This window comes from Isoptericola sp. NPDC060185, assembly GCF_042728595.1.
In the GTDB taxonomy this organism is placed as follows: domain Bacteria; phylum Actinomycetota; class Actinomycetes; order Actinomycetales; family Cellulomonadaceae; genus Isoptericola.
Genome location: NZ_JBHWYY010000026.1, coordinates 1 through 55,392, shown reverse-complemented (window position 1 = coordinate 55,392; position 55,392 = coordinate 1). Strand labels below are relative to the sequence as shown.

Annotated in this window: 40 protein-coding genes and 2 riboswitches; of the genes, 21 read left to right on the top strand and 19 right to left on the bottom strand. The window is 72.6% G+C overall.

The features are described 5' to 3' along the window. Window positions 1-46: 46 nt before the first annotated feature. The 3 genes from ACFWDO_RS10980 to ACFWDO_RS10970 all read right to left on the bottom strand — a co-directional run bounded on the left by ACFWDO_RS10980 (window position 47) and on the right by ACFWDO_RS10970 (window position 3,616). Window positions 47-655 carry an NYN domain-containing protein gene (locus tag ACFWDO_RS10980; protein WP_380323970.1) on the bottom strand — a complete coding sequence of 203 codons (609 nt, stop codon included), beginning with the start codon at window positions 653-655 and terminating at the stop codon, window positions 47-49. Window positions 656-705: 50 nt separating this feature from the next. Beyond that, complete coding sequence (locus ACFWDO_RS10975) at window positions 706-1,458, bottom strand: PspA/IM30 family protein (RefSeq protein WP_380323967.1); 753 nt, start codon at window positions 1,456-1,458, stop codon at window positions 706-708. Between the two features lie 97 nt (window positions 1,459-1,555). Next, entirely contained in the window at window positions 1,556-3,616 is a 2,061-nt protein-coding gene (locus ACFWDO_RS10970; RefSeq protein WP_380323964.1) for a TPM domain-containing protein, read from the bottom strand. A 101-nt stretch (window positions 3,617-3,717) separates the two neighbouring features. Here ACFWDO_RS10970 and ACFWDO_RS10965 point away from each other — a divergent pair, with 101 nt between their 5' ends. Beyond that, window positions 3,718-8,385 (top strand): GH92 family glycosyl hydrolase, encoded by a 4,668-nt coding sequence (locus ACFWDO_RS10965; protein WP_380323961.1) that lies wholly within the window; start codon window positions 3,718-3,720, stop codon window positions 8,383-8,385. On the opposite strand, the gene ACFWDO_RS10960 is transcribed toward ACFWDO_RS10965, so the two are convergent. From ACFWDO_RS10960 to ACFWDO_RS10945, 4 genes are all read right to left on the bottom strand, one after another. Continuing rightward, window positions 8,382-9,380 (bottom strand): TIGR03557 family F420-dependent LLM class oxidoreductase, encoded by a 999-nt coding sequence (locus tag ACFWDO_RS10960; RefSeq protein WP_380323958.1) that lies wholly within the window; start codon window positions 9,378-9,380, stop codon window positions 8,382-8,384. The genes ACFWDO_RS10965 and ACFWDO_RS10960 overlap by 4 nt on opposite strands. A gap of 52 nt (window positions 9,381-9,432) precedes the next feature. Continuing rightward, window positions 9,433-11,121, bottom strand: coding sequence for a DNA repair helicase XPB (locus ACFWDO_RS10955; protein WP_380323955.1), 1,689 nt, complete (start codon window positions 11,119-11,121; stop codon window positions 9,433-9,435). 104 nt (window positions 11,122-11,225) lie between these two features. Then, window positions 11,226-13,688 carry a helicase-associated domain-containing protein gene (locus tag ACFWDO_RS10950; protein ID WP_380323952.1) on the bottom strand — a complete coding sequence of 821 codons (2,463 nt, stop codon included), beginning with the start codon at window positions 13,686-13,688 and terminating at the stop codon, window positions 11,226-11,228. Window positions 13,689-13,800: 112 nt separating this feature from the next. After that, on the bottom strand, window positions 13,801-14,724 hold the full coding sequence (locus ACFWDO_RS10945; protein ID WP_380321994.1) for an NAD-dependent epimerase/dehydratase family protein: 924 nt from the start codon (window positions 14,722-14,724) through the stop codon (window positions 13,801-13,803). 122 nt (window positions 14,725-14,846) lie between these two features. Between ACFWDO_RS10945 and ACFWDO_RS10940 the strand changes: the two genes are divergently transcribed. The 4 genes from ACFWDO_RS10940 (at window position 14,847) to ACFWDO_RS10925 (ending at window position 20,334) form a co-directional block, all read left to right on the top strand. Further along, on the top strand, window positions 14,847-15,560 hold the full coding sequence (locus ACFWDO_RS10940; protein WP_380321991.1) for a TetR/AcrR family transcriptional regulator: 714 nt from the start codon (window positions 14,847-14,849) through the stop codon (window positions 15,558-15,560). A gap of 172 nt (window positions 15,561-15,732) precedes the next feature. Beyond that, entirely contained in the window at window positions 15,733-16,116 is a 384-nt protein-coding gene (locus tag ACFWDO_RS10935; RefSeq protein WP_380321988.1) for a cold-shock protein, read from the top strand. 64 nt (window positions 16,117-16,180) lie between these two features. Next, window positions 16,181-17,098 (top strand): DUF3027 domain-containing protein, encoded by a 918-nt coding sequence (locus tag ACFWDO_RS10930; RefSeq protein ID WP_380321985.1) that lies wholly within the window; start codon window positions 16,181-16,183, stop codon window positions 17,096-17,098. Further along, complete coding sequence (locus ACFWDO_RS10925) at window positions 17,095-20,334, top strand: sacsin N-terminal ATP-binding-like domain-containing protein (protein ID WP_380321982.1); 3,240 nt, start codon at window positions 17,095-17,097, stop codon at window positions 20,332-20,334. The genes ACFWDO_RS10930 and ACFWDO_RS10925 overlap by 4 nt, the downstream gene beginning before the upstream one ends. 8 nt (window positions 20,335-20,342) lie before the next feature. Here ACFWDO_RS10925 and ACFWDO_RS10920 read toward each other — a convergent pair whose 3' ends face one another. After that, window positions 20,343-20,600, bottom strand: coding sequence for a DUF2530 domain-containing protein (locus ACFWDO_RS10920; RefSeq protein WP_380321979.1), 258 nt, complete (start codon window positions 20,598-20,600; stop codon window positions 20,343-20,345). Window positions 20,601-20,838: 238 nt separating this feature from the next. On the opposite strand from ACFWDO_RS10920, the gene ACFWDO_RS10915 reads away from it, so the two are divergent. From ACFWDO_RS10915 to ACFWDO_RS10880, 8 genes are all read left to right on the top strand, one after another. Next, window positions 20,839-22,347, top strand: a complete 1,509-nt coding sequence (locus ACFWDO_RS10915; RefSeq protein WP_380321976.1) for a sugar transferase — start codon at window positions 20,839-20,841, stop codon at window positions 22,345-22,347. Window positions 22,348-22,443: 96 nt separating this feature from the next. Continuing rightward, on the top strand, window positions 22,444-23,907 hold the full coding sequence (locus tag ACFWDO_RS10910; protein WP_380321973.1) for an NCS2 family permease: 1,464 nt from the start codon (window positions 22,444-22,446) through the stop codon (window positions 23,905-23,907). A 160-nt stretch (window positions 23,908-24,067) separates the two neighbouring features. Then, window positions 24,068-24,463, top strand: coding sequence for a glycerol-3-phosphate cytidylyltransferase (gene tagD, locus ACFWDO_RS10905; protein WP_380321970.1), 396 nt, complete (start codon window positions 24,068-24,070; stop codon window positions 24,461-24,463). Window positions 24,464-24,674: 211 nt separating this feature from the next. After that, window positions 24,675-26,543: a glycosyltransferase gene (locus ACFWDO_RS10900; protein ID WP_380321997.1), complete on the top strand. Its 1,869-nt coding sequence runs from the start codon at window positions 24,675-24,677 to the stop codon at window positions 26,541-26,543. 10 nt (window positions 26,544-26,553) lie between these two features. After that, a complete protein-coding gene (gene wecC, locus ACFWDO_RS10895) occupies window positions 26,554-27,813 on the top strand; it encodes a UDP-N-acetyl-D-mannosamine dehydrogenase (protein WP_380321966.1) in 1,260 nt (419 codons plus the stop codon). Next, window positions 27,813-30,173: a glycosyltransferase gene (locus ACFWDO_RS10890; RefSeq protein WP_380321963.1), complete on the top strand. Its 2,361-nt coding sequence runs from the start codon at window positions 27,813-27,815 to the stop codon at window positions 30,171-30,173. Before wecC ends, ACFWDO_RS10890 begins: the two co-directional genes overlap by 1 nt. Before the next feature lie 8 nt (window positions 30,174-30,181). After that, window positions 30,182-32,155: a glycosyltransferase gene (locus ACFWDO_RS10885; protein ID WP_380321960.1), complete on the top strand. Its 1,974-nt coding sequence runs from the start codon at window positions 30,182-30,184 to the stop codon at window positions 32,153-32,155. Further along, complete coding sequence (locus tag ACFWDO_RS10880; RefSeq protein ID WP_380346942.1) at window positions 32,152-32,877, top strand: DUF6270 domain-containing protein; 726 nt, start codon at window positions 32,152-32,154, stop codon at window positions 32,875-32,877. Before ACFWDO_RS10885 ends, ACFWDO_RS10880 begins: the two co-directional genes overlap by 4 nt. On the opposite strand, the gene ACFWDO_RS10875 is transcribed toward ACFWDO_RS10880, so the two are convergent. The 6 genes from ACFWDO_RS10875 to ACFWDO_RS10850 form a co-directional block, all read right to left on the bottom strand. Further along, a complete protein-coding gene (locus ACFWDO_RS10875) occupies window positions 32,878-34,002 on the bottom strand; it encodes a hypothetical protein (protein WP_380320854.1) in 1,125 nt (374 codons plus the stop codon). 119 nt (window positions 34,003-34,121) lie between these two features. Further along, window positions 34,122-35,447: a glycosyltransferase family 4 protein gene (locus ACFWDO_RS10870; protein WP_380320851.1), complete on the bottom strand. Its 1,326-nt coding sequence runs from the start codon at window positions 35,445-35,447 to the stop codon at window positions 34,122-34,124. A gap of 8 nt (window positions 35,448-35,455) precedes the next feature. After that, window positions 35,456-36,841 (bottom strand): DUF6270 domain-containing protein, encoded by a 1,386-nt coding sequence (locus ACFWDO_RS10865; protein ID WP_380320848.1) that lies wholly within the window; start codon window positions 36,839-36,841, stop codon window positions 35,456-35,458. Then, the gene (gene wecB / locus ACFWDO_RS10860) at window positions 36,838-37,983 is read right to left on the bottom strand and encodes a non-hydrolyzing UDP-N-acetylglucosamine 2-epimerase (RefSeq protein WP_380320857.1); all 1,146 of its coding nucleotides are present in this window, start codon (window positions 37,981-37,983) and stop codon (window positions 36,838-36,840) included. Before wecB ends, ACFWDO_RS10865 begins: the two co-directional genes overlap by 4 nt. A gap of 20 nt (window positions 37,984-38,003) precedes the next feature. Next, a complete protein-coding gene (locus tag ACFWDO_RS10855; protein WP_380320845.1) occupies window positions 38,004-38,957 on the bottom strand; it encodes an ABC transporter ATP-binding protein in 954 nt (317 codons plus the stop codon). Next, a complete protein-coding gene (locus ACFWDO_RS10850; protein ID WP_380320842.1) occupies window positions 38,944-39,870 on the bottom strand; it encodes an ABC transporter permease in 927 nt (308 codons plus the stop codon). Before ACFWDO_RS10850 ends, ACFWDO_RS10855 begins: the two co-directional genes overlap by 14 nt. Before the next feature lie 80 nt (window positions 39,871-39,950). Between ACFWDO_RS10850 and ACFWDO_RS10845 the strand changes: the two genes are divergently transcribed. Next, window positions 39,951-41,264 (top strand): UDP-glucose dehydrogenase family protein, encoded by a 1,314-nt coding sequence (locus ACFWDO_RS10845; protein ID WP_380320839.1) that lies wholly within the window; start codon window positions 39,951-39,953, stop codon window positions 41,262-41,264. 27 nt (window positions 41,265-41,291) lie between these two features. Here the strand turns inward: ACFWDO_RS10845 and ACFWDO_RS10840 are convergent, their stop codons facing one another. Both ACFWDO_RS10840 and ACFWDO_RS10835 read right to left on the bottom strand, forming a co-directional pair. Next, window positions 41,292-42,932, bottom strand: coding sequence for a glycosyltransferase family 4 protein (locus ACFWDO_RS10840; RefSeq protein WP_380320836.1), 1,641 nt, complete (start codon window positions 42,930-42,932; stop codon window positions 41,292-41,294). Further along, entirely contained in the window at window positions 42,929-44,233 is a 1,305-nt protein-coding gene (locus ACFWDO_RS10835; protein ID WP_380346940.1) for a glycosyltransferase family 4 protein, read from the bottom strand. The genes ACFWDO_RS10840 and ACFWDO_RS10835 overlap by 4 nt, the downstream gene beginning before the upstream one ends. Before the next feature lie 128 nt (window positions 44,234-44,361). Between ACFWDO_RS10835 and ACFWDO_RS10830 the strand changes: the two genes are divergently transcribed. Together ACFWDO_RS10830 and ACFWDO_RS10825 are read left to right on the top strand one after the other, a co-directional pair. After that, a complete protein-coding gene (locus tag ACFWDO_RS10830; protein WP_380320831.1) occupies window positions 44,362-45,441 on the top strand; it encodes an LCP family protein in 1,080 nt (359 codons plus the stop codon). Between the two features lie 14 nt (window positions 45,442-45,455). Beyond that, entirely contained in the window at window positions 45,456-46,937 is a 1,482-nt protein-coding gene (locus tag ACFWDO_RS10825; RefSeq protein ID WP_380320828.1) for a hypothetical protein, read from the top strand. Window positions 46,938-46,960: 23 nt separating this feature from the next. On the opposite strand, the gene ACFWDO_RS10820 is transcribed toward ACFWDO_RS10825, so the two are convergent. Continuing rightward, window positions 46,961-47,428, bottom strand: coding sequence for a hypothetical protein (locus ACFWDO_RS10820; RefSeq protein ID WP_380320825.1), 468 nt, complete (start codon window positions 47,426-47,428; stop codon window positions 46,961-46,963). Window positions 47,429-47,587: 159 nt separating this feature from the next. On the opposite strand from ACFWDO_RS10820, the gene ACFWDO_RS10815 reads away from it, so the two are divergent. Then, window positions 47,588-48,934 carry an MFS transporter gene (locus ACFWDO_RS10815; RefSeq protein WP_380320822.1) on the top strand — a complete coding sequence of 449 codons (1,347 nt, stop codon included), beginning with the start codon at window positions 47,588-47,590 and terminating at the stop codon, window positions 48,932-48,934. A gap of 31 nt (window positions 48,935-48,965) precedes the next feature. Here ACFWDO_RS10815 and ACFWDO_RS10810 read toward each other — a convergent pair whose 3' ends face one another. Further along, window positions 48,966-49,796 (bottom strand): MHYT domain-containing protein, encoded by an 831-nt coding sequence (locus tag ACFWDO_RS10810; RefSeq protein ID WP_380320819.1) that lies wholly within the window; start codon window positions 49,794-49,796, stop codon window positions 48,966-48,968. A 130-nt stretch (window positions 49,797-49,926) separates the two neighbouring features. Then, the gene (serC, locus tag ACFWDO_RS10805; protein WP_380320816.1) at window positions 49,927-51,102 is read right to left on the bottom strand and encodes a phosphoserine transaminase; all 1,176 of its coding nucleotides are present in this window, start codon (window positions 51,100-51,102) and stop codon (window positions 49,927-49,929) included. A gap of 144 nt (window positions 51,103-51,246) precedes the next feature. Here serC and ACFWDO_RS10800 point away from each other — a divergent pair, with 144 nt between their 5' ends. The 4 genes from ACFWDO_RS10800 to ACFWDO_RS10785 all read left to right on the top strand — a co-directional run bounded on the left by ACFWDO_RS10800 (window position 51,247) and on the right by ACFWDO_RS10785 (window position 55,347). After that, the gene (locus tag ACFWDO_RS10800) at window positions 51,247-51,966 is read left to right on the top strand and encodes a metal-dependent transcriptional regulator (protein WP_380320813.1); all 720 of its coding nucleotides are present in this window, start codon (window positions 51,247-51,249) and stop codon (window positions 51,964-51,966) included. Window positions 51,967-52,097: 131 nt separating this feature from the next. Beyond that, window positions 52,098-52,275: riboswitch (cyclic di-AMP (ydaO/yuaA leader) on the top strand. Window positions 52,276-52,278: 3 nt separating this feature from the next. After that, complete coding sequence (locus tag ACFWDO_RS10795; protein ID WP_380320811.1) at window positions 52,279-53,079, top strand: C40 family peptidase; 801 nt, start codon at window positions 52,279-52,281, stop codon at window positions 53,077-53,079. A 217-nt stretch (window positions 53,080-53,296) separates the two neighbouring features. Further along, window positions 53,297-53,460: riboswitch (cyclic di-AMP (ydaO/yuaA leader) on the top strand. Next, on the top strand, window positions 53,461-54,249 hold the full coding sequence (locus ACFWDO_RS10790) for a C40 family peptidase (protein ID WP_380320808.1): 789 nt from the start codon (window positions 53,461-53,463) through the stop codon (window positions 54,247-54,249). It begins immediately after the preceding riboswitch. Window positions 54,250-54,384: 135 nt separating this feature from the next. After that, window positions 54,385-55,347 (top strand): universal stress protein, encoded by a 963-nt coding sequence (locus ACFWDO_RS10785; RefSeq protein WP_380320805.1) that lies wholly within the window; start codon window positions 54,385-54,387, stop codon window positions 55,345-55,347. Window positions 55,348-55,392 lie beyond the last annotated feature (45 nt).

Here is a 55,392-nt window from a genome sequence, read left to right as displayed (position 1 = left end):
GCCCTGTTTCGGTGGCGAAACAGGGCCAAACGCCCGCTCACAGCGGTCAGATGTAGCGCAGCGGGTCGAACTCGTCGAGCGGGATGATCCGCACGCGCGGCAGCGAGGTGGTGAACGCGTCGGCGTCGCCCTCGAGGTCGAACATCTGCAGGCCGCGCTCGGTGAGCTGCGTGAATTGCCCGTTGACGAACTCGCGGAACGCCAGGAGGCCGACGCGGCGCTCGCCGCCGAGCAGCGCGTCGATCTGGGGCAGGAAGTCGCCGTCGTGGCTGGCGAGGAGGACGTCGCCGTCCCGGTCCGCCAGGGCCTCCAGGGTGCGCTGGATACCGACGTCGACGACCTTCTCCGTACCGGACGACGCCAGGGGGATCGGCTTGTAGCCCATCGCCAGGAGCGCCTGCACGAAGGCCATCGGCATCTGCCCGCTGCTCGCGTTGAGGAAGAACAGCGGGACGACGTCCTGCTCCCACAGCTTCTGCGCGAACGCGGAGATGCGGTCCCAGCGGGGCCGCTCCTCCGGGTTGGGGCGCCGACCCAGCACGTTCATGCCCAGGGTGGCGTCGATGTTCTCGCCGTCCACCAGGAGGTAGGTGCGGCGCCCGGCGGGCTCGACAGGAGCGGGCGCGGGGCCCGGGGCGGTGAAGGCGGGGGACATGCGGACCAGCGTATCCGCCCGCCCTCACCCGGGCGGTCAGGCGGGCTCCGTCAGGCGGGGTCGGCCGGGGAGATCTGCGGCGCCGCGGAGCCGCCGGCCTTGAGGGCGGCGAGCCGGGCCTCGAGCTCGATGTCCTGGCCGGAGGCCTCCAGCTCGGCGAACTGCGCGTCCAGGGACGACGCCGCGACCTCGGCCTGGCCCATCGCCATGGCCTCCTCGCGGCGCACGGTCTCCTCGTAGCGGGCCAGCTCGCTGGTCGGGTCGAGCACGTTGATCGAGCTGATCGCGCCCTGCACGGTCTGCTGCGCCTGCGCCGCCTTCTGGCGGGCCACGAGCTGGTCGCGCCTGGACTTCAGCTCGCCGAGCTTGTCCTTCATCGCCGCGAGGCCGGTCTTGAGCTTGTCGACGGTGACGCGCTGCTGCTCGATCATCGGCTGCGCGGTCCGGACGTCGGTCTCGGCGTCGAGCTGCTTGCGCAGCGCCACCTTGGCGAGGTTGTCGAACTTGTCCGCGTCGGCCGTGTTGCCGGCGGCGCGGTACTCGTCGGCCTTGCGCGACGCGGCCAGGGCCTTGGTGCCCCACTCGCTCGCCGCCTGGACGTCCTCGTTGTAGTCCTGCTCGGCGAGGCGCAGGTTGCCGATGGTCTGCGCGATCGCCTGCTCGGCCTCGGCGATGTTGTTCGTGTAGTCGCGCACCAGCTGGTCGAGCATCTTCTGCGGGTCCTCGGCCCGGTCCAGCAGCGCGTTGATGTTGGCCTTAGCGAGCTGGCTGATACGCCCGAGGATGCTCTGCTTCTGCGTCATGGTCGTGCTTCCTTCCGTCGCCCTGCTGCGGTGATGTTCGAGGTCGCTGCCTGCCAGAACGCCCGTCGCCCCGGCCGAGTTCCGTGTCGGTCCGTCGTCAGAAGCGGCCCCCGCGCGATCGTCCGCCGCGCCCGCCGGCCCCGCGACCGCTGCCGCCGCCGAACCCGCCGCCGCCGAAGCCCCCGCCGAACCCGCCGCCGTAGCCCCTGCGCCGACGGCCGCCGACGCCGCCTCCGATGCCGCCGCCGGAGCCGCGCAGCACCTGGTCGAGCAGGATGCCGCCGAGCACCATCCCGCCCACGTTCGAGCCGCCGGAGCGCCCGCCCTGGTTCATGTCCCAGGACCGCGTGTCCTGCTCGGCGAGCCGCGCCGCCTGGCCCGCGTACCGCTCGGCGAGCTGCGCGCGCTCGAGGGCGGCGGCCGGGTCCTGGGTCTGCAGGCCCTGCGCCTCGGCGACGAGGCGGGCCGCCTCCGCGAGGCGGGTGCGCGCCTCCGGCCCGACGGCGCCCCGGCGCGTGGCGACGTAGTCCTGGGTGGCGCGGACCTGCGAGTCGACGCGGCCCAGCGTGTCCCGCAGGAGGGCGCGGGCGCGCGCGTCCGACTCCGCCTTCTCCCGGGCGGGCGCCAGCGCGGCGTCCAGCGCCGCCTCGGCCGCGGTGAGGCGGTGCAGCGCGGACAGCGGGTCGCCGCCGGTGCGTGCGTCGCGCGCCTGCGCCATGGCCGCCTCGGCCTCCGTGAGCGCGGCGGCGACGGCGGCCCGGTCCGTCCCCTCGGGGGCCGTGCTGCCGGTGGGGACGAGGCGGGCCGCGTCGGCCACGTCCTGCCCGATCGAGGCGAGGCCCTTGTCGAGGTCGGCGCCCGCGGACGCGAGCCGCGCCCCCGCCGAGTCGACGGCGTCCAGCAGCGTGGCGGCCTGCCCGAGGGCGTTCTGCGCGGCACGCAGGTGCGCGACGGCCGCGGACCGGGTGCGGCCGGTGAGCGCGGCGCGCCCGGTGGTCACGGCCTCGCGGGCGTGCGCGACCAGCGCCGTCGCCTGCTCCGGGTTGCCGCTCACCGACGCGAGCGCCGTCGACGGGTAGGTGGCCGCGAGCCCGGCGAGGGTCTCTCGGGCCACGGCGACCCGGGCCTCGATCTCGCCGGCGCGCTGCTCGGTCTCGTCCAGGAGCTCGGGGGCGCGCTGCTGGAGCGCGCGCAGCTCGTCGAAGGCGTCGGTCTGCGCGTCGAGCGACGTGCCGGCCCGCTCGCACAGCCGTAGGACGCCGGCCAGCAGCTCGCGTCGCCGCGGCTCGTCCTCGGGCACGTCGTCGTCCAGCTCCTGGCGCAGGTGGAAGGCCTGCGCGACGTCGTCCTTGGCCGCTTCGAGCGCGGCCGCGAACTCCTTGGTGGCCTCGAGCCCGAACTCGGCCTGCGCGAACCCGAGCTCCTGCTCCGAGGTGCGCACGGCGTCGTCGATCCCGACGAGGGCGGTCCCGACCCGACGTTCCAGCTCCTCCGTGGGCAGCGCGGCGAGCGCGTCCGCCGGGGCGGCCGGTCCCGCCGGCGCCGCGGCTGTGCGACGGGAGCGGAACCAGAGCCAGCCGCCCACGACGACGATCACCAGGAGGCCGACGCCGAAGATCGCTCCCCAGGGCGCGCCCCCGCCGGTCGCCGTCGTGCCGCCCGTGCGCACGGTGTCCGCCGCGGCGATCGCGGCGCCGGCCCAGTCGCCGTCGCGCAGGTGGTCCTCGACCGTCTCCTCGACGGCGTCGAGCTGCGCGTCGGTGATGGCGGCGTTGTTGTCCACCGACAGCCCGTACGCGTCGTCCTCGGTCGCGACGGCGAGGAGCAGGTCGTTCGCGCCCAGCCCGCCGTTGTTCGCCGTGGCGTTCGCCCAGGTCGGGCCGTCGGCGCCGTCGAACGAGTCCACGTAGACCACGAACAGCTGGTACGGCGTCTCGTCCGCGAGGGCGTCGAGCGCGGTCTGCACCTGCGTCTCGTCGGCGGTGTCGAGCACCCCTGCCTGGTCGGTGATCTCGCTGGGGAGCTCGGTCAGCGGGGGGACGGCGGAGGCGGTGGCGGCGGGCAGGACGGTGGCGGCGGACGCCAGCGCCAGGGCCAGCACGCACGCGCCGACGGCCACGGCACCGCGGTGCCGGGCGGCAGGAGCAGGGGGATTCACGCCCCGATCGTGTCGCGCCGCCCCGGGCGACGCAATCGCGGTCCGGGCCGGGGTGCGACCGACCGTTGACCGCCCGGTCGTCGCTCCGTATCATCCGTCCCATGACAGCGCTGTCGAGCGGCCGCTCGGCCCCCACGCCCCGCCGCACCTCCCCGGCCCCACATCTCCGTCGGATCGCCGTCCCCACGGCTCTCGCCCTGCTGGCGTCGGCGGTCGTCGCGCCCCTCGCCGCGCCGGCGAGCGTCGCGCAGGAAGAAACGGGGACCGACTACACGCGGTTCGTCAACCCGTTCATCGGGACGCAGGGCGACCACGGTCAGGACGGCCCGGGTGCCATCGCCCCGTACGGCCTCGCCACCGTCACCCCGACGACGACGCCCGGCAACCACGTCGGCTACGAGTACACGGCGGACACGCTCCGGGGCTTCACGAACGTCGCGCTCGACGGCGTCGGCGGCGGGGGCGGCGCCGGCGACGTGCTGGTGGTGCCGACCTACCGGACCTACACCTCACGGCCCGCCACGAGCAGCTACGACAAGGCGATCCGCACGGCCGACGGCGCCAAGGACGAGTCCGCGACCGCGGGGTACTACCGCGTGGGGCTCGACGAGTCCGGAAAGGACATCGACGCGCAGGTGACCGCCGCGACGCGGACCGGCGTGCACGACTACGCCTTCGGCTCCGCAGGCCACGCGTCGCTCGTCGTCGACCTCCAGCACACCGGCAACGGGCGCCGGGCGACCGACCTGGAGGTCGGCACGAGCCCCGAGGGCAACACCACGCTCTCCGGCTCGTTCACCGGCTACTTCTACAACTCCGCGTACAAGCTCTACTACTACGCGGAGACGACCGTCCCGACGTCGTCGGTCCAGACCTGGGGGAGCGGCGGGCTGAGCGGCACGCGCACCTCGCAGGACGGCACCGACATCGGCGCGGTCCTGAACTTCGACGCGGCGGCGGGCGAGCACGTGGGCCTGCGGGTCACCCTTTCGCCCGTCAGCGCCAGGCAGGCGGAGCGCGACGCGGCCGTGGAGGTCGGTGGCAAGACGTTCGACCAGGTCCGCAGCGCGACCAAGGCCGAGTGGAACGACCGGCTGGGCAAGGTCGACGTCGACGCGAGCACCACGAACGACCCGACCGGCGACCTCGAGACCCAGCTCTACACGCACCTGTACCGCCTCGCCGACACCCCGATGAACGCCACGTCGACCGACGGGACGTACCGCGGCGCCGACGGTGTGATCTACCGCGCGGAGGGCTACACCCACTACGACTCCTGGTCGCTGTGGGACGACTTCCACAAGTACGCGGCGGTGGCGTCGGTGTACCCCGACGTCTACCGGGACGTCGTCCAGTCGCTCGTCGACCTGTACGCCGAGGTCGGGACCAGCGGCAAGAGCGTGGGCAGCCTGCTGCAGTCGGTGCCGACGGTCCGGTGGGAGCGTGCGCCGGTCGTCGTCGCCGACGCCATCTCCAAGGGCGCGCAGCTCCAGGGGCTCGCGCAGGCGTACCCCGCGCTCGTCGCCCAGGTCGGCGGCCCGGCCAGCCTGACCAACCTCGACTCGCGCGCGGGCGGCCTGCTCGGCTACTCCTACGACGCGTACGGCCTGTCCGTGATCGCCGACGCGATCGGCAGGACGTCCGACGCCGACCGTTACCGCACCGAGGCCGCGCGGTGGGCGAAGGCGTACGACGCCGACGCCCTGACCGACGACGCGCGCGCGAAGGCCGCGACCGGCGCCGCCGCCGGCGTGGACCAGGTCGGGCTGCTGATGCCGCGCTCGTCGAACAGCGACGCCGCGGGCTTCACCGCCACGGACCCCGAGAAGTGGCAGGCCGCGGGCCTCTACCAGGGCACGCTGTGGCAGTACGCCTGGTACGACGCGCAGGACCTCGGCGGCATGGTCGAGCTGATGGGCGGCAAGCAGCAGGCCGCGAAGGCCGTGAACTACTTCTTCGGCACGTACACCGACGACTGCTCCCGCAACCTGCACCTGTACGCCAACGAGATCTCGGTGCACGCGCCGTTCCTGTTCAACTACGTCGGCGACCCGGCGCAGACGCAGGACCTCACCTACCGCACGGTCACCGAGCCGGTGTGCACCCGCTACACGGCCGACGGCTCGTCGACCACGGCGTCGAAGAAGCGGGTCTACCAGAACACGCCCGACGGCATGCTGGAGACCATGGACAACGACGCCGGGACGATGTCCGGCTACTTCGTGTCCAGCGCGCTCGGCCTGTACCCGGTGATGGCGGGCGGCGACACGTTCCAGATCACGTCGCCGATCTTCGACCGGACGACGGTGCACTACCCGGGGGGCAAGGACCTCGTCATCGAGGCCCCTGGCGTCAGCACGGCGAACCACTACATCCAGGACGCGACGCTGAACGGGGTGCCGCTGCACCGCACGTGGCTCACCGCGGCGGAGATGAACGCGGGCGGCGTCCTGCACTTCACCATGGGCGCGACGCCCTCGTCGTGGGGCGCCGACGGCGTCGCCGAGGACTCCGTGGTCGACCACGTCCCCAGCTCCCTGTACCGTCCGGACGACGCCGTCTCGACGTCGTCGCGCGTGTTCGAGGAGTCGGACGCGAACGACGGCTCCGTCGACGGGGCGGTGTCCGTCCGGGTGAGCGGCACGACGCTCGCCGGCGCGGTCGGCGCCGACGTCACGGCGCAGGTCCGGGCTGCGGGGGTGCCGAAGGGGCTGCGGCTGCGCGCGACGAAGACCGGGGACGCCACGCTCGACCTCACCCTCGAGGGCCGGGCCGCGCGGCACCTCGTCGACGACTCGACCGACGACCTCGAGGTCACCCTCGCGGCCGACGCGTTCGCCGGCACCGCGCCGTCCGCGGCCGACCGGGAGCTCACGCTCCGGGTCCGCTTCGACGGGTACACGCTGACGCCGAGCACCACGACGCTCACCGCCGACGCGAAGGGCGCCGTCAAGAGCACGGTCGACCTGACGCTCGCAGGCGGTGCGACGTTCGCCGGCAAGAACCGCCCCGCGCTCCAGGGCGCCATCACGTTCCCCGGCCTCGACGACGGCGTGACCGCGCAGGTCGCGCGGACCGGCGACACGACGGCGGAGGTCACGTTCAAGGGCAGGTTGCGGAGCGCCACGAGCACGCACTTCACGGTGCGCCTGACCGACGACGCCCTCCGGGGGGCCACGGCCGCCCAGGTCACCGGCGCCGGCACGACGGCCCTCGACCCGTTCGCGATCTCGCCCGCGACGTCCACCCGCGCGGACCTGCGGGCTCTCGTCGACGACGCGCGCCTCGTGACCGCCGACCGCTACTCCGCGGCGTCGTTCGACGCCCTCGGTTCGGCCCTCACGGACGCGGAGTCGGTGCTGGGCGACGACGACGCGACGGAGTACGCGCTGGCCTCGGCGCTCGCCGTGCTCCGGGCCGCCGTGGACGGGCTCGAGATCGCCGGCGACGGCTACCGGGTGCTGCAGGCGGAGGACGACGACCAGTGGTCCGGCGGCACGCTGAAGACGGAGGGCGGCGGCAGCGGCACGGTCGTCGGCGGCATCGCGCCCGGCTCGTGGCTGGCGTTCCGGGGCCTCGACCTCTCCGGCGCCCCGCTCGACTCCGTGACGATCGACTACTCCCACAACCCGGGGACGGCGTCGGCCGGCTCCGCCGTGGAGCTGCGCACCGGCTCGCCGACGGGCCCGCTCGTCACGACGGTCGCGCTGCCCACGACGAACGGGTGGTCCAACTACACCGCGCTGACGCACACGTTCACGCAGGAGGAGGCCGCGCGGCTCGACGGCGCCGAGGACGTCTACTTCGTCTTCACCGGCGCGCTCGCCCCGGGCCAGAGCTGGGTCGCGAACGTCGACTGGTTCCAGTTCGCGGCGGAGGCCGACGCGGTCGCGACGTCGACCAAGGTCCAGTTCGAGTCGGTCCGCAGCGGCTACGGCTCGCTGGGGGCGGCGGACTCCGGGCTCGTGGCCGGCACCGACTTCGTGGGCGCCGACCTCAAGACGGAGGCCGGCTCGGTGGGCGGGCAGCTCGCCGGGACGAAGGACGGCGCGTGGGTCCGATACCCGGCCGTGGACCTCGGCACGCACCGCGCCGCCTCGGTCAGCATCCGCTACGACGCGCCGTCGACCAAGGTGTCCGGGGGCAGCCTCGACCTCTACGCGGACTCGATGTCCGGCGACCCGCTCGTCACAGTCCCGCTCGCACCCACGGGGTCGGGCTGGGGCACCTACGCGACGACGACCGTCCCGCTCCCCGAGGAGCTCACGGGCAGCCACGCCATCTATGTCGCCCTGCACAGCGCGCCCACCGCGAGCCAGCCCTACGTGGGCAACCTCGACTGGTTCGAGCTCGGGTACGCCGTCGACAAGACCGCCCTGCACGCGGCGGTCGCCCGGTACGGCGACCTCACCGCCGACGCCGACCTCTACCTCGCCGCCGACTGGGCCGTGTTCGCGCGGGCCCTCGCCGCGGCGAAGGCCGCCGACGCGGACGCCGACGCCACGGCCGGCGAGGTCGCGGAGGCCCTGCGCGTGCTCACCGCGTCGGGCGACCAGCTGCGGTGGAAGGTCGTCAAGCAGGTGGACGCGCTGCTGTCCCGGGCCGAGGCGGTCGACCCGGACGACGTGACGGCCGCGTCGTACGCCCGGCTGCAGCGCGCGGTCGCGGACGCCGAGGCGCTCGACCCGGCGACGAGCAGCCATGACGCCTGGGAGGCCGCGCTGTCCGGCCTGGAGCGGGCCTACGACGGGCTACGGGGCCGCCGCTAGTCCGAGGTGTCCGAGGGCGCCGCGGCGCGCAGTGCCTCGAGGAGCGGCCCGGCGGCCTCCTCGAGGAACTGCGCCTGGCGCTCGTCGCCGATCTGCACCAGGGCGAGGTCGGTGAAGCCCGCCTCCCAGTAGGCGGAGGCCGCCTCGACCACCGCGTCCAGGTCGGGCCCGCAGGGGATGGCCTCCGCCACGTCCTCCGGGCGGACGAAGGCCGTGGCCCGCTCGAACGCCTCGGTCGTGGGGAGGTTCGCGTTCACCGGCCAGCCGAGGCCGAACCAGCGGAACTGCTCGTGCGCGCGGGCGACGGCGGCGTCCTTGTCCGGGTCCCACGAGACCGGCATCTGGCCGATCTTCCGCGACGGGGGGAGCGCCCCGTCCGCGCGGACGGCGTCCCACCGCTCGACCAGGTCGGCCTTCGGCTCGGTCGCCACGAGGTGGTCTGCCAAGGGCGCGAGATGCTCGACGGACTGCGGGCCGGAGACCGCCACCCCGATCTCGACCGGCTCGTCGGGCAGGTCCCACAGCCGCGCCGAGTCGACCTGGAAGTGGTCGCCGCGGTAGCTGATCAGGTCGCCCGTGAACAGCGCGGAGACGATCTCGACCGCCTCCGCCAGGAGCTCGTGCCGCTCGTCCACCGCGGGCCATCCCGCCCCGACGACGTGCTCGTTGAGGTTCTCACCGGCGCCGAGCCCCAGGGTGAACCGGCCGTCCGAGAGCAGCCCCACGGTGGCGGCTTTCTGCGCCACCACGGCGGGGTGGTACCGCAGGGTCGGGCAGGTCACGTACGTCATCAGCCCGACGCGGTCGGTCGCGTGGGCCACCGCCCCGAGCACGCTCCACGCGTAGGGGGAGTGGCCCTGCGCGGGAAGCCACGGGAAGTAGTGGTCGCTCATGACCTCGAAGTCGAAGCCGGCCCGCTCGCCCCCCGTCGCGTACTCGACGAGGCTCTTCGGGCCGGCCTGCTCGGTCATCAAGGTGTAGCCGAAACGGGTCATGCGGCCACCGTGCGACGGCGGCCGCATGCCCGCACGCCGTCGACGGGCCGGACTACCTCGCGGCGTCGGGAGCCTCGAGGTCCTCCGCGTCGACGATGCGGTACGCGTACCCCTGCTCGGCGAGGAACCGCTGCCGGTGGGCGGCGAAGTCCTGGTCGACCGTGTCGCGGGCGACGACGGCGTAGAAGTGCGCCGTCCGGCCGTCGGCCTTGGGACGCATGACGCGCCCCAGCCGCTGCGCCTCCTCCTGGCGGGAGCCGAACGACCCGGACACCTGGATCGCGACGGACGCCTCCGGCAGGTCGATGGAGAAGTTCGCGACCTTGGAGACCACGAGCCGGCCGATCTCGCCGGAGCGGAACGCCTCGAACAGGCGCTGGCGCTCGCGGACCGTCGTCGCGCCCGTGATGAGCGGCGCGTCGAGGTGCGCGCTGAGCTCCTCCAGCTGGTCGAGGTACTGGCCGATGACGAGCACCTGGTCGTCCGGGTGCTGCGCCACGATCCGCTCCACCACGCGGTTCTTGCCGGGTGCGCACGCGGCGAGCCGGTACTTGTCCTCCGGCTCGGCCGTCGCGTACACCATCCGCTCGTGCTCGGGCAGGGTGAGCCGCACCTCGACGCAGTCGGCGGGGGCGATGTAGCCCTGCGCCTCGATGTCCTTCCACGGGGCGTCGTAGCGCTTGGGGCCGATGAGGCTGAACACCTCGTCCTCGCGGCCGTCCTCGCGCACCAGGGTGGCGGTGAGGCCGAGGCGACGGCGCGCCTGCAGGTCCGCCGTCATGCGGAAGATCGGCGCGGGCAGCAGGTGCACCTCGTCGTAGAGGATGAGGCCCCAGTCGCGGGCGTCGAGCAGCTCGAGGTGGCTGTACACGCCCTTCCGCTTGGTGGTGAGCACCTGGTAGGTGGCGATGGTGACGGGCTTGATCTCCTTGCGGGAGCCCGAGTACTCGCCGATCTCGTCCTCGGTGAGGGTGGTGCGGCGCACCAGCTCGTCGCGCCACTGGCGTGCGCTGACGGTGTTGGTCACGAGGATGAGCGTGGTGGTCCCGCTCTTCGCCATCGCGCCCGCGCCGACGATCGTCTTGCCGGCGCCGCAGGGCAGCACGACGACGCCCGAGCCGCCGTGCCAGAACCCGTCCACGGCCTGCGCCTGGTACGGGCGCATCTCCCACTCCTTGGGCTGCTCCGTGGGCGTGCGCGGGTGGGTGGGGGAGGCGAGGGCGATCTCGTGCTTCTCGCCGTCGACGTAGCCGGCGAGGTCCTCCGCGGGCCAGCCCAGCTTCACCAGGACCTGCTTGAGGTGGCCACGTTCGGACGGGTGCACGACGACGGTCTGGTCGTCGACGCGCTCGCCGACCAGGCCGGCGGTGCGCTTGGACTTCAGCACCTCGGCGAGCACGGCGCGGTCGCTGGCCTCCAGCACGAGGCCGTGCGTGGGGTGGGTCGCGAGCGTGAGGCGGCCGTAGCGGCCCATCGTCTCGGCGACGTCGATCAGCAGCGCGTGCGGCACCGGGTACCGCGAGTACTCGATGAGCGTGTTCACGACCTGCTCCGCGTCGTGCCCGGCGGCGCGCGCGTTCCACAGCCCCAGGCTCGTGAGGCGGTAGGTGTGCACGTGCTCCGGCGCACGCTCCAGCTCCGCGAACGGCGCGATGGCGCGGCGGGCGTCGTCGGCGCGGGGGTGGTCCACCTCCAGCAGGATGGACTTGTCGCTCTGCACGATCAGCGGGCCGTCTGGCATGCGGTTCCTTCCGGGTGGCGATCGGGTGGGTGGCGATCCAGGGTGTCAACGCCGCGGGCGGGCGCGGTTGTTCCGGCTCACGGTGCGGAGCGGTCCGGGGCTGGTCAGCCGTCCACCGGCTCGACGGCGGCGATGCGGTGCACGGCGACGGTGAGCTCCGCCTCGCGCGCCGGGTCCAGCGCGCGCAGCCGTCCGCCGTCGAGCCGCAGCGGCTTGAGCGCCCGCCGCTCGAGGCCGCCCGACGCGCCGACCATCTCGATCCACACGAGGTGGCCGTCGCGCAGCGCGTCGTGCAGGGTGGCGAGCGCGTCGCCGGGCTCGGTCGTGCGGGGCCGGCCGTTCGGGGCGCGCGGCGTCGCCGCCGGGGAGGACGTGACGGGCGGCGGCACGACCGGGTCCGCCCGGCGCCCGGCCAGGCGGTCGACGGCCGTCTCGTCGCCCGAGTCGGCGGCACGCAGGCGCGCGACCAGGCTCGCTCGGGCGTCGTCGGTCGTCGCCTCCGGCTCGGCGACCGGCCCGCGGCGCGCGTCCCGGGCGGCCCGGTCGAGGCGGGGCAGCCGGCGCAGGCGGGTGCTGAGCACGCGGCCGTCGGGCCCCTCGACCGCTGACAGCAGCCCGCGGGCGCGCAGCGCGTCGTGCAGCTCGACGGCGGGGACGGCGGCGGCGAGCACCGTGGGCGCCAGGCGCACCAGGCCGAGGTGGGCGAGCCGCGGGTCCGCCGCGAGCCCGGCGAGCACCGCGGGGTCCGCGGCGCGCACGTACGACCCGGCCGAGCCGACCCGCAGCGACTCGTGCCGGCGCGCCGTGTCGCGCACCAGGTACTCCAGCGGCTGCGGGACGGGCACCCGCGACCGCTCGGCGAGCGCGCCGAGCAGCTCGTCGGCCGTGGTGCCGTGGTCGAGGGCCCGCGTGACCGAGGAGGGCGAGAAGCGCACCGTGGTCGCCGCGCCCCGCGACTCCACGTCGGCCGACCGCCCCAGCAGCACGGCGAGCGCCTGCGACGGCCGCCCGGGCACGATGCCGGTGAGGTCGCCCTGCAGCAGCACCTCGTCCACCTCGGCGGGCAGGGCGTCGCGCATCGCCGCCACCAGGTCGGCGGGGGCGAGGTGCACCGGGGTCGGTCGTGCGTCGGACGGGCGGGCGGGGGAGGACAGGTGCGCCCGGAGTGCCGCGCCCGGCCCGGAGAGCGCGCCCGCGCCGGTCGCGCCGAGCAGCGTCGCCTCGGCGAGCAGCCCCGCCACGGCCTGCTCGGGCGGCACGGTGCGCGGGGCGTGCCAGCGCAGCACCGCCATCACGGCGTCCGGGCCCAGGGCCGTCCCGGGCTGCGCGGCGAGCACGTCGAGCACCTGCCGCCGCAGCCGCGGCACCCAGCCGCGGTGCAGGTCCGGGTGCAGCGGCGCCCGAAGGCTCCCCTTCTCGTCGCGCGAGCCGACCAGCCACGGTGTGCGGCGCGACGTCGCCCAGGCCGTCGCCAGGAGGGCCCACCGCTCGGCGTCGTCCATCCCCTCCCACGCGTCGGCGACGGTCGTCGGACGGTACGAGGGCGGGGCGTCGCCGTCGTCGGCCACGACCCCCGCGGCCGCGGCGAGCTCGACGACGAACGCCGCGGACGCCTCGTCGGTGCCGAGGGCCTGCGCGGTGCGGCGCAGGTCGCGCACGCCGAGGCCGCCGCTGCGCAGCACCGGGGGCGCCGTGTCGTCCCACGCGGCGACGAGGAGGTCCACGCGGCGCACCAGCTCGAGCGCGGCGTTCGCGGCCTCCGCGTCGGCGGCCTCCTGCGGCACGGCCGGGCCGTCGGGGCGCGGCGGCGCCAGCTCGGGGGAGCGGTGCGTGCGCCCGCCGCGCAGCGCCAGCCCGACGTCGCGCGGCAGCGTCACGTGCCGGGCGTCCGTGCGCAGCAGCAGGCGCGCGTCCACGAGCGCGTCGACCGCCGTCCGCGCCGTCGTGCCCGGCGCGGGGACGAGGCCGATCGGCGGGCCCCACGCGAGCGCGTCGAGCACCTCGCGGCCGCCGCGGGGCAGGTCGGGTAGGGCGCCGTCGTCCGGCGCCGGACGAGTCTCCGGGCGGACGGGGCCGAGGCCGGCGGGGTGCGGGCCGAGCACGTCGTCCAGCCCGGGCGCCGGGCGCAGGTCGGGATGGCCGGGCTCGCCCGCGTCCCACAGCAGCGCGGCGGTCAGCGCGTCGTCGAGCACGCGCTCGACGGCGGACCCCGCGTCCGCGCCGTCCGCCGTCGCGTCGCCGTCCGCACCGACCGCACGTCGCACGTCGCCGGGAGTCACCGCCCCGACGGGGGCGAGCGCGACGACGGCCTCGAGCGTCTGCAGCGTCCGCGCGTCGGCGTGGGCGAGCGCGCGCTCGAGGGCCGTGCGGCTCGACGCACGGGCGGCGAGGGAGCGCAGCGTGGACGGCGACGGCGTGGCCAGGTCCGGGCGGGCGCGCAGCAGCGCGAGGAGCTCGTCGTCGTCCCGCGCGCGGACCGCCTCGGCGAAGGTGCGGGGCGCGGCCGTGGCGCCGGCGCCGCCCGCGACGTCGGCCTCCGTCGTGCTCCCGGGCGACGTGGTGGCCATCTGATCGATGCTACGCGTCGCCCCCTCCTCGCCGAACAGGCAGTTGACACCGTGATGGGGCCGTGGGAGCGCCCATCACGGTGTCAACTGCCTGTTCGGCAGCAGGGCGGGGTCAGCCGCGGGCGGTGCGGCGGCAGACCTCCTCCCACGGGGTGGGCTCGAGGCCCCAGCGGGCGCGGGCGGCGGAGTCGTCGAGCTGGTACGGGCGCTCCCACTGGTAGATCAGCTCGCGGACCTCGCGCATGAAGGGGGAGACGGCCGCGACGGCGGCCAGGGCGGGGCCGCGCAGCGAGCGGACCCGCACCGGTGGGCGACCGGCGGCGGCGAGGACGTCGGCCAGGGCCTGCGCCTGCGTGCGCGGCGGGTTGCTCGGCACGTGCCAGGTGCGGCCGTGCGCGCCGGGGTCCTCGGCGGCGGCGACCAGGGTGCGTGCGACGTCGCCCACGTCGGTGAACGTGTGCGGCAGGTCGGTGCGGCCCATCATCGTGACGCGCCGCCCGCGCAGCGCCGCGGGCAGCACGCGCGAGACGTGCCCGTTGCCGCCCACCCCGGGGCCGACGTAGTCCGACGCGCGGACCTCGACGACGCCGCGCAGCCGGCCGCCCTCGAACGACCGTCGGGCGTCGGACCACAGCTGCGCGCGCAGCCTGCCCTTGTGGTCGGTGGCGGCGTCGGGGAGGTCCTCCGTCATCGGGCCGTCGACCGGGCCGTAGGGGTAGAGGTTGCCCGTGATCGCGTAGACCGCGCCGGACCGCTCGGCCGCGGCGAGGAACGAGGCGGCGAGCGGGGGCCAGGCGCGCTCCCACTGCGTGTAGTCGCCGGGGTTGGCGCAGTTGTAGAGGACGTCGGCGCCGTCGGCCGCGCGGGCCAGGGCGTCGGCGTCGGTCGCGTCGAGGGCGGCGTGCGCGACGCCGGCGATCCCGGTGTCGCGGCCGGTGCGGGTGACGACGGTGACGTCGGAGCCGCGCGCGGCGAGCAGCGCGGCGGCGTGCCGGCCGACGGGTCCGGCGCCGACGATCAGGTGACGGTCGGTCATGACGGGTGCTCCATTCCGAGAGCGGTGCTCTCTGTCGTGCCGATCGTGGCATGCGCGACGCCGGCTAGCAAGAGCACTGCTCTCGTTTGTGGGCGATGCTCTCGCATGCCAGGGTGGGCCGCATGGCCGACGCCCCCCGCACCGCCCGCGCCCTCGCCCGCGAGACCCTCACCCGCGAGATCCTCGACGCGGCCCGCGCACGCCTCGCGACCGACGGCCCGGCCGCCCTCTCCCTGCGCGCCGTCGCCCGCGACGTCGGGATGGTCTCCTCGGCGGTGTACCGGTACGTGCCGAGCCGCGACGCGCTGCTCACCGCCCTGATCGTGGAGTGCTACGACGAGCTCGGCGCCGCCGTCGAGGAGGCGGACGCCGCGGTCACCGACCAGGACGACGTCGCCGCCCGCTGGCTCGCCGCGTGCCACGCCCTGCGCGACTGGGCCGTGGAGCACCCCGCCGAGCTCGGGCTCCTCTACGGCACGCCCGTGCCCGGGTACGCGGCCCCGCGCGACACCGTCGACCCGGCGACGCGGGTGGTGCGCGTCCTCGTCACGGTCGTGGCGCGCGCCCACGACGCGGGAGCGACCCCGCGGCCCGCGCCGGACGGCGCCCCCGACGTCCGCGACCTCGTGGACCCGGCGCGGCAGTTCGTCGCGGAGCGGGGGATCGTCGCCGACGCGCCCACCGAGCTGGTGACGCGCACGCTCATGGCCTGGACCACGCTGTTCGGCACGGTGTCGTTCGAGCTCTTCGGGCACCTCGTCGGCTCCGTCGAGGACCCCGGGCAGTGGTACGACGCCGTCGCCCGGCGGCTCGCCGCCGACCTCGGGATCTCCTGACCGTCCCCACCGCGCGACGGGAGCGTCGGGCACGGCGGACCGATGCGACGTCGGGCGGCACCGGCCGGTAGCCTGAGCGTCTGGCCGGAGCCGGGCGTGCGCCCGGGCGGCCGGGTCAGGTTCCGCGCACCGGCGCGGTACCGCAGTCGACGACGAGCACGAAGAGGTCCAGGTGCCCACCGGCAAGGTCAAGTGGTACGACGCGGAGCGTGGTTTCGGCTTCATCGCCAGCGAGGACGGCGGGGAGATCTTCCTGCACGCCTCCGCCCTGCCCTCGGACGTCGACGGGGTCAAGCCGGGCGCGCGGGTCGAGTTCGGTGTGGCCGACGGCCGCCGCGGACCCTCGGCACTCTCGGTGACGCTGCTGGACCCGGCCCCGTCGGTGGCGAAGGCCCGGCGCAAGGCGCCGTCGGAGATGGCCGCCATCACCGAGGACCTCATCAAGGTGCTCGACCGCGTCGGCGACCAGCTCAAGCGGGGCAAGTATCCGGACGCCACGGCCGGCAAGCGCGTCGCGACGCTGCTGCGGGCCGTCGCGGACGACCTCGACTCCTGACCGGCGCGCCCGCCCGGTCGAGGGCCCGAGACGAGGACATGACGAGCACGAAGAGGACCACGACATGGTGACCGTTGCCGCAGACGCCCCCGCACGCACGACGCGGGTCAGCTCCCGCGCGCGCAAGGACGCCGTCCTGCTGGGCGCGGTCGACCTGGCCCGCGAGGCCGCGCAGGAGGGTGCGTCGTCGCCGTCGGACGTCGGGGAGCACCTGGGCACCGTCGCCGAGGGTGAGCGCCTCATGTCCCACCGGTTCGCGGCCACGATGCCCGGCTACCGCGGCTGGCACTGGACGGTGACGCTGGCGCGCGTGCCGCGCGGCCGCGTGGCCACCGTGTGCGAGGTCGAGCTGCTGCCCGGCGACGACGCGCTGCTCGCCCCGGCCTGGCTGCCGTGGGCGGAGCGCCTGCGCCCGGGCGACATCGGCCCCGGCGACACGCTGCCGTTCAAGGCGGACGACCCGCGCCTGGAGCCCGGGTGGAAGGCCACCGGCGACGAGGAGCTCGACTCCGTCGCGATCGACGAGCTCGCCCTCGCGCGCGAGCGGGTGCTGTCCCCGCAGGGCCGCGACGAGGCCGCGGAGCGCTGGTACCGCGGGTCGCGCGGGCCGACGGCGCCGGGCGCGGTCGCGTCGCCCGCCGAGTGCATGAGCTGCGGCTTCCTCGTGCCGCTGCAGGGGCCGCTCGGGCAGCTCTTCGGCGTCTGCGCCAACGCGTGGTCGCCCGACGACGGCAAGGTCGTCTCGCTCGACCACGGCTGCGGCGCGCACTCGGAGACCGACGCCCCGCGCCCCCCGAGCGACTGGCCGGCCGACGCGCCGCTCATCGACGAGCTCCGGGTGGAGGCCGTGACGGTCGAGCGCCGGGCTCCGCGGACGGACGCTCCGGCGTCCGCCACCGCCACCGCCATCGACGCCGCCCGCGACGGCACGACCGACGCCGCGGAGGCGGACGCCGCTCCCGAGCGCACCGACGCCGAGTGACGGGCGACGTCTTCGGGACCGTCGCGCTGCGGCACGCGGTCACGGAGGCGTGGCTCGGGTCGGGCACGCGCTTCCGGGAGGACGCGAACGCGGAGGAGGACCACGCCCGCGGCTACTACCGCGACCGCGTGGTGGTGGAGCTCGCGCAGAACGCCCAGGACGCCGCCGCGCGCGCCGGGGTGCCCGGGCGGCTCCGGCTGCGCCTGACCGACCTGCCCGCGGGCGACCCACGCGGCGTCGCGACCCTGGTCGCCGCCAACACCGGCGCCCCGCTGACGGCGGACGGCGTCGCGTCGCTCGCGTCGCTGCGCGCGTCGGCCAAGACCGCGCCCGGCGCCGACGACGGGCCGGACGGGGGTGCTCCCGCTGCCCAGGTCGGCCGGTTCGGCGTCGGCTTCGCCGCGGTGCGCGCCGTGGCCGACGAGGTCACCGTGCGCTCGCGGGGCGGCGGCGTGCGGTTCTCGCTGGCGGCGACGCGCGACCTGCTCGCCGACGTCGCGCCCGCGGGCACGGCCCTGCGCGACGCCGTCGCCGGGCGCGGCGACGACCTGCCCGTGCTGCGGCTGCCGTTCCCCGCGCCCGCGCTGGGCGAGGACGCGGCGGACGACGACGAGGCCTACGACACCCTTGTGGAGCTGGTGCTGCGCGACGCCGCGGCCGTGGACGCGGTGCGCGCGCAGCTCGACGCCCTCGACGACGCGCTGCTGCTGGCCCTGCCCGCGCTCGCCTCGGTGACGATCGATCGTTGTGAGCGGGTGATTGGCCCCGTTGCGGACTCGGAACGGGGCCAAACGTCCGCTCACAGCGACGACGGGGGGACGGCGTCGCGGGTGCTCGCCGACCTCGAGGACCGGTGGGTGGTGCTGCGGCGCTCCGGCGCGGTCGACGAGGACGCCGTCGCGGACCTGCCGCGGGAACAGCGCCGGTCCCGCTGGTCGGTCGCGTGGGCCGTGCGCCGCGACGGCGGCACGGTCCGGGGCGGCGCGGCCGAGGGCGGCGTCCTGCACGCGCCGACGCCCACCGACGTGCCGCTGACGTTCCCCGCGCTGCTCGTGGCGTCGTTCCCCGTGGACCCGGGGCGCCGTCGCGTGCTGCCGGGCGCCCTCACCGACCGGGTCGCGACCGAGGCCGGTCGCGCGTACGCGGACCTGCTGGCCGGGCTCGCGACCGAGCGCGGCGCCGACGTGCTGGAGCTCGTGCCCGGCGGGATGCCGGCCGGCGACCTCGACGCCGCCGTGCGCGACGCCGCGCTGGACGCCCTGCGGTCCGCGCCCCTGCTGCCCGCTCCGCGCGGCACGGAGGAGCCGTCCGACGACGCGATGGCAGCCGGGGCGGTCGCGCCGGCCGACGCCACGGTGCTCGTCGGCGCGGCGGGCGACGACCCGGGGCTCGTGGCCGTGCTGGCCGGCGTCGTGCCCGGCCTCGTCGCCCTGACCACGGCGCAGCAGGGCGTGGCGCGCCGCCTCGGTGCGACGCCCACCACGCTCGCCGACGTCGTCGCGGACCTGCCCGGCGGCCTCCCGCCCGCGCGGTGGCACGCGGTGTGCGCGGCCCTGGAGCTGTACGCCTCCGACCCGGGGCTGCTCGAAGCGCTCGCCGGCGCGCGGGTGCCGCTCGCCGACGGCCGCACGGCGTCCGGGGTGCGCGGCACGGTCGTGCTGCCGGAGGACGACGACGACCCCGCGCTCGCCGCCGTCGCGCGCACCCTCGGCGTGCGGGTGGTGCACCCCGACGCCGCGCACCCGCTGCTGGTCCGCGCGGGCGCCACGTCCACGAGCCCGCGCGCGCTGCTGGACGACCCGGGCGTGCGGGCCCTCGCGCTCGCGGCCTCGGAGGCGCTGCTCGACGGCGCGGCGGACGTGCCCCAGGCGCCGGGCGTCGGCGGGCCGACCCTGGTGGGCCCCGTGGACGTGAGCCCGCGCGAGGTGGTGCAGAACGTGCTGGCGCTGGCCCGGCTCGCGCTCGCGGGCGGCGGCGACGCGTTCCCCTTCTGGCTCGGCGAGCTGCCCGTGCCGACGGAGGACGGCATGCGCCCTGCGCGCGAGGCCGTGCTCCCGGGCTCGTGGGCCGCGGGGATGCCCGGCCTGGCGCCGGTCACGCGCGCCGCGCTCGCGTACTACACGCCTCCGCTGCTGACCGCCGTCGGCGTGCGTGCCGGCGTCGGTGTCTACCGGGTCGCGGACGTCCTCACGCCCGACCCGGCGGACCCCGAGCCGGAGCACGGGCCCGACGACCCGGCCGGCTGGCTCTCCGGCTGGGAGGACTACCTGCGCTACCTCGCCGACCGCGTGGGGCCGGGCGTCGACGTCGGCGACGTGGACGCCGTGGCCGACCTCGACGCGGTCGACGTGCCGAGCGACGAGGACGACGACCAGGCCGACGGCGACCCCTGGGCCGGGGTGCTGGCCGCGCTGGTGGCCGACCCCGACGCCCGCCGGGCCCTCGTGACCCCGGTCGCGGGCGCCCCGTCATACACGGCGTGGTGGCTGCGCGACCGGCTCGGCGCGCCCTTCGCGGCGCACGACGGCGTCCCGCTGCTGCCGCCCCCGCCGCCCGCCGTGGCCGCCCTCGACCCGGAGGCGCGCCGCGCGCTCGGCGTCGTCGACGGCCTCGACCGCCTGGACCCGCTCGACTGGCCGGCCGCGCTGGACCGGCTGCCCGAGCCCGGCACGTCCGTGCCCCTGCCGGTCGCGCTGGGGGTGTGGCGGGGGCTCGCGGGCCTCGCGGTGCGGCTCGCGCCCGGCGCGCGCGCCAGCGCCCTCGACCCGCTCCCGGACCGGCTGCCCGCGCTCGACGCGAGCGACGTCGTCGTGCGCCTGGCCGACGACGTCGAGGTTGCCGGGACCGCCCGCTGGGCCGTGCTCGGCGCGGTGCTGCCGGTGCCCGAGGCCGAGGTGGCCGCCGTCGCGGACCTGCTCGACCTGCCCGTCGTGGGGGAGGACGGCCTGCCGTCTCCCGACGGTCCGGGGGTCGAGCGCGCGCTCGACGAGCGTGTCGCGGCGCTGGACCCCCGCCTGCCGCGCGCGTGGTTCGAGCACGGGCGCCTGTCCGTCGCCGGCGGGCCCGTGCCGTGGTGGGTCGACGCCGAGGGTCGCGCGCACGCCACCGACCGTGCCGGCCTGGCCGCCGCGCTCGCCGACCTGCTGGGGCGGCCCGACCGCGCCGCCCTGCTGGCCACCGTGCTCGCCGCACCGGAGCGCGCCGCCGAGCTGTGGGTCACGACCGCCTGGGGCTGACGGGCGTCTCAGCCCTCGCCGCGGTACTCGTCGCGGTGCCGGCGCTCCCAGAGCAGGCCGGCGCCGCCGAGCAGGATGCCGGCCACGCAGGTCACGACCGCCTCGAGCGTGCCGCGGTCGAGCATGAACATCACGAACGTCGCGACGAGCGCGACCGCCCACAGGCCGATGCCGCCGAGCATCACGCGCCGCAGGTCCACGCGCAGGGGCGGGGGGCCGGGACGGCGCTCCTCGGGATGGGTCAGCAGACGGACGAGCGAGGGCACGGCCCCAGTCTATGGCGCGTCCGTGGCCCCGGGCGGCGATGTCCCCGGGCACCCGGACCATGACGCGGACCGACGGCTGAAGAGTGGGTGAAAGTGCAGGTCAGGGGGTGAAAACGCGCTCGGGTGAAAGGCGGGGTGAAAGGGTCGCCGGGGGGTCACGGTGAGCCCTCCGACGCTCCTACCTTGGTGACGCCGCCGCGCGAGGATGCGGCGGCCGGCCCGGAGGAAGGAGGCCGTCGTGATCACGATCCCGGACACCGGCCAGCCCCTCCGGTCGCGCACCGCCGCCGCCCGCGCTGCCCGCGTCAAGGAGGTGCGCGACTCCTTCCGCGCCGGGTCCTGGCAGGCCTCGTACCGTCGCCGTCTGGTACGGAGCGACGTCGTGGTCGTCGTCGGCACGGCGCTCGTCGCCGCCGTCGCGCGGGGTGCCGTGGTGCGCGACAGCGTGACCCCGACGGTGCTCGGCGACCAGGTGCTGTCGGTCGCCGTGCTGGTCGCCGCGTGGCTCGCCAGCCTGTGGCTCGCCCGCGCCTACGACGTGCGGGTGTTCGCGTCCGGGCCCGCCGAGTACCAGCGGGTGTTCGACGCGTCCTGGCGGCTCGTCGCGCCGCTCGCACTGCTCGGCCTGGTGGTGGCCCGGCCGGGCGTGTCCACGTTCCTCCTCGTCGCGGTGCCGACCGGTGTCCTCGCCCTGCTCGTGGGCCGCTGGGTGTGCCGTGGGTGGCTGCACCGGCAGCGGCGGAAGGGCGGCTGCGTCACCCAGGTCCTCGCCATCGGGCTGAAGGACCAGGTGGAGCGGCTCGTGCACGAGCTCAACGACCGGCAGTCGGGCTACCGCGTCGTGGGGGTCTGCGTCCCGACGACCGACGACGTGCGCCCCGGCGAGGACATCCTCGGGGTGCCGGTGCTCGGCGACCTGCGCACCGCCGGCGCGATGGCGGCGCAGGTGGGCGCGGACTGCGTGGCCGTGAGTGGCTCGGACGCCATCACCGCCGACGTCGTGCGCCGGCTCGGGTGGGAGCTCGAGCCGGTCGGCGTGGACCTCATGCTCACCGCGGAGCTCGCCGACGTCGCCGGGCCGCGCATCACCATCACCCCCGAGCAGTCCGTGTCGCTGCTGCACGTGGACGCGCCGCGGTTCACCGGGCCGCGATACGTGCTCAAGTCCGTCGTCGACTGGACGGGGGCCGTCCTCATCACGGCGCTGCTGCTGCCGCTCATGGTCGTGGTGGCGCTCGCCGTCCGGTTGACGAGCCCGGGGCCTGTCCTCTACTCGCAGGACCGCGTCGGCCGCGACGAGCGTACGTTCCGGATGCTGAAGTTCCGGTCCATGCGCGTGGGGGCCGACGCCGAGCTCGCCGCGCTGGCGGAGCAGAACGACGGCTCCGGCGTCCTGTTCAAGCTGCACGACGACCCGCGCGTCACCGCCGTCGGCAAGGTCCTGCGCCGTCTGTCCCTCGACGAGCTGCCGCAGCTGTTCAACGTCCTCGCCGGGCAGATGTCCCTCGTCGGCCCGCGCCCGCCCCTGCCCGCCGAGGTGTCGCAGTACGAGTCGCGGGTGCGGCGCCGGCTCCGGGTCAAGCCCGGCCTCACCGGGCTGTGGCAGGTGGGCGGCCGGTCCGACCTCACCTGGGAGGAGGGCGTGCGGCTCGATGTGTTCTACGCCGAGAACTGGACCGTGTTCGGCGACCTCCTCATCCTCGCCCGGACCGCGAAAGCCGTGGTCAGCGGGCGCGGGGCGTACTGAGGGCCGTCGCCCCGGGACGTCGCCGCGCCGTGAATTCCGTGTCACGGACCGGTTTCCGTGCAGGAGGCCTTCACAAGATCTGGCACGATTCTGCTCATGGCGAACCAGACCACCGCGCCGCCCCAGGGCGAGCTGAGCGCGATCGACCGCTTCTTCAAGATCACCGAGCGAGGCTCCACCATCGGCGCGGAGATCCGCGGCGGTCTGGTGACCTTCTTCGCGATGAGCTACATCATCGTGCTCAACCCGCTGATCATCGGCACCGTGCAGGACGGCACCGGGCAGGTGCTCGGCGGCGGCGCCGAGGCCACGCCCGAGACGCTCGGCATGGTGGCCGCCGCGACGGCCCTCGTCGCGGGCGTCGCGACCCTCGTCATGGGCGTCTTCGCGAACTACCCGCTGGGCCTGGCCGCGGGCCTCGGGCTCAACGCCGTCGTCGCCTACTCGATCGCCAGCATCGACAAGGTCACCTGGGCCGACGCCATGGGTCTCGTGGTGATCGAGGGCATCATCATCCTCGTCCTCGTGCTCACCGGGTTCCGGGAGGCCGTGTTCAACGCCGTGCCCGTGGAGCTCAAGACGGCGATCAGCGTCGGCATCGGCATGTTCATCGCGCTGGTCGGCCTCGTGAACGCCGGCTTCGTGGTGCCCGGCGAGGGCACCGTCGTCGCGCTCGGCAACCTCGGCACCTGGCCGATGCTCGTGTTCGTCGTCGGCCTCGTGCTCACCATCGTGCTGTTCGTGCGCAAGGTGCGCGGCGCCATGCTGGTCGCGATCATCACGGCCACCGCGCTCGCGGTGGTGCTGGAGAACACGCTGCACATCGGCACCAAGGGCGGCGGCAACCCCAACGGCTTCAACCTCAACGCCCCGACCTTCAGCGGTGTCGTCACGACGCCGGACCTCGGCCTGATCGGTCAGTTCTCCCTGCTCGGGTCGTTCCAGAACATCGCGGCCGTGTCCGTGGTCCTCATCGTCTTCTCGCTGCTCATCGCGGACTTCTTCGACACGATGGGGACCATGGTCGCCGTCGGCGCGGAGGGCAAGCTGCTCGACGAGGCCGGCAACCCGCCGCGCACCCGCGCCATCCTCGTGGCCGACTCGCTCGCCGCCGTCCTGGGCGGCGTCGGCAGCACGTCGTCCAACACGGCGTACGTGGAGTCGACGACGGGCGTCGGCGCCGGCGCCCGCACCGGATTCGCCGCGGTCGTCACCGGCGTCCTGTTCCTGCTCGCGACGTTCCTGTCGCCCGTCGTCGCCCTGGTGCCCTACGAGGCCGCGGCGCCTGCCCTGGTCTTCGTGGGCTACCTGATGATGGCGCAGGTGGCGGGCATCTCGTGGCGCAACGTCGAGATCGCCATCCCGGCGTTCCTCACGATCATCCTCATGCCGTTCACGTACTCCATCGCGGACGGCATCGGCGCCGGCTTCATCGCCTTCGTCATCATCAAGCTCGCGCTCGGCAAGGTGCGCCAGATCCACCCGCTGATGTGGGTCGCCGGCGCGATGTTCGTCGTCTACTTCACGCTGGAGCCCCTCCAGAACGCCCTCGGCCTCTGAGAGCGAGTCCCCCTGAGCCTCTGAGCCCGGGCGACTCCCGCGGCCCCGGCCGGTCCCACGACCGGCCGGGGTCGCGGCGCGTCACCTGCCGGGTCCGCGCGCGGTCTAGGCTGCGTCGCAGGCCATGACGTCCAGTACGACCTCGACCAAGGATGAGTTCATGAAGCGAGTCATCACCTACGGCACGTACGACCTGCTGCACTACGGGCACATCGAGCTGCTGCGTCGTGCGAAGGCGCAGGGCGACTATCTGATCGTGGCGTTGTCGTCGGACGAGTTCAACGCGGGCAAGGGGAAGAAGTCGTACTTCTCGTACGAGGAGCGTCGTCGGATGCTGGAGGCGATCCGGTACGTGGACCTCGTGATCCCGGAGGACAGCTGGGAGCAGAAGACGACGGACGTGGAGAAGTACCACGTGGACACGTTCGTCATCGGTGACGACTGGGAGGGGAAGTTCGACTTCCTCAAGGAGCAGTGCGAGGTGGTGTACCTCGCGCGGACGCCGGAGATCTCGACGACGCAGATCAAGGCGGGGCTGTCGCGCGCCGACGGCTGACGCCGCACGTCGGACATCCGTGGCATCGCGGGTGAAATCGGCGTGTCTGCGCCCGTTTCCTGGACGCTTCTTGTAGGAGCGGGGCGGTCGCCCGGTATGGTTGCCCCGGCTCGGCGAGGACAGCTCCGTCGGCCGCCGCAACGTCCCTCCGGGTGACGACGCGGCTCACCGAACGAGGACTGACTGCATGCCCGCTCGTGCCGACCGACGCGTGTCTTTGGCGACCGCTCGGAAGGCCGTGTGGCACCTGCGGCACGGAGGCCCGGCGCAGCTGCGGCGCTTCCTGCGCAAGCGCCGCGCGGTCGGGGACCAGGTGCGTGGCGCCGGACGTCGGACCGCGGACGGGCTCACCTTCGACGCGTGGGCGATGCCGCGCAGGGAGCCTGCCCGCGATCTGCGGGTCGGCGTGGTGCTGGACGATTTCTCGCGGCTTGCCTTCGGGTACGAGTGGCAGCAGGTGCTCCTCAAGCCATCGTCGTGGCGCGCGCAGCTCGACGGCCTGGACCTGGTGTTCGTCGAGTCGGCGTGGCGCGGCAACGGCGGGGCGTGGCAGTACCACCTCACCGGTACGTCGGCCCCCCGCCCCGCGCTCGTCGAGATGCTCGACAGCGCCCGTGAGCGCGGTATCCCCACGGTCTTCTGGAACAAGGAGGACCCGGTCCACTTCGACGACTTCGTGGAGACGGCGGCGCTGTTCGACCGCGTCTACACGACCGACGTCGGGCGCCTCGACGCCTACCGCGAGCGGCTGGGCCACGACCGCGTGGGCGTGCTGGAGTTCGGCGCGCAGCCCGCGATCCACAACCCCGTGCGCACGCACGGGGACGGCCCGGGGCGCGACGTCGCGTTCGCCGGCACGTGGTTCGCGCACAAGTACCCGGAGCGTCGCGAGCAGGCGGAGATGCTGCTGGGCGGCGCGCTCGACGTGTCGCCGCGCATGGCCACCGGGCTGGAGATCTTCTCGCGCTTCCGCGGGCAGGGGGACCAGTACGAGTTCCCGGAGCCGTTCGGCTCGCGCGTCGTCGGGTCGCTCGACTACGCCCAGATGCTCACCGCCTACCGCGACTACAAGGCGTTCCTCAACGTGAACTCGGTGGTGGACTCGCCGAGCATGTGCGCCCGCCGGATATTCGAGATCACGGCGTGCGGCACCCCCGTGGTCACGGCGCCCAGCGCCGCGACGGGCGAGTTCTTCCCCGCCGACGAGGTCTTCGCGGTGACGACGCGGGCCGAGGCCGCGGACACGGTGCGCGCCCTGGTGCGCTCGGCCGAGCTGCGCGATCGCGCCGTCCACCGCGGGCAGCGGCGCATCTGGCGCGAGCACACCTACGGCGCGCGGGCGCAGCGCGTGCTGCACGACGTCGGGCTCGCCGACGCGGCCGCGGTGCCGCGCCCGTCCGTCACGGCGCTCGTGTCCACGAACCGGCCGCACCGGCTTGACGACGTGCTCCGCACCGTCGGCGCGCAGCGCGGCGTCGACCTGCAGCTCGCGCTGCTCACGCACGGGTTCGAGGTCGACGAGGCGGACCTGCGCGTGCGTGCGAAGGAGGCCGGCGTCGAGGACCTCGTGCTGCTGCACGCGGGCTCCGACGTGCCGCTGGGCGGCTGCCTCAACCGGCTCGTCGACGCGGCCGACGGCGACGTCGTGGCCAAGATGGACGACGACGACCTGTACGGCCCGGAGTACCTCTCCGACCAGCTGTACGCGCTGGACTACAGCGGCGCCGAGGTGGTGGGCAAGCAGGCCCACTACATGTACCTCGAGGGCCACGACGCCACCGTGCTGCGGTTCGCGGAGCGGGAGCACCGGTTCACGGACTTCGTCATGGGACCGACTATCGTCGTGCGTCGCGCCGTCGCCACCGTGGCCCGTTTCGGGGAGACCGCGAGGGGCGAGGACACCGAGTTCCTCCGCCGGGTCGTGGACCGTGGCGCGCGTGTCTATTCCGCAGACCGCTTCAACTTCGTCCAGGTGCGTTCCGGCGAGGGCCGGCACACGTGGACCGTCACCGACGCCGAGTTGCTCGCCAGCGGCTCGGTCGCCTTCTACGGGCGTGCCGACCGGCACGTCCTCGTCTGAACAGGGACACATGATGGAGATCAACACCGTCGGAGTGATCGGGCTGGGCTACATCGGCCTGCCCACCGCCGCCATCTTCGCGTCGAAGGGCGTCAAGGTGGTCGGCGTGGACGTGAAGCCGTCCAACGTCGAGGCCATCAACCGCGGTGACGTGCCCTTCGTCGAGCCGGATCTCGCCACCTACGTGGCGGGCGCGGTCCAGCACGGCACCCTGCGCGCGACGGACACCCCCGAGCCGGCGGACGCCTTCATCATCGCGGTGCCCACGCCCTTCCAGGGCGACCACGAGCCGGACCTGTCCTACATCGAGGCAGCGGTGAAGGCCGTGGCCCCGCAGCTCCAGGGCGGCGAGCTCCTCATTCTCGAGTCCACCTCGCCGCCTGGGGCGACGCGCAAGATGGCTGAGTGGGCGCTGGAGGCTCGCCCGGACCTCTCCCTGGACGGGGCCGACGGGCGCCCGCAGATCCACGTGGCCCATTGCCCGGAGCGGGTGCTGCCCGGCCGCGTGATGATCGAGCTGGTCACCAACGACCGCATCGTCGGAGGTCTCACGTCCGAGGCGGCGGAGATGGCGAAGGAGTTGTACGCCGTCTTCTGCCAGGGCGAGATCCTCCTCACCGACGCCGTGACCGCCGAGATGGCCAAGCTGGTCGAGAACTCCTACCGCGACGTCAACATCGCCTTCGCCAACGAGCTCTCCCTCATCGCGGACAAGCTGGGCGTCGACGTCTGGGAGCTCATCCGCCTCGCGAACCACCACCCGCGCGTGAACATCCTGCAGCCGGGCCCCGGTGTGGGCGGGCACTGCATCGCCGTGGACCCCTGGTTCATCGTTGACGCCGACCCGGAGCAGGCGCGCCTCATCCGCACCGCGCGCGAGGTGAACGACAGCAAGCCGCAGTGGGTTATCGACCAGGTGGTCGCCGCCGTCGAGGGGATCGAGTCGCCCACCATCGCCGCCCTCGGCCTCGCGTTCAAGGCCAACATCGACGACATGAGGGAATCTCCCGCACGGCGCATCGTCGAATCCCTCGCGGCACTTCCGACCAGCAGGATTCTCGTCGTCGAGCCGCACGTTTCGGCTCTCCCCGCCGGCTTGTCCGAGCGCGCCAACGTCGATCTCGTCGACCTTGACGTGGCGGTGGAGCACGCGGATGTCGCTGTCCTGCTCGTCGACCACGATCAATTCGTGGACAACGGAGCGGTGGCGTCGGCCTTCGCGCGACTGATCGACACTCGTGGCGCGGTCAGCCGCGTGTCGGTGAGCTGATGTCCGTCAGGGGTGCTCTGCGCACCAGAGCGCGCGTCCTCGCGAACGCGGTTTCACCGTCGGGGGCGGGAACTGTCCTGGGTGCGTGGGCCATTGCTCTAGTCGTCTTCGTCGTTCTGGACTCCGGCTTCGCGGCGCTCGTGATCGGAGTCGTCGGAACGATCGTCGGAGCGCTCGTGTCCGTCCACGCACGTTCACAGCGCCGCTACCTGCTCGCGATCCACGCCGAGTCCCGCAGGGCGGTCCATCAGAACGATCAGCTGAAGGCGAGGCTGCAGCTGGTCGAGAAGGCCGCGCGCCAGGCGACGGCTGCTGCCACCGACGCCGGTCGATCGGCCTCCGAGGCCGCGACCGCCGCGCGGGCGGCACAGGTTCGCGACCGCTCCGTGCCGTCCGATGCGAGTACCGGAGGACAGATCGCTCATCAGAGCGAGGGGTCGAGCGAGACCCCGAGCAAGACCCCAAGCCGGCTTCAATCCGTGCGACGCCAGGGACCGCCCGCCGTGGGCCACTCGTGGTACGTGCGTGCGGAGGAGGCCGCGGACGCAGCCGCGCTGGTCTCGCTCTCGGGCCCGCCCATCCACCTTGCCGTTCCTGTACGCCAGTCCGGTCGGCTCGCCGTCGAGGTCGATCTGCGGTCCCCTTCCCAGTCCGTGGATGCTCACGCCGCTCGACTGACGGCACAGTTCCGTGCATCGAACGGCGGCCGTGTCGTGCCGGACACCGACCCTCTCCCGCTCCGTTACTCGCCGGGCGTCAAGAACCTGCTCACGCTCGACGTACCAGAAGGCACGTCGACGGTTCGCCTGGAGATTGGTCGCGACTCTCGAAACGCCGAGTACAAGATCCTCAACAGGATGCGCGTTCGGGAGATCGACGCGCGTGCGAAGCGCCCGCGCACTGCACGCCACGTGCGCATGGCGATGGTGGCAGACCCCTTCACCTATAACTCGTTCAAGTTCGAGTGCGACGTCGTGTCGATCCATCCCGAACGCTGGCAGGAGCAGTTCGAGCAGCACGCGCCGGAGATCTTCTTCTGCGAGTCTGCGTGGACGGGAGCGACCCCGGAACGGGAGTGGCGCGGGCAGGTCTACGCGAGCGATGCCTGGTCCCAGGAGAACCGCAAGACCCTCATTGAGATCCTCGAGCACTGCCGGAGCCGCGGCATCCCGACGGTCTTCTGGAACAAGGAGGACCCGAGCCACTACGACGACCGGCGCCACGACTTTGTGAAGACGGCGCTCATGTTCGACCACATCTTCACGACGGACGAGGCTTGTGTTGATCGTTATCGAAACGAGTGGGGTGCTGCAAGCGTTCACGCTCTGCCGTTCGCGGCGCAGCCTCTGCTTTACAACCCGGCGAACGCGCCCGCGGAGAGGCGTCCCGGTGCGATCTTTGCGGGCAGTTGGTACGCCAATCATGTTGGACGAAGCGCTGCGATGTCCTCGATCCTCGACTCCCTGATTGGTTCCGGCACTGAGGTGGTGATCCACGACCGCTTCTACGGGGACTCCGACCCCAACCACGTGTTCCCGAAGAGGTATCAGTCGTTCACCCGTCCGGCGATCCCCCACGCAGCGCTCGCTCGGGCGTACAAGGAGTACGAGCTCGGCCTCAACTTCAACACCGAGACTCGTTCGCCTACGATGTTCGCGCGGCGGGTCTTCGAGCTCGCAATGTCCGGGACCATCGTCGTCAGCAACTACTCGCGAGGTGTCGAGCGGTTCTTTGGGGACGACGTGGTGTTCTTGGACCGCGATCCGGGGCGTCTCCAAGAGTTGTCGGCCGCGGACAGGGGCGCGATGCGGGAGTCAGCCCTGACAAAGGTCCTGTCGGAACACACTTATGCGCGCCGCCTTGAAGCCGTCCTCGATACCGCGGGAATCTCATACGACAAGCCCGACGGGCGTGTCGACGTTCTCGCCGTCGTCGCTTCACGGGACGAGGCGGCTGATGCCGCGCGGCAGGCAGACCAGCTCGCGGAACGGCGGGGGCGCCTGACCCTCGTCACCGACCCCTCGCTGCCGGCCAGTCACGTGCAGGATTTCTACCGGGACTTCGCCTCCGACGCAACGAGCGTCGTCGGGGCGTCCTTCGCCGTCGACGCGTTGGCGACTGCGGGGTGCGCGAGTGCGCGACCGTCGCTCCTGCTCGGCGACACCATGCCGAGCCCCGAAGACCTGGATGCCGGGCTTCTGCACGCCCAGTACGCGCGCCGCGGAACCGCGATCGTCGGCGACCGGGGCTTTCGATATGGGACCGCCGGCACGGACGTACCACTCGTCTTCAGTGAGGGCGCGTTGCCTATCGAGGGGATCGTCCACGGCAAGGTCCACGAGAACGTCTACCGGGTTTGAGGGAACACATGAGCGATTCACGACCGGTACTCACGGTTGTTATCCCTGCCTACAACGCCGAGTCGAAGATCGAGCGTTCGCTGGAGTCAGTCGCGCGGCTCGCAGCGCATCGGTCTGATGTCGAGGTCCTCATCATCGACGACTGCTCGACCGACAGGACTCGTGAGGTGGTCGCCAGGTGGGTGGGCCGCCGACCGGACTGGCGCCTGCTCACCTCGTCGACCAACAGCGGGTCGCCGTCGCGCCCGAGGAACATGGGAGTCGATGCCGCTCGCGGGGAGTTCGTCTACTTCCACGACGCCGACGACGAAATGCTGCCCGACGGGGTGGAGGCCCTCCTAGAGGTGGCACTACGCGAGAGCGCCGACCTCGTGCGAGGCTGGCTGGAGGTGGAGGACGACCTCGGCGCACGGATCCCCGCCAACAGGCTTGCAGATGCCCAGGACCTGACGAGCAGGGACGACCTCGCAGCACGGATCATCGGAGGGCAGAGCACGACCTGCCCCTCGCTCGTGCGTACCTCGATCCTCCGGTCGAACGACGTGCGGTGGCGCGAGGACGTGCGGATGGGTGAGGACACCATCTATCTCGCGCAGGTGCTGAGCGTCGCCGACGTGGTTCGTTATGTCGATGTCCCAACGTTCGTCTATAACCGGCGAGTGGCGGGAGACCGTTCGTCTACCCAGACGTATACCGACAGTGCCTTGCGCGACCACCTCACAGTCTGGTCCGAGGTGCAGAGGATTCTGAGCGCGCTGGGCATCGACTACCTCGCCGCCCGCGGCACGATCGGGGTGCGGGAAGCGCTGCTGGGCCTCTACAGTCGGCGTCGCGGAGAGATCTCCCAGAAGACGTTCTGCGACCTGCAGTCGTTCCTCCTCACTCACGACGCATTGATCCGCCACGAGGGCTTCAAGGCGAGGCTGCGCGAGCTCTACGAGGTGTGCCGAGATGGGACCTACGACAAGTTCCTCCGTGCGATCAAGCCTCGCCTGCTCATCGCCGGTTATGACCTCAAGTTCATCAAGGGTGCACTGCCGGCCCTTTCCGACCACTTCGACGTGGCGATCGACGAGTGGACCGGCCATGAAAGGCACGAGCTTGCGCGCTCCAAACGACTCGTCGCATGGGCAGACATTGTATTCTGCGACTGGCTCCTGGGTAACGTGGTCTGGTACGCCCGGCATGTCCGGCAAGATCAGCCTCTGATCGTGCGGGGTCATCGGTTCGAACTGGAACGCGATTTCGGTTTTGACCCTGCAATGGATCGTGTCGATCGCTTCATCTCGGTGTCCGTCAAGACTCTCGAAGATTTCTTGCGCGTGTTTTCTATCCCTCGCTCCAAGGCGAGACTGCTCCCGAACTGGGTTGACGTCGACGCGTACGCCCAGTACCCGTGGGAGGAGAAATGGAACAGGCTGGCGATCGTTGGTGCAGTCCCTGACCGTAAGGGACTTCTTCGCGCGCTGGAGATCCTGGCACGACTCAAAGAGGTCGACGAGCGGTACACGCTCGATGTCTTCGGCAAGTCGGCGCACGAGGTGGACTGGATCTGGCGCGACGGAGAGCAGCGCGACTACTTCAGGCGATGCGATCAGTTCATCGAGGTGAACCAACTCGCGGATTCGGTGACGTACCGCGGTTGGTCGGACATGCGTTCCGAGATCGGAAAGGCCGGATGGGTGCTTTCGGTCAGTGACGACGAGAGCTTTCATCTTGCCCCCGCCGAAGGGTTCGCCGCGGGATCCTGTGGTCTAGTTCTGGCTTGGCCGGGCGCAGAGTTCATCTACCCCGAATATGTCGTGCACCCGGACGTCGAGTCGATGGTCGCTCAGATCGTGAAGACCCAGGACGAGGACTCGTATTACGCCCTCGTCGCACCGGCGCGGGACTATGTGTCGGTCCGCTACGGTATCCGCCGGTTCGTTGATGGCCTCCATGAGGACGCGTCGCGTCTGCTGGCGATGCGGAGCATGCGATGACCCTTCGTGTGCTGGTCGTCGGGAGCTGCGTGACCCGAGACGTCTTCGCGACGTTCGGGGCCGACGACGGGGTCGATCTGGCGGGCTATTTCGCCCGGACGTCATTGGCCTCGGCGTTCGCGGAGCGGTCGAACGCACGATATGACCCCGCCCGAGAGTCGTCGCCCTTCAGGCGGCGAATGGTCGAGGCGGATCTCACCAAGGTTCTATCCACCGGGTTGACGGATGTAGCGTGGGACCTCCTTGTAGTTGACCTGATCGACGAGAGATTCGATCTCATCGTGGACGGCTCGGGCGGTGTGGCGACTCGGTCGAACGAACTCCTCACGGGGTACACGGCGTCGTCCGAAGATAGAATCGTGCAGTCTGGATCGGCGGAGCATTTCGAAAGATGGACTGCGGGCTTCCAGAGGTTCGTCGAGATCGTGGAAGCGTCCTCGAGGTCGGCAGACGTGAGGATCAATGCGCCCAGATGGGCGACGGTCCTGGAGGACGGAACCCCTCTCCCGTCGGCGAATCTCGAGTACATCGCACGATCGAACCTTTACCAGGACCGACTTGTGGGCCAGGCCCAAGCGAGCTCGGGGTGGCCTGTGTGGAGCTATAGCGAGACCGAGACACGGGCCGCCACCGAGCACCAGTGGGGAATCTCTCCGTTTCACTACGGTCGACATTACGATGCCGCGCTGCGCCGATACCTCTTGCGGGAGGTGGGCCCCTGATCAGCCCACGGGGACCGGGACGGGAATCTCGAAGCGGACCTTAGCCTGAACAGTGTTCCGGACGAAGCACGAGATCGAGGTCGTGCGGTCTGCTACGGCAGGCGGCACGACGACGTCCGGCTGATCGGTGTACCAGCGTTGGTCGAGGCGGCCATGCGGTCCGTTGAAGTAGTAAGCGAACTCGAAGCCGTCGACCGGCCCGTTGTACGAAACGCGGAGTTCTCCGCCGCCCAGACTCAAGGCGAAGTGATGACTTTTCACCGACCCCATGTCGATGGGGTGAAGGTCGAAGATCGCCGGAAACGCTGTGAGGAGTTGCGCGTAGGTCTCGTCAACCGTGTGCCCGGCCAGGAGCGACTTCGTCGCGAGGACGAGCACATCTCTGGGTGGTGCGATATGGCCCACCCCCCAATTGCCGAACGCTACCTGTCCGCGCGCATCTTGGAGGTGTGCGCCTTCGTCAGCCATCCCTCGGCGCGAGGCGTAGGGCCGAACATGAGACTCGGTGTGCTGCCAGTCATCGACGTTCTGGAGGACTAGCGTTCGCGATCCGGCGGAACTTACCGACCCGACAATGGTGTCGACGCCTGAGCGCCGCAGCATGCTTCGGGTCGCTTCGCGCTCTTCCGGGCCAGCGGCGAGGTCAGGGCCGAGTTCCAGTTCAGGGAAGGCTGAGCGCACATAGGACGCGACGGCTGAAGCTTCGTACATGAGTATGTCCGTCTGCGGATTCCACACGAAGGCTGTGGCGCGGTCACGAAGATCCTCCACCAACCGCAGTGCTGCATATCCGCCGCCGCTGCCGCCGACGAGGAGGAGGTGGAGATCGTAGCGATCAGCGATGCCTCGCAAGAGCGCGCTGATGGCGTCGAGTGCGTGAAACTCGTGGCATCCGGTGTACCACGCCAGCTTGAGGTCGTCGTGGTCGGTGATGGTGGGATCGGCGATGCCGATCGATGGCTTGCCAATCTCGGTGCTGATGCCCTGCCCGGAGAAGTACGGCCCTGGCTTCCCGTTGCGATCCTTGGTCGCGCCGCTCAGGATGATGGGCACGATTCCCGGGTGTTCGGCCCCGAGGGGGCGACCGTAGAACGACATATCCACGACGCCGTCGGGAAAGGACACGGAGTGCAACGATGCCTCGTGCGAATCGGGGGTGAGGAAGTGGCGAAGGCTCCGCCACCGTTGGACGGGAGCCTTCCACTGAGCGTGATCGGCCGCTGCGTGTGCGTGCACGTGAGCTCCTAGATCTTCACATGCGTCTGGCCGATGGCCCCACTGGGGTGCTTCACGAAGCATTGTACGGCCGTGACCTGCGCGAGTTCGTCGGGGCGAATCTCGATCGTGGATTGAGGCGAGTACCATTCTGTGCGAATGCGCGTCGACTCATGGAGAACGTAGAACGCGAACTCGCGACCGTCGGGATCCCCAGTATATTGAACTAGAACATTCGTAGGGCCCGGCGTGACCTGGAACTCGGGCGCCGATTCCGGGAGCGTCGCCGTGGCCTGGGGGCGACGCCCGAAACCTATCACGCTCTCATATACGGAAAGGAGTAGGAATTCCAGCATCTGAGGATTGAGCCTCATTCCTACGGTACGGCTGCTGTAGGCGAGAAAATCTCGTCTCCGCTGAGGTTCTTCGGCGAGTTCGCGGCAGAAATCAAAGAATGAACCCCCGGAAACATGGGAGTTCTCGGTCCCGTAGATAAGGGTGGCGGTGTCACCGATCGGCGATAGCGCGTAGGTGCCGATCTGGCGCGTGAGGACGGTCGGAATGCCGGAGGCGATGGCGTCGATCGCTGCCCGGCCAGGGCTGATCGTGGCGAACGAGTCCTCGTAGAGTCTGCGCAGGCCGAGGGCATCCACCCAGCCGAGAAAGCTGATGTCCGGAGCCCCCGGCGCGAGGGCCAGGGCACCAAGCTCCGCGGCCACGCGGTTTCGAGCTGACCCATCGCCGGCGATCCGAATGTGCCACGGGCGGTCCGTTGCGACCTCTGTGGATCGCTGGATGAATTCCTCGATGACGGCCTGTGTCTGACCGAAGTCGTTGTCGAGGCGGCTGACGACGGAAAGCACAAGGGGGCCCGACGCACCTCCCGGCGCTTGCCTCCCGACCTTCGCCGCTCCGATCCGGTTCTCGATGACGTGTATGCGTTCCTTTGCGACGCCGGGGACCGACTTGAGCCGATCGGCGATGGCCCCCGTGACGCCGATGATCGCGTCCGCCGATTCGTGCCACTCAGCGATGTCGTCGAGGTACCAGCCATGCATCGTGACGATCAGGGGGACTTCTTCACGGCGTGTGAACTCGACGGCGAACTCTCGCGCAGCGAACGGGTGCGAGTGCACTAGGTCCCAAGGGCCGGCCTCTCGTGCCGCATTGCATGCCGCCTCGACATCGGTCAGGTCGACATGGATGACGGGGATGTCCTGGGCGATGAGCCGGGAGGCGAAGGGCCCCGGACGACAGGCCACGACGACCTGGACATCGCGGTCACGCGCGGAGACAGCGATCTCCTCGACATGGTCGTGCAACCCCCCGTGTTCGGCGTTGAAGCTGACTGGCATGAGAACTCTCATCGGGACAGAGGCTCCTTGTCGTCAGCGAGGCTGGTCGAGATCTGGTCGAGTTCGTCTCGCACCGTCGTGGCGTGTGCAGCGGATGTCGACACAAGGTGAAGGACGCCTGTCTTGGAGGCTGCGGCCATGGCGGCCAGCGCACGCGAGGGATCCTCGTCCGATTCGAACCAGGGTCCGTCCTTCGTTGCTATGACGATCGTGGGCACTGCAGGGCGCGCGTCTTCTGTCAGCCCCCGCGGGTCGGAGAGGACTGTGGCGACCGGATGGATATGAGCCGCCGCTGCCATCGCGAGGGGTGCCCCCCAGCCGACGCCGATGAGGATGGGGTGGTCCGTCTGGCCGACTGTTCCGTGAATTGTCCGCACGTACGCGCTGGTGTGCTCGATGTGTCCAGCCTCGTCGGCAGGGGCCTCGACAACGACGAGCCTCGCGCGGGTCTGGAGGCTCTGCGGCAGCATCTCCTTGATCGATGCGGCGCCGATTCCTCGGGGGACGCAACAAATGATCGCCGGGGCGTGCGCGTCGCCCTCCTGGACCACCATCGCGCGAGGGTCGGCTACGCGCTCCTGCACTGGCTGCGGCGGACGATCAGTCCCGACTCCGTGTGCAGCAGTCCCTATGGCCGGCGTGGCGGGCTTCCGGTGGACGATTTCGTCGACGAATTCGCCGATGATCTCACTAAGCAGGTCGTAAACAGGCTTCGCAAAGTGGAACGGAGCGCTTCCCCATTGATGTTCTGGATCGGCCGTCGTCCTCGTGATGCGGACGACCGGTGCGCCGAGCTGCTCCACGAACTCGAAGTACCGCTGGAAGTGGAAGTTTGCGCTCTCGGCCGTCAGGCCATAGCTCGGGGGCGTCACAATGCCAGACGTCGTATGGGGTGCCCACTCGGGCGCGAGGACGAGCACCCGCGAGGCCAACCCCAGGGACGACAACTCATCCCACCACGCCCCGGCTGCACTGGTGAAGAGCTGGAAGTGTTCGTCGGAGCCGAACGGGAGATAACGGTCGGCGTCGGCGGAGACGGATTCGGTGATGCTTGCAGCGTCCAGTTCGACGCTGCGAGTTACGAAGGTCCCGTCAGGGAGGACGAAGCCACCGGTTCGTTCGTCCGTCAGGTCCCACAGAACGAGATCAATACTCCCGGCCTCGTGGTACGTCGTCGCCCTAAGGCTTCCACGAAGCGCCTCTTGGGTGACCCGGACTTGGAACGGCGATGAGATCGCCGACAGGTCGAGCTCGTATGCCAGCGGTGGGTAGTACGCGCTGATGATCGACTGCCGGGCGATGTACCCCGTCAGGGTAAATTCGTCCTGCGCGAGGTGTTCGAAGGTATCCCGGGAGACGCACGACCCATAGAGGAGGACTCGCGTCGGGCTCATGATCGGGACTCCACCCAGTCGAACTCGTCCGGGGCCGGCCCGCCTCTGAGACGGTGTGCGATGGCTGCCAGGATTCGGCCGGTGGCGTGGCCGTCGCCGTACGGGTTCGCCGCTTGCGCCATCGCCTCGTACGCGTCACGATCCGTCAAGAGCGTGGTGACTTCGCTGGCGATGCGCTCCTCGTCCGTCCCGATGAGCCTCACGGTGCCAGCGTCGACCGCCTCCGGGCGCTCCGTGTTCTCGCGCATGACCAGCACGGGCTTGCCGAGGCTCGGCGCCTCCTCCTGGACACCCCCGGAGTCGGTCAGCACCACGCTTGCGAGCGCGAGCATGCGGGTGAACTCCCCGTAGGCCAGCGGCTCGGTCACGGTGACGTTGTCGAGGCACTTGAGATGCGGCAACACCGCTTCGCGGACGATCGGGTTGCGGTGCGCGGGCAGGACGATCTGGACGTCGGGGAAGGCCACCGCAATGCGGGCCAGGGCTCTGCCGACGCCCTCCATCGCGCCGCCCCAGTTCTCGCGGCGGTGGGTGGTGACCAGGAGGATGCGGCTGCCAGAGTCTGCAAGGTCTTCCAGCGCCGGGTCACTGAACGGAGTCTTCTTCTCGACCGTCATGAGCAGGGCGTCGATCACGGTGTTGCCCGTGACGACGATGTCGTCGTCGGCGACGGACTCCCGCTGCAGGTTGGCCTTGCTGGTCGAGGTCGGGGCGAGATGCAGCGCCGCGATTTGCGAGGTGATCTTGCGGTTCGCCTCCTCTGGGAACGGAGACAGGATGTCGCCCGACCGGAGACCGGCTTCGACATGTACCACCGGGATGCCGCGGTGGAACGCGGCGAGGGCGGCAGCCGTCGAAGTGGAGGTGTCCCCCTGGACGATAACCGCAGCGGGCTGCTCCGCGACCAGCACGGGATCGAGCCTCTCGAGCACCCGAGCGACGATGGTCGACAGCGACGCCCCGTGCTCGAAGATGTCGAGGTCGTGATCGGGCGTGATCTCGAAGATCTCGTTGACCTGGTCGAGCATCTCTCGGTGCTGTCCGGTAACCACGGTGATCGAGTCGAGCACTTCGCTCGCCTCGATGGCCTTGATGACCGGCGCGACCTTAATGGCCTCGGGTCGGGTGCCGTACACCGTCATGATGCGCGGGCGCGAGGTTGTCACTTCGTCTTGTCTCCTTGGTTGCGACGCCGCGACGTCTTCGGCGGCCTCACGTGACGGGCAGTGTACAGACGGGACGACCTCACCTCGTCCACACGGACGGTGGTCTGTTCCCGCTCGGCAAAGGCGGTCTCGATGATCTGCTTGGCCTCGCCCGGCTTGTCCTTCGCCACGGCCCAGGCCCACTTGCGGTAGCGCAGGGCGACGTCCTCGGCGGGGCCGTCGAGGACGAGTCGACCGTGGTTGAGCCAGATGGCCCGTGTGCAGCTCTCCTCGATGGTCTGCGCGGCGTGGGACACGAGGAACACGGTGCCGGCGCTCTTGCGCAGGCCCTGCATGCGGGCCTCGCTGCGCTCCTTGAAGGCAGCGTCGCCGGTGGCGAGGGCCTCGTCGATGAGGAGGATGTGCGGGTTGGACGCCGTCGCGATGGCGAATCGCAGGCGGGCACCCATGCCGGACGAGTACGTCTTCATCGGCAGGTAGATGGACTTGCCGAGGCCGGCGAGCTCCTTGACCTCCGGGACGGCAGCGTCTGCCTGCGCGGGGGTGAGCCCCATCGCGAGGCAGCCGAGGCGGATGTTCTCCTCGCCGGACAGGTCCGGCACGAGGGCCGCGTTGACGCCGATGAGGACCGGCGTGCTCTCGGCGAGCACGCGGCCCTTGGCGGGGTTCTCGAGCCCGGCGATGATGCGCAGCAGGGTGCTCTTGCCGGAGCCGTTCTGGCCCACGAGGCCGATCTGCTCCCCGGACCGGGCGACGAAGGAGATCCCGGACAGGGCGCGCACCAGCACCTTGGGGTCGTTGCCGAGCACGGTGCGCGCGGCCTTGACGATCGGGTTCGTCCGGCGACGGCGCTCGGCGGCGTCCGTGGACGGCACGCGGTAACGCACGCTGACGTCCTGCACGGCCACCGTCGCCTGGGCGAAGGGGTCGACGAGGTCAGACGCGACCATACGACTCCTCCGCCCGCCAGAAGACGACGAAGCCGACGACGAGCGTCCCGACGGCCCAGGCGCCCAGCCCGAGCCATGTCGACAGGCTCGGCACGACGCCGTAGAGCAGCGTGTCGCGCGCGGAGTGGAGCACCATGTACATGGGGTTGGCCTCCATCACGCCCACGATCCACGGGTAGTTCGAGAACCGGTCGATCGAGAAGAAGACCGCCGACCCGTAGAGCCAGAAGCGCATGGCGACGCCGATGAGCTGGTTCAAATCGGGCAGCACGGCCGCTGCTCGGGCCAGCAGGAGCGACAGGCCGGTCACGAAGACCACCTGTAGCGCCACAACGGCGGGAAACAGGAACGCGGCCGGGCTCCAGACCTCCTGCGTCGGGAGAACGAGTAGCAGCACGAACATAGCGGCGAGCGTCGGGAGGAGGTTGAGGACTCCTCGCAGCACCACGGAGATCGGGAGCGAGGCACGGGGGAAGCTGAAGGCGCGGATCAGATTCCGTCCACTGGGGATCGCCTTCGCTCCGCCAGTCACGCACTGCGTCGTGAACTGGAACAGGAAGACGCCGATCACGAGATAGCCCAGAAAGTTGGGGATCCCCGTGTCCGCCCCAAGGACCTTGCCAAAGATCAGGTAGTACGCCAACCCGTCGAGCATCGGCTTGAGCACCAGCCACGCCTGACCGAGCAGCGTCTCGCGCGTGCCGCTGGTGACCTTGGCGCGCGCTTCGGCCCACAGGAAGTGCCGCCGCTTCCACAGCTGCGCGAGGTAGGTGCGGATCGGGGGCCGCGCGCCCACCTGGGACAGCCGCCCGGTGGACACGACCTCGAGGGTGGACGCCTGCTTGCCGAAGAGTTCCGCGTACAGGTCGACGGGGCGCGTCGCGCCCTGTCGAACTTCAGCCTCGTACGTCATCGCCCCCGCATCTTAGAGTGAGCCGCGGCGTGCTCCTGCGCGCCGCCGTCCCTGGGACGCCTCGACGAAGGGCGACGAACGTGCAGATCTCGGTCATCGGGCTCGGGTACCTGGGAGCGGTGCACGCCGCGAGCATGGCGAAGCTGGGGCACGACGTCGTGGGCGTGGACGTCGATGTCGACCGGGTGGACGCGCTCGCCGCCGGCAAGGCGCCGTTCTTCGAGCCGGGGCTGGACGAGCTGTTGACCGAGGTCACGGGCACGGGCCGGCTCACGGTGTCCACGGACATGGCCGCGGCGGCGGGGGCGCGGGTGCACTTCGTGTGCGTCGGGACGCCGCAGCGGACGGACGGTCAGGCGGCCGACCTCGCCGCCGTCGACGCCGCGTTCTCGGCGCTGGTCGAGCACCTCGCGCCGGGCGCCGTGATCGTGGGGAAGTCCACTGTCCCGGTGGGCACCGCACAGCGCCTGGCGGACCAGGTCGCGGCCGCGCGACCCGACGCGCTGCTCGCGTGGAACCCCGAGTTCCTGCGCGAGGGGTTCGCCGTGCAGGACACGTTGCGTCCGGACCGCCTCGTCTACGGCGTCGTCGAGGGCGCGGCGGGGGAGCGGGCCACGGCCGTCCTCGACGCCGTGTACGCGCCCCTGCTGGCCGACGACGTGCCGCGCATCGTCACCGACTACCCGACGGCGGAGCTCGTCAAGGTCGCGGCGAACTCCTTCCTCGCCACGAAGATCTCGTTCATCAACGCGATGGCGGAGCTGTGCGAGGTGGCGGGCGGCGACGTCGCGCGCCTCGCGGACGCGATCGGGTACGACGCGCGCATCGGCCGCCGCTTCCTCAACGCCGGGCTCGGCTTCGGCGGCGGCTGCCTGCCGAAGGACATCCGCGCCTTCCGGGCCCGGGCGGACGAGCTGGGCGCGGGCGACGCGGTCGCATTCCTCGGCGAGGTCGACGCGATCAACACGCGCCGCCGCGCGCGGATGGTGGACCTGGCGGTCGAGGTGCTCGGCGGGATGGTCGAGAGCGCCGAGGTCACCGTGCTGGGCGCCGCGTTCAAGCCCGACAGCGACGACGTGCGCGACTCGCCCGCCCTCGACGTCGCGGCCCGCCTGGCGGAGCTGGGTGCCGTCGTCACGGTGCACGACCCGCAGGCCATCGACAACGCCCGCGCCAAGCAGCCGCACCTGCGCTACGAGCGGGACCTCGAGGCGGCGCTCGCCGGCGCGGACGCCGTCCTGCTGCTCACGGAGTGGAAGCAGTACCGCGACCTCGACCCGGAACGGGTGGGCACGCTCGTCGCGCAGCGGACCGTGCTGGACGGGCGCAACGCCCTGAGCCGGACGGCGTGGACGGACGCGGGCTGGCAGTACCGCGCCCTCGGGCGGCGCTGACCTCTTGCCGACCTGCCGCCGGCCCGCTCAGGCCCGGGCGACGGCCGCGTACACGTCGGCGTACCGACCCACGAGCCGCTCCCACGTGCGCTCGGCGGCCACGCGGCGGCCGGCGTCGACGAGGGCGGCGCGGTGCGCGTCGTCGGTGAGCACGCGGCCGACGGCGTCGGCCCACGCCTCGGCGTCGTCGGGGTCGACGAGGGCGCCGGCGGGGGAGGCGCCCGGCCCGGCGGGGTCGAGCGGGGAGAGCACCTCGGCGAGGGCGGGCAGGTCGCTGGCGACGACGGGGCGGCCGAGGGCCATCGCCTCGACGGGCTTGAGCGGGGTGACCAGCCGGGTGACGCGGTCGGGCCGGCGGGGCACGAGCACGGCGTCGAGGGCGGCGAGGTACGTGCGGGCGACGTCGCGGGGCACGCGCCCGGGCAGGAGTGCGTGCTCGCCCAGCCCGAGCTCGTCGGCGAGGCGCAGCAGCCGCGGCCGGTCGACGCCGTCGCCCACGATCAGCGCGGACACGTCCAGGCCGCGCTCGCGCAGCAGCGCGACGGTGCGCAGTACGGTGTCCAGGCCCTCGTACCCGACGACGCTGCTCACCGTCCCGACGACGAGCGGCGCGGTGCGCAGCGCGAGCGCGGCGCGCGCCTCGGCGGGCGACGGCGCGGGGCCGAGCAGCGCCGCGTCGACGGCGTTCGGCACCACCGTGATGCGCCCGCCGGGCACGCCGCGGGACACGAGCTCGTCGCGCATCGTGCCGCTGAGGGTGACGACGTGGTCGGCGGCGAGCGCCAGCCCCGTCTCCTTGGCGCGCAGCAGCGCGAACCGCTCGGACGCGGCCGCCCGCTCGCGGGCCTCGGGAGTGGGGTGCGAGGCGGCCCAGGTCTCCTCGGGCAGGCCGCGCACCTCGTACACCCAGGGCAGGCCGACCCGGGCGGCGGCGGCGCGCACGGCGTCGCCGGTGGTCCAGGGGGTGGTGGCGTGCACGACGGCGGGCCGCGCCTCCTCGAGCGCGCGCACGAGGAGGTCGACGCCGTCGCGCGCCCGCCGGCCGTGGTCCGCGGGCATCCGGCGCGGCACGAGGCGGCCGTAGGGGACGCCGTCGACGACGTCGGTCCCGCGCGCGGTCAGCACGCCGATCGTCAGGGGGTAGCCGGCGCGCGTGGTCGCGGTGACCCGGTGCCCGGCGGCGCGCTGCGCCGTGAGGATCGCGTGCGTGCGCAGGGTGTAGCCGCTCTGCGTGTGCGGCAGCGAGTTGGTGAGGTGGTGGTGGACGGGGACGGGAAGCTCACCCGCCCGGGAGTCCGCGGCCTTTTCACCCGCCGGACCCCGCGAACCGTCCACATCGTGGGACCTCCCGGGGGGGACGGGCGTCTCGAGCAGCCCGACCTGACCGAGCAGCGACGCGCGCACCCGCCGCCCGGCCCGGGTCGTGGGTGTGGCGGCGCGCAGGTCGGCGACGTCGCCGGCCTGCCACGCCGCGCGCAGCCGGCCGGCCTCGCTCGAGGTCCCGTCGCCCAGCAGCCGCTCCACCCGCGGCACCACGACGGCGCTCACCCTCGGCGGCGTGCGGCGCGCGGCCTGCAGCGCCAGCCATGCCGGGTCGGTCGTCAGCGCGCCCGCCACGAACGATGCGGCCAGGCGCGCGTTGCGGGCCAGCTCCCGCAGCCGCGTCATCGGGCGTCCGGGGCGTGGGTGAGCTCGCGCAGGAGGTCGAGGTACCGGTCGGCGAGGACGTCGTCGTCGGCGTTCTCGGCCACCCAGCGCGCGGCGCGGGGGTCGACGCCGGGCACCTCCCCGGCGGCGGCCCAGCCGGACCACAGCTCGGTGAGCGCGTCGACGTCGCCGGGCGGCACGACCGAGCCCGCGCCGGAGCGCTGCACCAGCGCCGCGGCCTCGCCGGCGACGCACGCGGTGGCGTGCGCGCCGGAGGCCATCACCTCGTACAGCTTGGACGGCACGGTCCACTCCAGGGGCTTCCAGTCGCGCAGGGACACGACGACGGTGTCCGCCCACGCGTAGTAGCGGCGTACCTCGCCCGGGGGGACGTGGCCGACGAACGTCACGGGGGCGTCGAGCTCGGCCGCGAGGTCCACCAGGAACGGCACGCGGGCCCCCGCGCCGACGATCCGGACGTCCAGCGGCAGCCCACGCCGGGCCACGAGCGCGGCCGCCCGCACCACGGACTGCAGGTCCTGGGCGCGGCCCACCGTCCCGGCGTACACGGCGCGCAGTGGCCGCGTCGGGGGGACGGCCGTGCCGTCGTCCTCGGGGGCGTCGTCCGACGTGAGCGGCTGGAACGACGTGCCGTTGCGCACGACGGCCACGCGCCGCACCCCGCGCTCGAGGAGCACCTGGGCGAACGTCTCCGTGGTGGTGACGACGGCGTCGGCGCGCGCCTGCAGGCGCGTCACCGCCCGGTGCACGAGGGCGCGCGTGCCCGCGAGCAGCCGCGACGTCACCGAGCGGCGGGTGTCGAGCACCCCGCTCGGCTCGATGAGGTCGGGCCAGGCGTCGCGCATCTCGATGACGAGGCGTGCGCGGAGCACCCGGGCCAGCACCCACGCCGCGAACATCGACGGGATGCCGGGCACCGTGCCGACCACGACGTCGGGCCGCTCGCCCGCCTGCCGGAAGTGCTTGAGGCCGAGCGTCACGGCGCTCGCGGCGGCGACGGCCTGGTCGCGGGTGCGCGACAGCAGGTCGGGGCCGTGCGGCCGGAACCGGGTGCGCACGACGCGCTCGCCGTGCGGACCGCGCGAGACCGTGCCGGGCCGGTGCGCGCCCTGCGGGTCCTGGAGCTGCCCGGTGGGGTAGTGCGGTGGCGGGGTGAGGACGGCGACGTCCACGCCCGCCGCCATGAGGCGCGGCGTGAGGGTGTCCCAGCGGCGCTGCGGGGCGCCGTGCTCGGGCGGGTAGTGGTGCGTGACGAGCAGCATCCGCGGACGGCGCGCCGGCGACCTCCTGCTGCCGCGCATCGTCCGTGCCTCCCCGTGTCGCCGACCGTGCGTCCCTTGCCCGGGGGCGCACCGGCCGAATGGTACGGCGGGAACCGTCACGAACGGAACACAGGTCCTCCGCGGCCGTGCCCGTAGGATCCCGCCCTGTGAGCCGAGTGACCGCCGACCCGAAGCCCGCAGCCGTGGGTGACCCGTCCCCCCGTCGCCACGCGCGCCCCGAGGGTCGCAGCACGCGCCGCGCCCTCGCCGTCGTCGGGGTCCTCGTCCTCGTCCTCGCGGCCGGCGGGTTCGGCGCCGCCTGGTGGTTCCAGCACCAGCTCGATAACAACATCGAGCGCCTGGGCGACCCGTTCGCCGGGATCGAGAACACCCCGGAGCCGGCCGACAAGGCGAACGACAAGGCCGTGAACCTGCTGGTGCTCGGCTCGGACAGCCGCATCTCCGCCGGCGACCCGTCGCAGTGGAAGGCCGGCGCGCAGCGCACCGACGCGATCATGCTGGTGCACCTGCCGGCCGACCGCGAGAGCGCGCAGGTCGTCTCCATCCCGCGCGACTCGTGGGTGGACATCCCCGGGCACGGCCAGGCGAAGATCAACGCGGCGTTCTCCTACGGCGGCCCGTCGTTGATGATCCAGACCGTGCAGGACCTCACGGGCGTGAAGATCGACCACTTCGTCGTGACGGACTTCGACTCGTTCACCGCCATGACCGACGCCCTCGACGGCGTGCGCATCCGCGTGCCGGAGGACATCGGCGACGGCAAGCAGGTCTTCTTCTCCAAGGGCCTGCACATGATGTCCGGCGAGGAGGCGCTGGCGTACACCCGGCAGCGCCACGGCCTCGTCAACGGCGACTTCGGCCGCGTGCAGCGCCAGCAGAACTGGATGCGCGCCATCCTCGCGAAGGTGAACAACAACCGGAACGACGTCAGCATGATGACGTCCTTCTTCACCACGGTGAGCAAGTCGGTGGCGGCGGACGACGGCTTCACGATCGACCGGATGCGCAACCTCTACATGAGCGCGCGCGGGCTCAGCACCAACGACGTCACCTTCATGACGGCGCCCTACTCGGGCACGGGCCGCAGCGACGACGGGCAGTCGATCGTCGTGCTCGACCGCGACCGGTTCGACCCGCTGATGGCGTCGATCGCGAAGGACAAGGCCGCGAAGTACGTCGACAAGCACGCCGACGACCTCGAGGTGCTCCCCGCCACCGTCAAGTAGCGGCGGGGCCGCGGATGACGTCCCCGGCACGGACGACCTCCCCGGCGCGGCGGGCGGCCGCGACGCTGCTGGCCGCGACGATGGCGCTCACGCTCCTCGCGTGCTCCCGGCCGGCGCCGCCGTCGTCGGGGCCCGACCCGTCGTCGGCGTCGTCGGCCGAGGCATCGCCCCTGGCGTCCGGCGCGACGCCGCCCGGGTCACCGGACCCGACGTCGAGCCCTGCGCCCACGTGCCCCGGTGGCGAGCGGCTGGACCGCCCCGACCGCACGGTGCGCGCGGCCTCCGCCGTCACGGGCTACTTCGCCTTCACCTCCCCGTCCCGCTGCGCGACGCGCGCCACCGTGCAGGGGGCGCACGCGATCGGCGCGGACACGCTCGTCACGTTCGGCGCCCAGCTCACGCCGGCCGCTCCGGCGGACCTGCGCCCGGGGGCCGACGCCCCGTTCGACGGGTTCACGGTGGACGGCGCGGACGGCTACCGGCACGCGGTCTCGCGCACGGGCGGCGGCTCCGTGCGGCACGTCTACACCTACGGCGGCCGGACGACGTTCGGCGACGCCGCGCTGTTCTGCCCCGGCCGCGACGGGCGCTCGACGACGGCGGCCGGCGTCTTCACCTGGTGGCTGCTGCCGGTAGAAGGCGGGTACAGCGACTGCGACTCGCCGAGCCGCACCTACGACCTCGTGGTGGCCTTCGACGATTCCGGGGCGGACCCGGACGCGCTCCTGGTCGCGGACGCCGCGCTGTTCGGGATGTCCGTCTACCTGGGGATGCCGAAGCCCGCGCCGGACCCGGACGTGCCCTACGTCGCCGACGACTCGTACACGCAGACCCTCGGCGGGTTCACGTCCCGCGTCCTGGCGGACTGGAACAGGAAGTTCGGCCGCAGCCCGGGCTTCGCCGGCGCCTACCAGACCCTGGAGACGGCCGTCTTCACCGACGCCGCGACGTGGGCCCCCAACCTGCGGGTGTACGAGATGCAGCACCGCATCGTCGGCTTCCGGCTCCCGCGGGACAAGCAGCGGGTGGTGGTCAGCCCGTACGCGGACCTGCGACGCGGCGCCGTGCCGGTCGCCGCCGTCCGCCCGGCGCTGCAGCGGATCGCGGACACCCGCGCGGGCGTCACGATGGTCCTCGCGCCGCAGGACGGCGGGGGCACCGGCCGGGTGGGCGTCTTCACCCCCGCCGAGCGGGACGAGCCGGTGCGGGCGGACCTGCGCGGCATCGTCGGCGACACCACCTACGAGGAGGCGTACGCCGGCTCGACCGCGACGCTCTACGCGGAGGCGGCGGCGGTGCGCGGCGTCACCCTGTGGGCGAACGTCGAGGCATTCCGGCCGACGGGGCGGGTGGGCGACCGGGCGTCGACCGACCTCGCGACCCTCGACCGGCAGGTCGCGCTGGCGCGGCCCCGTGTCGCGAAGGTCGTCGCCTACCGGTGGGACGACTACCTCGACGCCTCCGGCCTCGCCGCCGAGATCGCCGCCCGCGGCTGAGCACCCACAACGAGGGACGAGAGTCAGGCGGCGGTGTCGACGGCGACGCGGCCGTCGGCGAACGTCATGCCCTGCACCACGGTGCCGGGGTAGCGCGCGGCGAGCAGCCGCTGCACGTCGAGGGCGATCCGCGCGTCGCTGCGCAGCTGCACGGAGCCGGCGGGCAGGCCCTTGGCCGCGAGGACGGACTCGATGCGGTTCGCCGCCAGCCCCAGGAGCTTGTGCGCGGGGAGGCCGCCCGCGCTCGCGTCCACCGTGAGCACCGCGACGCCGCCGTCGAAGCTCTCGACCCGCAGGCGCGAGCGCACCGCGGGGACCAGGCGGGTGGCGAGCTTGAGAGGCCCGGGCAGGTTCTTCACCGCGCGGGCGTCGGCGACGACCTCCAGCTGGTCGCCGGCCCCGCCCACGGACGTGACGAAGCGGGGCAGGGTTCGACCTCCGAGGAGGCCGAGCTCGTTCAGGGTCTCCGCGAGGGACATCTCGGTGCGCACGGCGCATACCGTACTCGACCCCGGCGACGACGTGGCACGGGTCACCGCAGGGCAAGGAATAGAACGATTCGATACCCTGTTGCTCAGGGAGACGACCCACCCGAGGAGAAGGAGATCCGTGGCCCCCGCGAGCGACGAACCGACCGGGGAGCTCGATCGATGAGCGCCACCTTCTCCTCCCTCAAGTACACGAACTACCGCATCTGGTTCTCGGCCGCCCTCGTCGCCAACGTCGGCACGTGGATGCAGCGCATCGCGCAGGACTGGATCGTCCTCACCGACCTCAGCGACGACTCCGGCATCGCCGTCGGCCTCACCACGGCGCTCCAGTTCCTCCCGTTCCTCCTGCTCTCCCCGTGGGCGGGCGTGCTGGCCGACCGGCTGCCGCGCCGCCGCCTCCTCATGGCCACGCAGGGCGGCATGGGCGTGCTCGCGCTCGGGCTCGGCGCGCTCGTGCTCTCCGGCCGGGCCGAGCTGTGGCACGTCTACGTGTTCGCCCTGCTGCTCGGCGTCGTGTCCGCGCTGGACAACCCCGCCCGCCAGACCTTCGTCGCCGACATGGTGCCCGCCGACAAGCTGCCCAACGCGGTCGGGCTGAACAGCGCGTCGTTCAACGCCGCGCGGCTCATCGGCCCGGGCGTCGCGGGCCTGCTCATCGCGGCCGTCGGCGCCGGCTGGGTGTTCGTCATCAACGGCGTCACCTTCGGCGCGACGATCGCGGCCCTGGCGCTCATGCGCGTGCGCGAGCTGCGGCCGCAGCCCGCCCCGCGGCGGGCCAAGGGGCAGATCCGCGAGGGCGTGCAGTACGTGCGCCGGCGCTCCGACATCGTCGTGATCATGGTCGTGATGTTCGTGGTGTCGACCTTCGGCCTGAACTTCCAGCTCACCTCGGCGCTCATGGCGCGCGTCGAGTTCGGGCGCGGCGCGGGGGAGTACGGCATCCTCGGCTCGGTCCTGGCGATCGGCTCCCTCGCCGGCGCCCTCCTGGCCGCGCGTCGCGACCGCCCGCGCGTGCGCCTCGTCATCGGGTCCGCGTTCGCCTTCGCGATCTCGACGGCGGTGCTCGGCCTCATGCCCACCTACGCGTCGTTCGTGGTGGCGTGCATCCCCGTGGGGCTGTCGTCGCTCACGATGATGACGGCCGCGAACAGCGCGCTGCAGGTCTCCACCGACCCCGCGATGCGCGGCCGCGTCATCGCGCTCTACGTGATGATCTTCCAGGGTGCGACGCCGATCGGGTCGCCGATCGTCGGCTGGATCGGCGAGGCCTGGGGGCCCCGCTGGTCGATCCTCGTCGGGTCGATCGCGACCTTCCTCGTCGCCGCCGCGGCGACGGTGTGGGCCGTGCGCCGCTGGCACCTGCGGGTCCGCTACCGCGTGCTGAGCCGTCCGCACCTCGAGGTCGTCTACCTCGACCGCGAAGCGTTGCAGGGCGCAACGACCCGCGACGGCGTGCGCCGCGAGCTCAGCCGGGCCGACGCCGAGCGGGTGCCGACCTCGGCCTGAGCAGTCGTCGGCCGGCCTCGGTGGCCGACCGTCAGTGGCGCGGCGTCGGCTCGCGCCGCGCGGCGTGCCGGGTGGCGTGCCCGGACGTGCCCGCCCGCCGCCGCATCCGGGCCTCGAACTCCTGCTGGTCGCGCATCTCGTCCTCGGTGGGCCACATGAGGACCACGAAGACCAGCGCCACCGTGAGTGCCGCGATCCCGAGGATGAGCGGGCCGAGCAGGTCGATGGCGGTCGTGCCGCTGGTGGGGACGCCCGGGGTGCCGGTGATGGTCAGGGCGGCCATGCCGGTGTAGTGCATGCCGCTGACGGCCACGCCCATGATGAGGGCCGCGCCCAGCGTCGCGCCCCTGCCACGCACGTTGACGCTGAGCCACAGGGCCGCCGTCGCCGCGACGATCGCGATGAGCACGGACAGCCCGACCACCGGCATCGAGAACTCCATGCCGCCGGACATCCGCATGGCAGCGATGCCCATGTAGTGCATCGTCGCGACGCCGAGCCCCGCGACGATGCCGCCGGAGACGAGCCAGACCGGCCGGTCGCCGGCGAACCCCACGATGAAGAGCCCGATCGCGACGACCACCACCGCGACCAGGGCGCTGAGCACCGTCTGCGGGATGTCGTAGTTGATCGGCATGTCCGTCACCGTGAAGCCGAGCATGGCGATGAAGTGCATCACCCAGACGCCCGTGCCGCCGATGGCGAGGGCGCCCACGAGCAGCCAGACCGCGCGGGTCTTGGTGTCGGTGGCCGCGCGGGCGCGGGAGGTGGCCGACAGGCCGGTGGCCGCACCGAGGCAGGACGCGACGTACGCGAGCACGGGCGTGATCAACCCGTAGGTGAAATGGTGCATCTCCGGCATGGGGGGCCTCCCGGCATCCTCGCCCGAACAGGACGAGGCGGCACGTTATCAGCCCGTGACCTAGCGGGTGAAAAATGGCTCCTGATCTGCAGGTCTGCCGGCTCCCGCGAGGCCGGGCCGGCCGCCGCCGTCAGCCGAGGTGCTCCACGACGTGGTCGACGCAGGCGGTGAGGGCGCGCACGTCGTCGGGCTCGACGGCGGGGAAGACGCCCACGCGGAGCTGGTTGCGGCCGAGCTTGCGGTACGGGAAGACGTCGACGACGCCGTTCTCGCGCAGGGTGCGCACGACGGCCGTCGCGTCGATCGCGTCGTCGAGGTCGATCGTCGCGACGACGGTGGAACGCTCCGCCGGGTCGGCGACGAACGGCGTCGCCCAGTCGCGGGCCGTGGCCCAGTCGTAGAGCACGCCCGCCGACTCCGCGCACCGCGCGCTCGACCAGGCGAGCCCGCCCTGCTCCACGAGCCACTCGACCTGCTCGGCCAGGAGCACGAGGGTCGCGACGGCGGGCGTGTTGAGGGTCTGGTCGAGCCGCGAGTTCGCGAGCGCCGTCGTCAGGGAGAGGAACTCCGGCACCCACCGGCCGGTGGCCGTCCCGGCGGTCGCCTCGACCCGCTCGGCCCGCTCGACGGCGGCGGGCGAGAGCGCGGCCAGCCACAGGCCGCCGTCCGCGGCGAACACCTTCTGCGGGCCGAAGTAGTAGACGTCGGTGTCGGCGAGGTCGACGGGCAGCGCGCCCGCGCCCGACGTCGCGTCCACGAGCAGCAGCGCGCCGTCGGCCCGCGCGTCCTGCACCTGGCGCACGGGCGCCATCGCGCCGGTGGAGGTCTCGTTGTGGGGGGTCGCGTAGACGTCGACGCCGTCCTCGCGCCGCAGCCGGGCGACCGTGCCGGGCTCGGCCCGGACGACGTCCGGGTCGGCGAGGAACGGGGCGCGGGTGGTCGCGGCCGCGAACTTGCCGCCGAACTCGCCGAACACGGCGTGCTGCGCGCGCCGCTCGACCAGGCACGCCGTCGCGACGTCCCAGAAGGCGGAGGACCCGCCGTTGCCGAGGGCCACCTCGTAGCCGTCGGGGAGGGCGAACAGGTCGGCCAGCCCGGCGCGCACGCGGCGCACCAGGTCCTTGACCGGCGGCTGGCGGTGCGAGGTGCCGAGGACGGGCGCCGCGGGGTCGCCCGCGGCGGCGAGCGCGGCGACCTGCGCGGAGCGGACCTTGGACGGGCCGGAGCCGAACCGTCCGTCGCCCGGCAGGAGCGACGGCGGGATGACGAGGGTCGGCTGGGCAGGCACGGTCGGCGCGGCGGGCATGGTGTCTCCGGTTCCGGGCGGGGGAGCGGGTCGTCGGTGGCGCAGGGCAGGATGGCGCGGGGAGCACGCACGACGGCGCCGCGCGACCCCGCCTGCGCCCACGCGTGCGAATAGACTAGGCCGCGCCGAAAGACGGGAGTGGACGTGACCGACCTGATCGACACCACGGAGATGTACCTCAAGACGATCTACGAGCTCGGTGAGGAGGGCATCCCGCCGCTCCGCGCCCGGATCGCGGAGCGCCTGGGGCACTCCGGCCCCACGGTGTCGCAGACGGTGGCGCGCATGGAGCGTGACGGGCTCGTCGTCGTCACGGGGGACCGGCACCTGGAGCTCACCGAGGCCGGGCAGGCCAAGGCGACCCGCGTGATGCGCAAGCACCGCCTCGCCGAGCGGCTCCTCACGGACGTCATCAAGCTCGACTGGGAGCACGTGCACACCGAGGCGTGCCGCTGGGAGCACGTGATGAGCGACCTCGTCGAGAAGCGCCTCGTGACCCTGCTCGACCACCCGCACGCCGACCCGTACGGCAACCCGATCCCCGGGCTGTCGGAGCTGGGCGAGCAGTACAAGGACGTGCCCTTCCTCGAGGGCGTGCAGTCGCTGCCGGCGGTGCTGGCCGCGGCGCGCGTCGCGGGCGAGGTCGACGGCGAGGGCAAGGACCTGGTGCTGCAGCGCATCGCCGAGCCCCTCCAGGTGGACATCGAGCTGCTGGCCCGCCTGGCCGAGTCCGGGCTCGTCCCGGGGGCGCAGATCACGGCGCGGGCCGCCGGCGACGACGTCACGGTCGAGGTCGAGGGGTCGGGCGTCGTGCTTGACCTGCCCGAGGAGCTGGCGCGGCACCTCTTCGTCGCGAGCCGCTGACCAGCGCGGGGACGCCCCGGCAGCGCCGGCGCGCCAGATCGTGACCGCAGCGTGACATCGCCCCGGGTCTTCCGGTACGGTCGGGGGCGCTCGCCGGTGCACAGCCGGTGGGCGCTCGACCGGACGCCGAACCCTGCCACCGGCCGAGCTCCACGGACATCCGCACGGCAGGAGCGGGGGACCCACTTCGGGCGTCGGTGACGACGTCCTCGGGGTGAAGCCGAAAGGGCCTGGACTCGGGCCCGGAAGGCCGGGTGTTTCTCCCACCCGAACCCGACAGCTGACCTCGCAGGCGACAGGAGAGGTAGACACGTGACCGCACGCACGAGCCAGGGCCGGCATCGCGCCGCCCGTCGCCCGATCGCCATCGCCCCGACGGGTGCCGCCGGTCGCCGCGCGGCCGTCGTCGCCGCCGCCGGTGGCCTCCTGGTCTCGACCTTCGCCAGCGCGGGTGCCGCGCAGGCCGCCCCGGTCGACACCGACGCCGCCCAGAAGCTCAGCACCGTCGACCTCGGCGCGCTGACCGACCAGGCGCGCGAGGCCCTCGAGGCCGCCCCGGTCGTCACCGTCGACGCCAAGGCGAAGGTCGACGTCGAGAAGCTCACCGCCAAGATCGCGGCGGGCGCCAAGATCACCCCGGCCCCCGAGCCGGAGCCCGTCGTCGAGCAGGTCTCGAGCACGACGACCGCCGACTCCGCCGGCACGGACTCCCGGTCCACGGACTCGGCCTCGCGCTCGGAGGACCGCACCGCCGTCGAGACCGCTGTCCCGGCCTCGGCCAACGGCTCGGCCATCGTGTCCATCGCGATGCGCTACGTGGGCGTCCCGTACGTCTCCGGCGGCAGCAGCCCGTCGGGCTTCGACTGCTCGGGTCTGACCCAGTACGTCTACGCGCAGGTCGGCATCAACCTCCCGCGCACCTCGTCGGCGCAGCGCTACGCCGGCACCGTCGTCTCCGCCTCGGCCGCGAAGCCGGGCGACCTCATCTGGACGCCGGGCCACGTCGCGATCTACGCCGGCAACGGCATGCAGATCGACGCCCCGAAGCCGGGCGACGTCGTGAAGTACCGCGCGATCTGGCAGTCGAGCCCCACGTTCATCCGCGTCGGCTGAGTCCGTCCGATGCGTCCTGACGACGCCCCGCCACGCCTCCGCGTGGCGGGGCTTCGTCATGCCCCGGGAACCGGTTCGACCTGGGCCGACGCGCCTCGCGACGGGCTGTCCACAGGACCTGTGATCGAAACGTGACATTGCCGCGCCGGTCCGCTACGGTGTCATCCATTCGGCGGTGACCCGCCGATTCTCGACCGGAACGCCGAGCCCTGCCGCCGGTCGAGAACCGCAACCTCCTGGCAGGGGCGGGGGACCCACTTCCGGGCACCAGAACCACGGTGTCCTTGGGGTGAAGCCACACGGACTTCGGTCCGCGCGGCCGGGTGATTTCTCCCACCCGAACCCGACAGCTGACTTCGTAGGCGACAGGAGAGGGAACACGTGAACGCACGTACCACGCGCGCCCGGCATCGCGCCGCGCGCCGTCCGCTCGGCGGGCTGGTCCAGACCGCGACCGGCCGCCGCGCCGCCGTCGTCGCCGCTGCCGGCGGACTGATCGTCTCGACCTTCGCCAGCGCGGGTGCCGCGCAGGCGGCCCCGGTCGACCACGACGCGTCGAAGAAGCTCAGCACCGTCGACCTGGGCGCTCTGAGCGACCAGGCCCGCGAGGCCCTGGAGGCGGCTCCGGTCGTCACCGTCCAGGCCAAGGCGAAGGTCGACGTCGAGACGCTGAGCAAGAAGGTCGTCTCCGGTGCCAAGATCACCCCGGCCCCTGAGCCGGAGCCGGAGCCGGAGCCCGTCGTCGAGACGCGCACCGAGACCGTCTCCCGCTCCGTGGAGCGCACGGAGGCCCCGGCGGCCTCCACCACGGTGTCGGGCTCGTCGATCGGCGCCCAGGTCGTCTCCATCGCGCACCGCTACATCGGCACGCCGTACGTCGTGGGTGGCTCCACCCCGGCCGGCTTCGACTGCTCGGGCCTCGTCACCTACGTGTACGCGCAGGTCGGCGTCAGCCTCCCGCACCAGTCGAGCGCGATCCGCTACGCCTCGAACGTCTCCGTGGTCTCGGCCTCCGAGGCGCAGCCGGGCGACCTCATCTGGTCCCCGGGTCACATCTCGATCTACATCGGCAACGGCCAGCAGATCGACGCCTCCCGCCCCGACGGCTGGGACACCCGCATCCGGGACATCTGGCAGTCCAGCCCGACGTTCCTGCGCGTCCAGGCCTGACCCGCGCCGCAAGAGCGCCCCGGTACCTCGGTACCGGGGCGCTTTGCTGTGCCTTGCGCCAACCTTTCGCTACGCTTGAACCAGGCGCCCTCGATGACGAGGGCGGGCTCCTCGCCAGCGGACAGGAGGCGCAAGATGACACGGCCTGAGGTCGTCCTGGTAGGTGTTGACGGGTCTGCAGCAAGCCTGCACGCCCTCGACTGGGCCGCCGCGTACGCGCGGCGCGTGGGGTGGGGGCTGCACGTCGTCTGTTCCTACTCGTTGCCGTCGTTCACGGCTGCGTCGCTCGACGGCGGGTACGCGGCGCTGGACGACACCGCGATCCAGGAGGGCGCCAAGGCGGTCCTCGCCGAGGCCGAGGCGCGGGTGGCTGCCGCCGGGGTGCCCGTGCAGGGCACCGTCGCGACCGGCGACGCGGCGGGCGTGCTCGTCGAGATGTCCCGGGAGCACGCGCTCGCCGTCGTGGGCACGCGGGGCAAGGGCGGGTTCACGGAGCGGCTGCTCGGTACCGTCTCGTCGGCGCTGCCCGCGCACGCGCACTGCCCGACGGTCGTCGTGCCGTACCGCGGCGGCGACGACGGTGCCGAAGCCGCCGAGCGGCGCGACGGTGACGTCGTCCACGAGGTGCGGCGCATCGTGGTCGGGGTCGACGGGTCGCCCTCCGCCGAGGTGGCCCTCAAGCACGCGGTCGCGCAGGCGAAGGCGTGGGACGCCGAGCTGGTGGCGGTGGCCGGGGTGCCGCTCGGTGGCGGCGCAGGCATCCTCGCCTGGCTTCCGTCGCAGATCGACCACGAGACGGTCCTCGCCGACGTCAAGGCCGGCCTCGACGTCACGGTCGACCGGGCGCAGGACGCCAACCCCGGCGTCACGATCAAGCGGCACGTGCTCGACGGCACGGGAGCGGAGCTCCTCACCGAGTTCTCGACCGGCGCCGACCTCGTCGTGGTCGGCTCGCGGGGCCGTGGAGGCTTCCGCGGCCTGCTGCTCGGCTCGACCAGCCAGGCGGTGCTGCACCACTCCGCCTGCCCGGTGCTCGTCGTGACGCGCAAGTGCGACGAGGAGCTCGGGGAGGACGCCGCCTCGACGACCGCCGCCTGACGCTGTGAGCGGGCGTTTGGCCCTGATTCGTTTCCGAAAAAGGGG

Excerpts from the sequence above, each read along its gene's own strand:
- ACFWDO_RS10980 (WP_380323970.1), bottom strand. The coding sequence starts at position 655 with ATGTCCCCCGCCTTCACCGCCCCGGGCCCCGCGCCCGCTCCTGTCGAG.
- ACFWDO_RS10975 (WP_380323967.1), bottom strand. The coding sequence starts at position 1,458 with ATGACGCAGAAGCAGAGCATCCTCGGGCGTATCAGCCAGCTCGCTAAG.
- ACFWDO_RS10965 (WP_380323961.1), top strand. The coding sequence starts at position 3,718 with ATGACAGCGCTGTCGAGCGGCCGCTCGGCCCCCACGCCCCGCCGCACC.
- ACFWDO_RS10960 (WP_380323958.1), bottom strand. The coding sequence starts at position 9,380 with ATGACCCGTTTCGGCTACACCTTGATGACCGAGCAGGCCGGCCCGAAG.
- ACFWDO_RS10955 (WP_380323955.1), bottom strand. The coding sequence starts at position 11,121 with ATGCCAGACGGCCCGCTGATCGTGCAGAGCGACAAGTCCATCCTGCTG.
- ACFWDO_RS10950 (WP_380323952.1), bottom strand. The coding sequence starts at position 13,688 with ATGGCCACCACGTCGCCCGGGAGCACGACGGAGGCCGACGTCGCGGGC.
- ACFWDO_RS10945 (WP_380321994.1), bottom strand. The coding sequence starts at position 14,724 with ATGACCGACCGTCACCTGATCGTCGGCGCCGGACCCGTCGGCCGGCAC.
- ACFWDO_RS10940 (WP_380321991.1), top strand. The coding sequence starts at position 14,847 with ATGGCCGACGCCCCCCGCACCGCCCGCGCCCTCGCCCGCGAGACCCTC.
- ACFWDO_RS10930 (WP_380321985.1), top strand. The coding sequence starts at position 16,181 with ATGGTGACCGTTGCCGCAGACGCCCCCGCACGCACGACGCGGGTCAGC.
- ACFWDO_RS10910 (WP_380321973.1), top strand. The coding sequence starts at position 22,444 with ATGGCGAACCAGACCACCGCGCCGCCCCAGGGCGAGCTGAGCGCGATC.
- tagD (WP_380321970.1), top strand. The coding sequence starts at position 24,068 with ATGAAGCGAGTCATCACCTACGGCACGTACGACCTGCTGCACTACGGG.
- wecC (WP_380321966.1), top strand. The coding sequence starts at position 26,554 with ATGATGGAGATCAACACCGTCGGAGTGATCGGGCTGGGCTACATCGGC.
- ACFWDO_RS10890 (WP_380321963.1), top strand. The coding sequence starts at position 27,813 with ATGTCCGTCAGGGGTGCTCTGCGCACCAGAGCGCGCGTCCTCGCGAAC.
- ACFWDO_RS10885 (WP_380321960.1), top strand. The coding sequence starts at position 30,182 with ATGAGCGATTCACGACCGGTACTCACGGTTGTTATCCCTGCCTACAAC.
- ACFWDO_RS10880 (WP_380346942.1), top strand. The coding sequence starts at position 32,152 with ATGACCCTTCGTGTGCTGGTCGTCGGGAGCTGCGTGACCCGAGACGTC.
- ACFWDO_RS10870 (WP_380320851.1), bottom strand. The coding sequence starts at position 35,447 with ATGCCAGTCAGCTTCAACGCCGAACACGGGGGGTTGCACGACCATGTC.
- ACFWDO_RS10865 (WP_380320848.1), bottom strand. The coding sequence starts at position 36,841 with ATGAGCCCGACGCGAGTCCTCCTCTATGGGTCGTGCGTCTCCCGGGAT.
- wecB (WP_380320857.1), bottom strand. The coding sequence starts at position 37,983 with ATGACGGTGTACGGCACCCGACCCGAGGCCATTAAGGTCGCGCCGGTC.
- ACFWDO_RS10855 (WP_380320845.1), bottom strand. The coding sequence starts at position 38,957 with ATGGTCGCGTCTGACCTCGTCGACCCCTTCGCCCAGGCGACGGTGGCC.
- ACFWDO_RS10850 (WP_380320842.1), bottom strand. The coding sequence starts at position 39,870 with ATGACGTACGAGGCTGAAGTTCGACAGGGCGCGACGCGCCCCGTCGAC.
- ACFWDO_RS10840 (WP_380320836.1), bottom strand. The coding sequence starts at position 42,932 with ATGACGCGGCTGCGGGAGCTGGCCCGCAACGCGCGCCTGGCCGCATCG.
- ACFWDO_RS10835 (WP_380346940.1), bottom strand. The coding sequence starts at position 44,233 with ATGCGCGGCAGCAGGAGGTCGCCGGCGCGCCGTCCGCGGATGCTGCTC.
- ACFWDO_RS10825 (WP_380320828.1), top strand. The coding sequence starts at position 45,456 with ATGACGTCCCCGGCACGGACGACCTCCCCGGCGCGGCGGGCGGCCGCG.
- ACFWDO_RS10815 (WP_380320822.1), top strand. The coding sequence starts at position 47,588 with ATGAGCGCCACCTTCTCCTCCCTCAAGTACACGAACTACCGCATCTGG.
- ACFWDO_RS10810 (WP_380320819.1), bottom strand. The coding sequence starts at position 49,796 with ATGCCGGAGATGCACCATTTCACCTACGGGTTGATCACGCCCGTGCTC.
- serC (WP_380320816.1), bottom strand. The coding sequence starts at position 51,102 with ATGCCCGCCGCGCCGACCGTGCCTGCCCAGCCGACCCTCGTCATCCCG.
- ACFWDO_RS10785 (WP_380320805.1), top strand. The coding sequence starts at position 54,385 with ATGACACGGCCTGAGGTCGTCCTGGTAGGTGTTGACGGGTCTGCAGCA.